Genomic DNA, 57,671 nt, shown 5'->3' on the forward strand with positions numbered 1-57,671 from the left:
GCCTTACACACTCTCCACAGGCGTAACTTCCCGTAGTCCCTACGGTAGTTGTGTACTTGTCGGCCTTTTGACTTAGCACTGACCGCCTAATCATGTTACCACTTTCGCGCGGTAGATGGTACACGCACCTAGTTATACCTGCTGGCAGCTTACTGCTTGGTTTTCGCGTTTCAGCTGCGTAACGCAATTTCGCAGGTCTTCTCCTTTCTTAGAAGATTTTCGATATTCGTTACCAAGATTATACCGCATAACTATCTACGGAGCAATTGTCTGGCTCAATTACTTACGTAAATTCGCCAGCCCCGCCTTCATCCCCCACCTAAGATGTGGAGGACTTCTGGCGGATTAGGTTAAAATTATCTTAAAACATGTTCCTTCATGCTATCCAATCAGCTTTACGGATACCGACACGCCTCAAACAGGCTGAACAGGCGGTAATTCTTCCCTATCTTCAGCGATATCATCTACCACCAGCTCAGCGGTCATGACCTCAGCCAACGCTTGCGTCATCACATCCTGTTCCCCGGAAGCAACAGGTTCTACCGGCGGCAATTCCACGATTTCCCGCGGATGACCTTCTGTTCCTTCGTTTTGAACTGTTACGGGCATGACCGGTGGCAGTTCAATGGTATCTGCCGGCAGCGGCTGTGGCTCTGACACCTGCTGTCTCTGTGGCGGCGTAGGTACCACTGGCTTTGGTGCAGTTTTTGGCGGTGCCGGTTTGATTTGCGGCATTTCCAAAGGACGCGGCGATATCATGGATGGAGCATCCGGTTTCCCGCTCCGCTTCCTGGCCTTTTTCTCACGATCGATATCAGCTGCTGTGATAATGATGGGGATTGCCTTCTTTTGACGTTCCTGTACCCGCTGTTTTTCTTCCAGTTCGGCTGAAGACTTTACCGCCGCCCAGCGAAACCGGGAATTGAGCTGCGGTAAATCATCCACAGCCTTATCGACCGCCTGTGCAGCCTGCTTTGCTTTATCCTCAGCTTTATCATCCTTCACTAACTGTGAACGAAATAATTCCTGACTATCCACAGTTGAAACCGCTTCCGCAGCCTCTCCCCAGTTTCCCAGCAGCATCATCCCCATAAAAAAAATGATTCCCCACACACGCTTGCTTTGCTTCATTGACTGTATCCCCCAATGTCCTGTGCTGTAAATTTCTCTACATAGATATAATAAAATTCGGCAGAACCAATAAAAAGTCCTGCCGAATCTCATTCACTAAACTCAGATTTCTTTGAAGCTGACTACGCCTTTTTGAAAGACATCCAGTGCCGTGCTGCGCAGATCCGGATTGTCAATCAGCTGCACAGAATAGCGGCCACCTTTATTGCCGCGGAAGAACGTCACTGCCATCTGCGTATCAGCCGTTGCCGTCGTGTCCGGCTTGCCATCCCCATCGGTATCGATTTCCACTTCCTTGGCGGTGATGGCATAGACAGCCTTATCCTGCGCCGTGCGATTGATCAACATGATGCCTTCATAGCCATTAGAGGCCATCAGATCGTTCAGATATTTTTTTGCCTCTTCCTCATTGATCGTATTCAGGTTCGGTATTTTATCCTCGGCAAAAGCATCTTTGATAACGATCCAGGCATTTTTTATATTATAGCCCTCATTAGCAAAAATCAAGACTTCGCCCTGCTTGCCCTCATAAAGCGCACTGGCAGGAATGACATGCGGTTTCTGTGGGCAATTGATGGTATAGCCGTACTGTTTGCTGGTATATACATAGCTGTTAACGGTCTGGGATGCAGACGCTGCCGATGCCTGCTGAACCTGAGACGCCGCCGGAGTCTCAGCCTTCTTCTTAGCATCAGCCTGAGACATTCCCATTCCCATAAAAAAGACTCCCATCAGGCCCAAGGCTGTGATAATCTTCGCTTTTTTCCTCATCGTACATTACCTCTTTTCATAAAAGCGTGTTGCGCAAACCTGAATTACGCAACATGCCTTGATTGCTATGCCAGGATTCCTGTTTCTCTAATGCTACATTATATCACCGTTTCCGGGCCGGTTCCACATTTACCTTCCAGCCCTTGACCGTATTGCGGTGCATCGTGCTCATGACACGCTCAGCCACATCTTCCGGCACTTCCACGAACGTGAACTTGTCATAGATATTGATAACCCCAATGGTTGCGCCCGGAATATCCGCTTCGTCAGCGATAGCCCGGACGATATCAGCCGGACGGATTTTCTGGCTGCGGCCGATATTGAAGAACAGGCGTACCATGCCAGGTGCCCCGCCCGTATCGCCAAAACCAGTATCCGTGTCACTCTTCTCGTCCTTAAAACCTTCCAGAGACAGTTTCAGGGCTGCAGCCGCGATATCCACCATATCGAAACCTTCTGCCGCCACATCCGAGATGATTTCATGGTAATCATCATAATGATTCTGCTGCAGGGTCTTCACGAGACGCTCCTGCACCAGATCCTTCTGCCGTTCCAGCAGATCCGAAGCCGTCGGCAGTTCCTTGCGCTGGATCTTCGTATGGGCCAGCTTCATGATGAGGCGCAGCTGACGATACTCCTTCGGCTCGATAAAGGTCATGGCTACGCCCTTGCGGCCAGCACGGCCCGTACGGCCAATGCGGTGCACATAGGATTCATGGTCCTGTGGGATATCGTAGTTGATGACATGCGTAATGTCATCGATGTCGATACCGCGAGCAGCTACATCGGTGGCAATCAGGATATCGATGCGTCCTTCGCGGAAACGCTTCATCACACGGTCACGCTGAATCTGGGACAAATCACCATGCAGGCCGCCAGCAGAATAACCGCGTGCCTCAAGCGAAGCCGTCAGATCATCAACCGCCCGCTTGGTGCGGCAGAAGATGATGAGCTTGCCCGTCTCTTCCACATCCAGCACCCGGCAAAGGCCCTCGAATTTCTCGCGGGTTTCATAATAAAGCTGGTCAATCAAAGAAACTGTGAGATTTTCCTTGGTGATCGTGATGCGCTGGGGATGCTCCATATAACGGCGGGAAAGCTTTTCAATCGGCCCCGGCATGGTGGCCGAAAAGAGCAGCGTCTGCCGACCTTCAGGAATCTGCTTGATGATGCTTTCAATATCATCAATGAACCCCATATCCAGCATCTCATCAGCTTCATCCAGGACCAGGGTCTGCACATTCTCCAGATCGAGAGTTCCCCGGTTCAGATGGTCCAAAAGACGCCCCGGCGTACCGACAACGGCATGCACACCGCGCTTCAGAGAGCGGATCTGCCGGTCAATGGACTGACCGCCATAAATCGGCAGCGTGCGCACCCGCTTGAACTTGCCGATCTTATTGAGCTCTTCTGCCGTCTGGATTGCCAGTTCCCGGGTCGGCGTGAGAATGAGTGCCTGCACCTTATGGAATTTCTCGGCAATCTTCTCCACCGTAGGAATGCCAAAGGCCGCCGTCTTCCCTGTTCCCGTCTGGGCCTGACCAATCACATCATGCCCTTCCAGCGTCAGGGGAATCGTCTGCGCCTGAATCGGCGAAGGCTCCTCAAACCCCATCTCCCGCAGTGCCTGCAGCACCTTGCGGCTCAGTTCAATCTCACCAAAGTTTTTAAGTTCCTGTTTCAAAAAGTTCCTCCAAAAAATATATATGAATCTTTATAGGGACAATGCGTGGCAATTTGTCCCTACTTGCCTCCAAAAAGACAAAGCTATATCACTGCCCATCAGGGTATTTGGGTACTTTTCTTTGCGCCAAAGAAAAGTACCACCACGCATTATTCTTTAACAGGCTCTCCCACTACATCATAGGTAAAGCCCTGCAATATGCGCACTTTAATAACATCTCCCGGCTTGCTCTCCGTATCGCCTTCGATATAGACCTGTCCGTCAACCTCCGGCGCCTCGCGGTAAGAGCGTCCCACCGCGATATTGGGCTGTTCCTCGTCCCGTCCTTCCACAAGGACTTCAATCACTTTGCCTTCAAAGCTCTGGTTGACCTCCTCGGAAATCTTGCTCTGCACGCTCATGAGGTCATGATAGCGCTCCTGCATGACTTCTTCGGAAATCTGGTTTTCCATATTATAAGCCGGCGTATCTTCCTCACGGGAATACGTGAACACGCCTACCTTGTCCAGACGCTGTTCAATCAGGAAGTTGCGCAAAGTCTGATACTGCGCATCCGTCTCTCCAGGGAAGCCGACAATGAACGTCGAACGGATAGTAACACCCGGAATCCGCTCCCGCAGTTTCTTGATCAGGGTAATCATCTGCTCCTGCGTATCGGGACGATGCATGGATTTGAGCACAGAATTATGGGCATGCTGCAAAGGCAGATCCACATACTTGCAGACCTTGGGTTCCGTAGCATATACATCAATGAGTTCATCCGTGAAGAACTTCGGATAGCAGTAAAGGGTGCGCACCCATTTGAGCTTGGGCACCTTGACCACTTCGCGCAGCAGCTCCGCCAATGCCGGACGGTTGTAGATGTCCCGACCATAGTTGGTGCTGTCCTGCGCGATGAATACCACTTCCCGCACGCCCTGTTCCGTAAGGTTCTCTACTTCCTTGCAGATATCCTCGATTTTCCGGCTGCGGAAACGGCCGCGAATCTGCGGGATAGCACAGAAGGCACAACGGTTGTCACAACCTTCGGCAATCTTCACATAAGCCGTATAATCCGGCGTCGTGCGGATGCGCGGCGTCTTCTCATCATAAAGGGTATCATCCTCATCGGCGATCACCACACGGCGGCCCTTCAGCGTTTCCTCCACGGCCTCCATGATACGCCCCCAGGCCCCCGTGCCCAGAATGGCATCGGCTTCCGGCAGTTCATCCAGCAGTTCCTGCTTATAGCGCTGGCCTAAGCAACCCGCCACGATCAGGCTGCGGCAACGGCCGGATTCCTTATAATCCGCCATATTCAGCACCGTGGTAATGGACTCTTCCTTGGCCGACTGGATAAAGGCACAAGTATTGACAATCAAGATATCGGCTTCAGCGGGATTATTGGTCAGTTCGATGCCATGATCCCGGAGCTCGCCCAGCATAATTTCTGTATCCACCAGATTCTTGGAACAGCCAAGACTGATAAAACCTGCTTTCACAAAAAAACCTCCTAATGAATATACGCTCTAATTACGAAAGAGGATACAGCCTGTATGGACAGACAGCACCCTCTGCATAACACACAACACACGAAATATGAAACTTATTTGAAGCGGACTTCCTTGACCCATCGATCCAGAAAATCATGCCGCTGTTGGGCCGTGAAATTCACGGGCTGATCAAAGAGAATCATATTCTTCCCGGCAAAGGATTTGTAAGCCAAAGTGCCAGGATTAGTGGGAACAAAGTAAAAATCCTGTTTCTGCAAGACCTGTTGTGCCTCATCAGACAAAAGCCAATCAGCAAATTCTTTGGCCGCCATAATATCAGCAGGCTTGCCCTTATAGACAATCCCCGTACCGGTAATCATGGCTGCTGTACCATCAGCAGGATAGACAATCTTCAACGGATAGCCCCCCTGCATATAACGGATGGCCTCGCTTTCCACGGCAATAGCCACATCCACTTCCCCCATGCCCGCCTGGCGGACCGGGTTGGAAAGATAGCGGGCATACTGTACCACCTTCGGATGGATCTGCCGCCAGATATCATAGGTAGCCACATCCCCGAATTGCGCCAGCATGCTCAGGAACAGATTCGCCGACGCATCCGCGGCCAAAAAATCTGTGACGCCCACGCGCATTTTCGGCTGAGCAGCCAATTCCGTCCATGTGTCAGGCACCCGTGACAGGGTCAGAAGATAATCCTTATTCATACAGAACACGATAGGATCATACCAGACTCCCACCCAATATCCATCCGCCTGGCGAAAATTCTCTGGTACCTGATCGCCCGCTTCTGAAAGATACGGTGTCAGATAGCCTGCCACCGCGGCCTGGGTCAACGTATCTTTATCGGCCAGCACCATGGCCACCGTCCCATCGCCCTCAGCTGTCACCTGCGTTTGCAGACGCTTTATGATATCCCCGGAGGAAAGCGGCACGAAGTTCACCCGTACCTGATGCGATCTCTCATAAGCATTCGTCAAAATAGCCGCATGCTCAGCAGGCAACGTCGTATAGACAGTCACTTCCCGCAAAGGACGATCTTTTGCCTCATGCCCTGCCCTGGCAAAATAAAAGGAACCTGCCATCACCAGGATAAACAACAAAAAAGCCGTCAGCAACAGGGATGTATACCTTCTCATTATAACAATACCTCGCTCACAACTCCAATCAAACCTATTCTATCATAAGAAAAGACGTGCCGCAATAGATTTTGCATACACTTCCCTCATCCTGCACTCCCTTCCCGGACAGCACAGGAAGCCCGGACAGATAAAGGATAAAATATATACGAAACCCCGGGAGCCGGCAATCCTCTACTATCACATCTGACGGCTTGCGTCAAGATCTCAGGAAAGAATTGCCAACCCCCGGGGCATTTTTATATGAAGTTGGAATTTACCAGATGAACAGGCCGGCGATACCTGCGGACAGCAGGGAAACCAGGATACCGGACAACAGCATGTAGCCTACATTACGGGAGATGAGCTCATTCTTGTCATCATCCACCAGGCCTTTGAAACAGCCGATAATCATACCAAGCGTAGAGAAGTTAGCAAAGGAAGTAACGAATACCGTCAGTACACCCTGCATATGCTGGCTGAACTGTCCCATGATATCCTGTACGCTGAGCATGACTACAAATTCATTCGTAACCAGCTTCGTGCCCATGTACTGCGCCAACTGGAAAGCCTCACCACTGTCCAGACCCATAAGCCAGGCGAAGGGGAACATGATGCAGCCAAGGATATTTTCCAGCGTGATAGCCGGATGGATCAGCACCAGCAGCATATCGATCAATTTTGCCAGCGCCACGAAAGCAATAACGTTAGCACAGATAATGAGTACCAGACGGCCTGCACCCAGGATGGAATTACCCAGGAAGGAGAAGAACGGTTCACGTTCTGCACCACCATCGTTTACACGGGCAACAGTATCTTCTTCTTCCGAAATCTTGACCGGATGAAGGATATTGGTAACAATCAGTGCATTGATAACGTTCAAAGGAATAGCCGTGATAATGAATTCACCAGGCATCATCTTCGTGTAAATACCGACCATAGCAGCCGTGATGCAGCTCATGGACATCATTGCCAACGTCAGGCAACGATCAGCCTTCATGCGTTTAAGCTGCAAGCTGGATACAGCCAGCGCCTCCGTATTGCCCAGGAACATCATTTCAATCGCAAAGAAGGATTCAAACTTGGGAGCATGGGTAAGAATGGCCAGACCCTTACCGACCCATTTGATAATAAAAGGCAGGACACCGATATAAGTCAGGATATCAAACATCGGTACAACCAGCAAGATCGGCAGAAGTGCCGAAGTGAAGAAGTTCATCTGCGGAACATGGACCCAATCCGGGAAGGCAAAGGCAATACCTTCATAGGCCACACTGATCAGCCAGTTGAAGCCTGCCGCTGCAGCCACTATGATCTCGCGGCCCACAGAGAAGGACGTCAGGAACCAGGCCAGGAACACGTTCAAAGCCAGCAAAGAACCTACGCAACGCCACTGAATAGCACTGCGCTTTTTGGATAAGAGAATGCCGATGCCCAAGAACACCGCCACACCAATGAGGTTTACGATTAAAAACATATAAATTCCCCTTTGTATGATTACTGTGTGCCAATAGGACACATGTCCTATTGTCGCACAAAACATAAGTCTTTGTCAATATCGGTCAAAACTCCGTGAAGGCGTAAGGCATAAGTTCTTCCAGGGTAACTACCTTGACATCGCCCTTCATATTGGCCATGATGATCTTCGGAATCTTGAATTCCACCATTGCCTGACGGCAGGCACCGCAGGGTGAACAAGGACCAGGTGTATCGGCAATCAGAGCAATTGCCTCAAACTCCTGTTCTCCCTCAGAAACAGCCTTGAAGATTGCCGTTCGTTCAGCGCAATTGGTTATCGGAAAGCTGGAATTCTCCACATTACAGCCACCGTACACATTGCCCTTCTTCGTGAGCACAGCCGCACCAACCTTAAACTTCGAATAAGGGCTGTAGGAAAACTCACGGTATTTTTTCGCAGCCGCGATTAATTCTTTATCCTCCACCGCAAAAACACTCCTTCAATACATAATTATGCGATAATTTAGCGGAATGATTTGACTGGTCATCCGACCAGCCAAATCGTTCCTTTATGATAAGCTTAGTACTTCTCTACTTTATCTTTTTCCACACGAGCATATACCAGGGGTTTCTTGACCGGAGCTTTCGCTTCAACCACAACAGCCTTGCGGTACATGTCTTCAGCACTCTTCAAAGATGCTTCCTTGGAAGTGTAAAGGGTGACCATCACGTCGCCTGCTTTCACTTCGTCGCCGTATTTCTTATGCAGCACGAGGCCAGCGGAGAAGTCAATATCGCTTTCCTTAGTTTCACGACCTGCCCCCAGGATTACGGACATCTCACCAATGGACTCTGCATTCATGCTGGTGATGAAGCCATCCGTTTCAGCCTTGATCTCAGCTTTGTATGGAGCCTGTGCGAATTTTGTATAATCGCGGAGCACGCTGTCATCGCCGCCCTGCTCCTTGACCATATTGCAGAACGTTTCAAAAGCAGAACCATCTGCAATGGATTTTTCAGCCATCTTACGGCATTCTTCCGGCGTTCCTTTGCCTACGAGATAGAGCATGTTGGAAGCCAGCTGGAGGGAAACCTCCGTAAGATCAGCCGGACCATGGCCTTTGAGCACATCCATGGATTCCGCTACTTCAAGGCTATTGCCAATACCAAGGCCCAGCGGCGTATCCATATCCGTGATCAGAGCAACCGTGCGGCGGCCTGCGCCCTCACCAATAGCCACCATGGTCTGTGCCAGTTTGATGGAGTCATCCAGCGTCTTCATGAAGGCACCACTGCCGGTCTTTACATCCAGCAGGATGCAGTCAGAACCTGCAGCCAGCTTTTTGCTCATAATAGACGAAGCAATCAGAGGAATGCTGTCAACAGTTGCCGTCACATCACGCAGCGCATAGAGTTTCTTGTCTGCCGGAGCCAGATTGCCAGACTGGCCAATCAGGCTGATGCCACATTTGTTAACCGTATCGAAGAATTCCGTGCGATCCAGTACCGTGCGGAAGCCCGGAATGGATTCCAGCTTGTCCACAGTACCGCCGGTGTGACCCAGGCCACGGCCGCTCATCTTGGCCACTTTGCCGCCGCAGGCTGCCACAATCGGGCCCACGATCAGGGTAGTCTTGTCACCTACACCGCCAGTGGAATGTTTGTCAACCTTCTTGCCAGCGATTGCCGACAGGTCGATCATATCGCCGGATTTTGCCATGCACATGGTGAGCTGGGTGATTTCATGGTCATTCATACCATTGAACCAGATGGCCATCAGCATGGAAGACATCTGATAATCAGGGATCTCCCCCTTGACATAGCCGTCAATCATGAACTGGATTTCAGCGTCCGTCAATGCTTCGCCATGTTTCTTCTTCGTAATCAGGTCGTACATTCTCATAGGAAAAAAGCCTCTTTTCTAAGATTAATCTTTGATAATGCGCGGGAGCAGGCTCTCGCCCTTGGTCTTCAGGTCACAGTCAAACATATCGGAAATCGTAGCACCGATCATCGCAAACGTAGCATGGGTGCCCAGATTTACATTCGCCTTGATATGCTTGCCGTAAATCAGCAGGGGGATGTATTCACGGGTATGGTCGGTGCCTGGTGCGCCAGGGTCGCAGCCATGGTCGGCAGTGATCATCAGCACATCATCATCGCGCATCTTGGCCATGAACTCGCCCAGCTGCTTGTCAAATACCGTTGCGGCATTAGCATAGCCGTCAATATCGCGGCGATGGCCGTAAGCCATATCGAAATCCACGAGATTGACAAAGCACAGGCCTTCGAAATCTTCATCCATGACCTTCAGGGTCTTTTCCATGCCATCCACATTGTCCTTGTTGATGCCAAGGGTGCGGCTGATATTACGGCCGGCAAAGATATCGGAAATCTTGCCGACACCGATGGTATCAAGGCCCTTGCGACGCAGGGCATCCATCATAGTGTCGCCCGTCGGGTCAAGGGAGAAATCATGACGGCGCGGCGTACGGGTGTAGTTCGGATACTCGCCTACATACGGACGGGCAATCACGCGGCCCACACCGTGTTCACCCTGCAGGATCTCACGGGCAATCTTGCAGTATTCATAGAGTTTTTCTACCGGTACATCATCTTCATGTGCCGCAATCTGGAACACGCTGTCAGCAGAAGTGTAGACGATGAGCGCTCCCGTTTCCTTCTGTTCACGGCCATAGTCCATGAGTACCTGCGTCCCGGAATACGGCTTGTTGCAGATGATCTTCTTGCCAAAGGCCTTTTCCAGCTTCTCGATGAGATCAGCCGGGAAACCATCCGGATAGGTCGGCATAGGACGCTCGGACACGATGCCGGCGATTTCCCAATGGCCCGTGGTGGTGTCCTTGCCCTGGGAGAGTTCCCGCAGACGGGCAAAGGAGCCGATCGGTTCAGCGACAGGCTCGCCGCAGCCAACACCATCGATATTGAACAGGCCCAGTTTCTTCATATTCGGGGTATCATACTTGGCAGAACCTACAATGGACTTCAGGGTATTGCATTCCCCATCACCAAATTCAGCGGCATCCGGCTCATAACCGATACCGTAGCTATCCAAAACAATAATGAATGCTCTTTTGAATTTGCCCATTATTTATCCACCTCGTCCTTCAAAAGTTTTACCGCTGCGCTGCAGCCCAGGCGAGTGCAGCCAGCCTCGAGATAAGCTTCCATCTCTTCACGCGTGTGGATGCCGCCAGCCGGTTTCATCTGTACGCCTTCACCGATGTTTGCCTTGAAGAGTTTGATATCTTCCAACGTAGCGCCCTTGGGGCCAAAGCCCGTGGATGTCTTGATGAAGTCCGCACCAGCTTCGGTCACGCACTTGCAGGCAGCGATCTTCTCTTCTTCCGTCAGGAAGCAGGTTTCCACAATAACCTTCAGCACACGATTGCCGCAGAGGTTCTTGAGCGCCTTGATCTCGCTGGTCACAAATTCCGTATTGCCTTCCTTCAAAGCACTGACATTGATGACCATGTCGATTTCCTGGGCGCCATCAGCCAGCGCCTGAGCCGTTTCCGCAATCTTAGCGGCCGTATTGCAATTACCATTGGGGAAGCCAACAACGCAAGCTACCTTCAGTTTATCACCATATTTCTCCACAATCCGCGGTACATAGCAGGACGGCACCATCACCGTAGCCGTTTTATAAGCAATTGCCTCCTCGCAAAGAGCTTCAAATTCTGACCAAACAGCATTCTGTTTCAATAAGGTATGATCAACCTTTGCCAAAATTTCCTGTGCGTTCATTATACATCCTCCTAATCAAACTACAAACGATAAGTGGAAAAAGTCACAATCTTTCCTTTTTCTCTCATTGCTCTTATTGTATCGCTTTTTATCGTACAATAAAAGGACACATGTCTGAATGTGTCCCGAATAATAATAATTTGATAATATTTTTTTATTCACCACGACGCCCATGATAAAGACACCAGGGTTCTTCGGCCATATAGTCACCACCATGATAATAAGCGGCTCTGGCCCGGCAGCCGCCACAGACTCCCTTGTAGTTGCAGGAACCGCAGCCACCGCTGTATTCCAGCGTGCGCAGTTTCTTCAGGACTTCACTGCTGTTCCAGATTTCGTCAAAAGGAGTATCGTGGACATCCCCCAGCTCCATATTGAGGTAAGCACAGGGCTGTACTTTCCCCCGCGGGCTGATGATGCAATAGGAAAGACCGGCCAGACAGCCGCGATGGAAACGCGTCTTTACCCCCAGCTGGTCAGCGATGCGCAAGAACTGCGGTGCACAGGTTGGCTTGAGCTCAATATCGACGGTCTGCTGCTTCTTCATAATGCGAGTCAGTACCTCTTCATACGCTTCCGCCCGCAGGGATTCTTCCTCAATGGTCGCAGCTCTGCCCGTGGGCACCAGGAAAAAGAAATGATGCGCCTTGGCACCGATTTCCACAGCAAAATCGGTCATGGCTTCCAGTTCATGCTGATTCCAATCCATAACCGTGGTATGGATCTGGAATGGCAGCCCCACTTCCCGGCAGTTCTTCATGCCCTGCACAGCTCCATCCCAGCCGCCGGGGAAGGAACGGAATCTATCGTGTTTCGCCTTATCGAGCGAATCCAGCGAAATCCCCATCCCCCTGGCACCAGCCTCTTTGAGCGCTTTTGCCATTTCCAAAGTGATCAGCGTACCATTTGTGCCGAACACCGGGAACAGTCCCAAATCGGCAGCATATCGGACCAGTTCCACGATATCGGGACGGGTCAGGGGTTCGCCGCCAGAGAAAATCATGATCTTAAAGCCCGCTTTGGCAATCTCCCGCAGAAGCTTCTTCGCTTCTTCCGTAGATAATTCATCCTCAGCCTTGCAGCCGGCATCACGATAGCAATGGGCGCAATACATATTGCAGTTATTGGTGGTATTCCAGGATACGATTTTCACAGTACGCCCTCCTTATTTAATGCCAATCTCTTCATCGGTCAGATAACAGGAGGGGTCCGACTCCCAGAAGTCTCCAGTCACAGCTTCGGCCCGCGTACGGAAATTGCCATTGCAGTTATCGAGGAACTTACATTTTGCACAGCGTCCCTTGAGCAGATGCTTTCTATCCTTCAATCCGGCCAGAATGGGGCTGGCACTGGTATCCGACCAGATATCGCCAAATTTGCGCTCCCGCACATTACCAAAGGTATGATGCTGGGTAAACTGATCCGGATGCACATAGCCCAATGGATCGACCTCTCCGAAGGCAATACCGGAGCGATTGCCGCCATTCATCGATATATATTTCTTGATCTGTGCAGCCACTTCATCACGGCCCTCAGACAAAGCCTTGAGATACATATAGACACCATCACAGTGGTTATCCACCGTCAGGATCTCCTTCTCCAGCCCTCGTTCCTCGAAATCACGCGTACGGCGGATAATGATATCCATAGCCCTGCGGGATTCCTCCGGCGTCACATCCTGATTTACCATTTTTTCGCCGCGGCCAGAGTATACAAGATGATAGAAGCAAACGCGATTGATGCCCTTTTCTTCAATGAAGTCAAAGATATCATCAAGCTCCATGATATTGTGGTGGTTGATCGTAAAGCGCAGGCCAACCCGCTGACCAACGGCCACACAATTCTCAATGCCCTGCATCGCCTTCTCGTAAGCGCCTTCCACACCGCGGAACTTGTCATTGACATCCTTGAGTCCATCCAAAGAAATCCCCACATAGCCCACGCCGATATCCTTGATGCGCTGAGCCACTTCCCGTGTGATCAGCGTGCCATTGGTTGAAAGCGTCGGACGCACGCCCTTCTTCTGGGCATATTCCGCCAGTTCGAAGAAATCCGGACGGATCAGGGGTTCACCACCAGAAAACAACAATACCGGCACATGGAAATCCGCCAAATCATCAATGAATTTCTTGGCTTCTTCCGTGGTCAGCTCATTCTTGTACTTCTGGGCATCCGACTGCATATAGCAATGCATGCACTTCAGATTGCAGGTCTTGGTGGAATTCCACACCACCACCGGTCCCATCCCTTCTGCTGCCCCATTTCTCATGCTATGGGCACTCTTGGTATAGCGTAGATTATCACCATAATAGTCCCGCGCAAATAATAATTTCGTTACACTAATCATCTGATCCCTCTCCTAAAACAATACACATATTTTCAGCAGCCACATTATTCCGTTATCTCATCCGGCTGCTTTCTGATCCCATCCAAAAGCAACCGCATCTTCATCGCTACATTTTCCTGGAAAGAAATATCCAAGGTACTGAAAGCCGTGGCCTGATAAATCGAATGGAACATCTCCGTTATGAGTTCTGCCGGCACATCATCACGCACCTCACCAGCTTCCTGCCCCTCTTTCAAAATCCGCTCAAAAAGAGGCTTGAATCCCGGTGTAGGCACAGATCTTCGTTCTTCTGCATCCTCTGGCAGTCCCGAATGGTCAGCGGCCGCCAAAAACAGTGGCAATACATAGCGATTCTCGTCCAGGAACCGTGCCGTCAGCATACAAGCCACCGATAAGAGCTCGCAGGCTGGCCTTTTATCCTCCCGCAGTTCCTTGATGCTGGTACTGACCTCTGTCACCAGACGCCCCAAAAGATGCACCAGCAGTTCTTCCTTGGACTGGAAGTAATTATAAAAAGTTCCTGTACCTAAGTCCGCACCATTCATGATGTCAGCAATCGAAGCCTCACGAAACCCCTTCTTGCTGAACACCACCACCGCCGCGTCCAATATCGCCTGCCGGGACAACATCTTCTTCCGCTCCCGGCGGCCTATTTTCTCTTCCATAATCGCATCTCCCCGTTTCCTCTGTATTTCATTCTGTTTATTATTATATCGGAAAAATCAGTATAAGAAAAGAAAAAAATGAATTTGATTCATATTTATCAGGAAAGCACACGAAAAAAGCCACCCTCGACTATGCAGCGACACCATAAGTCAGACCAGGAAATCTAACTTACCGGGGTCACTGCACAGAAGGGTGACTTCGGAAATTTCTTCAGGACATCAATACCTCAGCTCATGTCAGTTCTTCAACACGAGATCCGCATCGGTCAGGGTACCTTCTTTGGCTTTCTGCGTCAATTCCGCCGTTGCCGTAAACAGCACATCACTGGAGCTGTTCAGTGCCGTTTCACAGGAATCCTGCAATACGCCAATGATGAAACCGACACCGACCACCTGCATGGCAATATCATTGCTGATGCCAAACGACGAGCAGGCTACGGGAATCAGCAGCAGGGAACCGCCGGCCACTCCCGAGGCACCGCAAGCGCCTACCGTAGCAATAATGCAGAGGAGCAAGGCCGTAGGCAGGTCCACATCAATCCCCAGGGTATGCGCACAAGCCAGAGATAATACCGCAATGGTGATAGCCGCACCACTCATGTTGATGGTAGCCCCCAGCGGAATGGAAACGGAATAGGTATCCTTATGCAAGCCCAAACGTTCACAGAGTTCCATATTCACAGGGATATTAGCCGCCGAACTTCTCGTGAAGAAAGCATAGAGCCCGCTTTCCCGCAAAGTCGTCAACACCAGCGGATACGGATTACGGTGAATGTGCATATAGACAATCAGCGGGTTCATGATCAGGGCTACGGAGAAGAATGCCCCCAGGAGCACAGCCAGCAGATGGAAGTAACCCATGATGGCTTCCGCGCCGTTGGTGCCGATGGCATCTGCCACCAGGCCCATGATGCCAAAGGGTGCCAAACGGATAACCCACTGTACCAGCTTCGTGACGGCCTTGGCAAAATCATTCAAGGTTTCTTTCGTACTGTCCGAAGCGCTGTGCAGAGCCAGACCGGTCAGCACACCCCAGGCAAGGATGCCGATATAATTGGCGCTGGCAATGGCATGGATGGGATTATCCACCACATTCAGCACGAGATTGTGCAGGACTTCCAGGATGCCGCTTGGCGGCGTAAGCTTCGCATCAGCCAACTGCAGCTGCAAGGTGGTAGGGAATGCGAATGAATAAGCCACTGCCACCAGCGATGCAAAGAACGTAGCCAACACATAGAGCCGGACAATCGGCTTCATCGAAGCACTGGCATCCGCATTTTTCTGAGCCATAGCATTCATGACGAGCACGAACACCAATACCGGTGCCACGCCCTTCAATGCCCGTACGAACAAATCACCGAATATAGCCACCAACGGCACCATTCCCGGTGCAGTCAGGGCGATGATGATACCAATTACTAAACCAACTGCGATTAGCTTGATCAGGGCAGTTTCCATATATTTCCTGCCAACTTTTCTAAACATGCTAATCATCCTCCTTCAAAAAATTTCTTGTATTACGATAAGTGCGTTCACCTATATTATACATATGTTAGTATATACTATACTTTACACTTTTGCAAGAGATAAAGACAAAAATGTTTATTCACAGTGAACTATTGCTATTAAAGCAAAAAGAATGCGTACACATTTCGAGAATGTGTACGCATTCAGAGGACATAACACGAAGAAACTATCACAAAAGCGATTCACTTTGCAATTCAATCAGATAGCGGCCCACAGCATCCTGCCAGCGGGGCAAGAGCGTAAAGCCATTATCCACCAGCTTTTCCGTACTCATACGGGAATTCTTCGGTCGTACAGCTTTGACCGGATAAGCCGATGAATCAACAGGTGTAACCATAACATCCCTGCCCGCCTGACGAAAGACTTCCGCTGCCAGCTCCGCCCAGGAACAGAAGCCTTCATTGGTGGCATGGTAAACGCCATATTTTTCCGTATGCACCATATCAGCCAGCAGCACCGCCAAATCACGGGTATAAGTCGGTGAGCCGATCTGATCGTTCACAACGTTGAGTTCCTTATGGCTCTTAGCCAGATTCAGCATGGTACGGATAAAGTTCTTGCCATGAATGCCAAATACCCATGAAATACGCACAATGAAATATTTTTTCAGCAGCTCCTGCACCGCTTCTTCCCCGGCCAGCTTAGAGTGGCCATAGACATTCTGCGGCCCCTTGGGCGCATCCACCTCATAAGGCTTATCGCCATCCCCGGGAAACACATAATCCGTGCTGATATAGACCATCTTGGCACCGATTTCAGCGCAGGCCCGCGCAATATGACGGGTACCTTCCTCGTTGATGGCATGGCAGAGTTCCGGCTCATCCTCAGCCTTATCCACAGCCGTATAGGCAGCACAGTGAACCACCACATCCGGCTGATAATTTCTGATATAGTTTTCCGTAGCTGCACCATCGGTCAGGGAGAAATCCTTGCTGGATACGCCCTGTACTTCCACGCCCCGGCTTAAAAATTCATTGACACAATCATGGCCCAACTGGCCTGTCACCCCTGTGACCAAAACTTTCATCAAAGATCCATCCTCTCCATACATTCCGCTTGATTCAGCATTTCTCCATGTTGTTTATAAATTCTATACAAATAAAAAAATTCCTGCCTCACATAAAAAAAGCCTTCCCAGATGAGAAGGCTCTCTCTATATCAGAGGAATCCTCAAATGAATCGTAGTTCCCTTACCCAATTCGCTGCTCATGGATATCTCAATACCATGCTGTTCGGCAATCCAGCTGGCAATGGACAAGCCCAGCCCCGTGCCACTGACGCCCTTGGCCTTGGTACGGGAGGTATCTACACGATAAAAACGTTCAAATACCTTTTTCTGATCTTCCGGAGCAATGCCAATGCCGTCATCAGACAGATCTACCTGCATGAATTTTCCCTGTGGCTCGGCCACATAACGGGAAGTTACCGTAATCCGCCCTCCTGCCGGTGTATATTTCTGGCTGTTGTCCAAAAAGATGCGGAACATCTGCCGCACCGTCACCAGATCACCATACATCAGACCATCGTCATTTTGCAGCAGCTCCACCGTATGTTCCTTGGTCACCAGCTGCATCTTCTTTATGATATCAGCCAAAACTTCACTGATTTCGATATTTTCCTTGTGAAGCACCTGACGCTTCTGGTCAGCCCGGGCCAGGAACAGGAGTTTTTCAATCAGCTGCTGCATGTTTTCCGCTTCAGAGCGGATGGCCGCAATGCCCTCATCCAAAACCTCTGCATCCTCCCGTCCCCAACGGGACAACAGATCCGAATACCCCAGGATAACCGTCACCGGCGTGCGCAACTCATGCGAAGCATCCGACACGAAACGCTGCTGCTGCTTGAAGCCACCTTCCAGACGATCCAGCATATGATTGAATGTCTCCGCCAGTTCCATCAGTTCATCCCGGGCAGGCGGCACCATCAGGCGCCGGTCCATCTTCTCCACCTCGATCTTCCGGGCCGTAACGATCATATCCCGAATGGGCTGCAAGATCTTGCGGCTGACAAAGAAACCTGCCAACAGCGCCAACAGGAAGCCCAAAATAGTCATCAGGAACAGAATCTTCTGCAGCGTTTCCAAGAAATGCTTTTCCGCCGTGATGGTCTTGAAAAAATGCATCTGATAGATCTTGCCCCGATAATCCACATCCATGCGGGCATGATAGAATGTTGCATTGCGAAATTGCACCACGCGCATATTCTTATTGGCCCAAAAGGGTGGATTTTTGACCGTATTTTCCTCAATCCGGCGCAACGGGGGAAAATGACTGTCGTTTTCAAACACGATCTGACCGGTCGTATCTGTGATACGCAGGACAACACCTGGCAGGACTATATCATCCCGGCCAAAATCCATATCAATCGATCGGCCCTGTTCCATCACATCCAGCACATGGTTCATGCTCATTTCAAGCTCTACTTCCGCTTGATGATAGAAGGAAAAGAACACGCCCAAGCCAGTCAGGACACTGGTAAGGATCAAAACGAGGAGCAGCACCGCCGCATAGAAACAGGTGATCTTCGTGGATATCTGCGCATAGCGCAGACGAGCAAACATCAGCCGGGGATGCCGAAGCCAGGCTTTAATCCCGAACTGCATAACCTATGCCCCGTACCGTATGAATGTATTTATCCTGGAAACGTTCATCAATCTTGGAGCGCAGATAACGAATGTAAACATCCACTACATTCGTGTCCCCATTATAGTCATATCCCCAAACTGCCTGCAGGATCTGTTCCCGGCTCAATACATTGCGCTTGTTGCGCAGAAGGTATTCCAGCAGGGTATATTCTTTTTTCGTCAGCTGTACGAATTCGCCTTTCACCCGTACTTCAAAGCGGCTGGGGATCATGATAAGATCCTTTACCGTCAGGCGCTCATTCTCATCCGCATCCTCCTGACGATCTTTATAATGGCTGCGCAGGGCACGCCGGATGCGCGCCAGGAGTTCCTGCATATCAAAGGGTTTCGTGATATAGTCATCAGCACCCAAATCCAAGCCGGAAACCATGTCCGATACATCATCCCGGGCCGTGAGCATGATGATTGGTACCTCCGAAACCTCCCGCACCTTGCGGCAGATCTCCATACCATCCATCTCCGGCAGCATCACATCTAAGAGTACCAGATCGAAGCTACCCTGCACGATGCGGTCAAGTGCCCGCCGGCCATTATCCTCCACGGCTGTATCATAACCTTCATGCTCTAATTCAATCTGTAAAAAACGGGCAATCCGCCGTTCATCTTCCACGATAAAAATCTTCGGGTTAGCCATTCTTTATTCCTCCTGCATCACAACATACATACATAATATAACGAAAGGCAAGGTTTGAAAAGCCTTGCCGGTTAATTATAATCAAAAATTAATGTTTGGCCTGTGCCTTGGTCAGGAACTTTTCCTTGAGCACTGCAAAGCGCTCATGAGTTCCCACACCGATTTCCTCTGCATCATCAAAAGCCCGCACCGTAAAGATGATCTTGCGGCCCTCCACAGCCGTGACCTCAGCTTCCGCCCGCACCTGCATGCCCACTGGCGTAGCAGCCTTATGCGCCACATGGAGGCTGATACCTACGGTAGTCCAACCTTCTGGCACCAGCGGTTCCAGCGCCTCAGTGGCCGCCTTTTCCATCAGGCAGGTCATGGCCGGTGTGGCATAGACCGGCAGGCTGCCGCTGCCCATAGCCTGAGCTGTCTTTTCCTGCGTAACTTCTTCCGTAACCACATTCTTCAAACCAACTTTTACATCCGTAAGTTCCATTATGATGCGCCCCTTTGCATTATTTTTTCCCAGAACCTAAAAACATTTCCCGGAAGAGCTCAATCAAATGCTCCGCGGAGGAGGATAATGTACGGTTTTTGAGCCAGGCAATAACCGTATGCGTGCTCATTTCCGGTTCTACCAGCTTTTTATAAACCAGATTGCCATCGGTCAGGAGAGTCTTGGAGGACACCGGCAGCAAGGCCATGCCCATGCCCATCTTCGCCAGGAGCAGATCCTGCACGATGCTGTCGCTGACACAGACAATCTTCGGCTCAAAGCCCAGCTTGCGGCAATTGGCGATAAACACCGACTGCCAGCGCAGCGGTACAATGATTGGCTGGTCTTTGAGCTCAGACAGTTCTACTTTCGTGCTGTCGGCACCGATTTCCTGTTCCTTGTTCATGATAAGCACCAATGGTTCATTGGGTAGCACAATGGATTCATAAACCTTGGAATCCACCTGCGTGCGGGTGATGCCAATCTCAATCACCCGGTTATCCAGCAGTTCCAAGATTCTGGCGCCCTCCGCTTCCCAAATCTGATAAGTCACATTTGGGTAGCGGGAATGGAATTCCGAAATCAATTCCGGCAATAATAAGGCTCCGGAAGTCGTGATCGTCCCCAGACGAATGGAACCGGCAATGCCGGAACCAATCTCCGTGATCTCCCGCACAGTGCCATCCACCATCCCCAGAATATGCTCGACACGGGTGTACATGACCCGCCCCGCATCGGTCAGGCGGATGCGGCGGCTGCCCCGTTCAAAGAGCTGCACCCCCAGGGAGCTTTCCAGCCGCTTCATCTGCCGCGATAAGGCAGGCTGGGCAATATCCAGCCTCTGCGCCGCATGACTGATATTTCCTTCCTCCACAATGGCATAAAACGCCCGCATATCCTTAATATCCATTTCCGGCCTCTTTCTCAAAACTATATCCCAAACTTCATAGTTAGTATAACCATTTAGGTTTATTATAACTTTTTTGACAAAATAGAGCAACGTTTTTTAAAAATAGTTATAAATATCCCAACGAGACCGTTCTTCGATACGGGAAGAAAATCTTCCTGATTAGCAGGTTTTTGCTGGTCAGTATGGAATATACAAAATGAACTACTCAAATAACCGGAAGGAGGATACACCCCGATGCACTCCATTCGCACAAAATTCACATTGCTGACCGTAGTATCAATCATCATCGCTATGAGCATCGCTACATTGATTGGTGTTTTCTCCATCAAAGAGCTGGGCAGAAGTGATGCCGACCAGATGCTCCATCTGAAATGTACCACAGGCGCCATGAATCTGGAATCCTATTTTGACAGTGCAGAGCATTCTACGGAAACAGTCGCCACACTCATACAGGACAATTTTGAAAACATGCCCTATGACCAACTGGACAGCCAGGTTGAACACACCCGCCAGCTGTTCAATAAGATTGCTGCCAGACTCCCGGGGGTGCTCACTTACTATTTCCGCATTGACCCGCAATTTTCCCCTACAGTAAAAGGCTTTTGGTATGTAAAGACCGCCGAAAACGACTTCCATGAATACCCTACGACAGACCTCATTCCATACAATGACAATATCTCAGCTGCCCCCAAATGGTTTTCCGTTCCTAAAATGATTGGAAAAAGCATCTGGCTGCCCCCTTATTATACCGAAAACCTGGGTATGCGGGTTATTTCCTACAATGTCCCCGTCTATTGGAGGGGACAATTTGTCGGTGTGGTTGGGATTGAACTCGACTATGAAACACTGGCACGCGAAGTGGAAAAAATCAGGCTCTTTGACAATGGCTATGCTTTTCTCCTCGACGCAGATTCCAATATCGTCTATCACCCGCAAATGGATACACTCCTGCAATATGGCGAAAAAGTAGCCATGGACACCCCTGACCGGATCGTGGGAAGCAATCATGTGCAATACCATTTCAACGGGATCAGCAAGGAAGCTGTCTGGCTCCCCTTGCGCAATAGCATGCAATTATATGTAACCGTTCCGTTGTCGGAAATCAACAGCGGCTGGCAAACGATGGTCCGCCGCATACTCTTCGCTTCGCTCGTCATCCTGCTGATTGTCAGCCTCATCATGATGCGCTTTGGCGAGCGCATCACGAAGCCGCTTTGCGATCTCACAGAATCAGCCAAACAAGTAGCGGATGGCAAATATGAGTTCGTACTGAATTACAATGGAAATGATGAGATTGGTCTTCTCACGCGCACATTCAAACAGCTGGTCACACATACAAAGGAACATATCAGCAAACTCAACCGGCAGGTTTATATCGATGCGATGACTTCTGTCCACAACAAAGCCAGCTATGAAGCTTATATACAAAAATTACAGGAACAGATAGAAGATCCTGCAAAGAAACTGGAGTTTGCCGTGGGTGTCTTTGATTGTGACAATCTCAAACACATCAACGATGTCTATGGACATGACAAGGGTGATGTGTATATCAAAACCGCCAGTCAATTGATATGCCATACGTTCAAACACAGCCCTGTGTTCCGCATCGGCGGGGATGAATTTGCAGTCATCATACGAAATGAGGATTTCCAAAACCGCGATGAACTGTTCCGCCTCTTCCGCCAAAAACGGGAGGAACTCTGTGCCGCAGCCACATCTGCCTGGGAACAGGCACATGTGACCATGGGACTGGCCGTATACGATGCACAGATTGATGCGCATGTGATTGATGTTGCCCGCCGGGCAGACCAATGTATGTATGAAAACAAACGACTCCGCAAGGAAAAACAACGCCTGACTAAGGAACTCAGGAAAACAGAAGCGGACGGCTGACCAACGTCAGCCGTCCGCTTCTTTTATTGATTCAGTTTTGCTGCAAAATGGAATAATTCTCGGGATGCATGCCCGGTGCTGCCGTAACCTTGATATCCATGGCAAACTCTGCCGCCAGATTCATCAGCAGCTGGTTGTGCCGCAGTTCCTCAGCCACGGTTTCATGCACTTCGATTTCATAACCGTCTTCCGCATGGGATTTATGCTCCATGCGGCGGATATCCGCCGCAATGCGGATGCTGACCGTTTCGGGGGATTCCACCCGTCCGCGCCCATGACAGACCGGACATTCACTGTAGATGATGCTGTCGAGGTTCTGCCGGGATTTCTTGCGGGTGATCTCTACCAGCCCCAGGCTCGTGATATCCACGATATTGGTCTTGGTGGGATCGAGCCTGGCCAGATTCCGCAGATGCGCGAGCAGATTCTCCTTCTGCGCCTCTTTCTCCATATCGATGAAATCCACGATGATGATGCCACCGATATCCCGCAGCCTGAGCTGTCGCATGATTTCCTCAGCTGCTTCCTGATTGGTGGCATATACAGTCTCACCTAAATTCGTGGAACCCGTATACTTACCGGTATTCACATCAATCACCGTCAAAGCCTCGGTCTTGTCAATGACGAGAAACCCTCCGGATTCCAGCTCTACTGTACGGCTGCCCAGGCTGGCCAGTTCCTCATCAAGCCCATACGCCTTGAACAGCGGTTCTTTGGCATCATAGTAACGAATCTTTTCCACCAGCTCCGGTGACAACAGCTTCACGAAGTCATGGACACGCTGATAGACAGCCTGATCGTCAATCAGCATCTCCGTCACCTCAGCGGTCAGATTGTCCCGCACGATGCGGATGATCAAGTCCGCATCCCGGTAAAGAAGATTGGCCCCCTTGCTTTTCATCTTGAAGCGGGAAAGCAGGGAATGCCAGAGCTTGGCCAAATACTCCACATCCTCCCGCAGTGCCTCTTCGCTGGCACCTGCCGCCACAGTGCGGATAATCAGTCCCATGCCCTGGGGACAGATTTTCGCCGCAATATCATGGAGCCGCGTGCGCTCTGCCTCATCTTCAATGCGCCGGGACATGCCGATATAGGCTGCCGTAGGCAGAAGCACCACATGCCGCCCGGGCAGGGTGATATGTGTCGTAGCCCGCGGCCCCTTGGAGCCAATGGCATCCTTGATGATCTGCACGGGAATCTGCTGCCCGATGTGGATTTTCTGTGTCTTGGGAAGTGCCTGCTTCATATCCGCCGGCATCCCATCCCCGATATACATGAAGGCATTCTTTCCCGTACCGATATCCACAAACGCCGCCTGCATCCCCGGCAGCACATTCTGTACCTGTCCCTTATAGATATTGCCCACCAGATGCGAATGCGTAGCCCGCTCCACCTCGATAGAGGATAATTTATCATCCTCAAGGATGGCAACCTTCATTTCCTCCGGTACTACGGTAACAAGAATAGATTTCATCCATTCACCTCCCTCACAATCACCACGAAACAAATAACGCTATATCGTTGCCCAGCGCCCAGGGAAGGGCGCAGGCGGGCGTAAATCCCCGGATGGGATTTCAGCCCGCGTTTTCTTTTTGGTACTTTTTCTTTGCGCCAAAGAAAAAGTACAGCGAACTACGCATTAAACAAGTTCCACAAGCCTTTTCCCATTCGAGAGCATAGCCGTGCGGGTAATCTTAGCCTCTGCCGCCTTAACAGGCAAATCGAACTGTTCGACCAAGACACTGATTACTTCGCTGGGCTTCACGCTCCCGCTATCTGTAATCGCAATATCAATAGCAAGTTTCAACTTATCATCAATGACTTCCAACTGCACAGGTTTCTTCATGAACTTCTTAAGTTCAATCTCTCTTTTCTTCTTCGGCGTAACACGCTGATAATTCACTTCATCAGTTTCATTGTACTTCTTCACCGCTGCTTCGGCAAGGGCAAAATCCCCCTGCAGCGGCATATAGGCGGCGTATCTTGCTTCATCGGCCTGAGCCATCATGGCCTTCTGCTTGGTCTTTACCTCACGCAATTCCTTGAGCTCCACGCCCGGCGGCAGCTGGGCCTTCAATTTATCAAAGACCTCCGGCTGGCAGACGGGCTTCAGGAGTTCAAACTCCATATATTCGGCTTCACTGGTCACCCCCAGCGACAGAGCCGAAGCGAAGGAAACCTTCATATGATGGTTGAAGCCCTCGGAATAAGCCATGGGCAGGCCTGAACGCTTGAAGGCGCGGATGAATATATTGGCATAATCCAGATGCGAAACATAGCGCAGATCCTCCCCCTTGGTGATTTCTGCCCGGAACTTATAAAGAGTGCGGGGACGTCCGGAGTCCTTGGGATCGCGGTGAACCTTCTTGGGCAGTTCCGGTGACTGATAGTTGCGTGCAGCCTCTTCCTTGGCATAATCCATCACATGCACGCCCAGATTCGGACAGATGCCGCAGGCCGAGCATTTGCCGCGGCGGCAGTCCTCGGTCAGCGATCCTTTCATCGCCTTCTGCCATTCGCGCAGCAGGAATTCCGTGTTGACGCCCGGAGAAGTGATCGCCCAGGGCAGTGCCTCATTGAAGTCACGGGTACGCTGGCTGTAGTATTTGCCATCAATGCCGCATTTTTCCATGGCCTCAATCCAAACTTCATGCTTATAAAGATCCGTCCAGCCATCGAACTTGGCACCATCCAGCCAGGCCTGATAGAGCACCTGGGAAAGGCGGCGGTCACCGCGGGCGAACACGCCTTCAATCACGGACAGGCGCGCATCATGATAATTGAAGGTAATGGCCCGGTCTGTGATATGCTCCTTCAAAAGTTCCTGACGGCGCTGGAATTCTTCAATGGGCAGCTGACCGAACCACTGGAACGGCGTATAAGGTTTCGGCACAAAGCAGGAAACGGATACCGTAACCTTGCAGCCCCGCTTGCCCTTGATTTCCGTATAGAGATCAACGACCTTCTTAGCCAATTTCGCAATACCGATAACATCTTCATCGGTTTCCGTGGGCAGACCCATCATGAAATAGAGCTTGACCTGTTTCCAGCCCTGCTTGAAGGCCGAGGCACAGGCGTTCATCAGATTTTCCTCGGTTACGCCCTTGTTGATCACATCGCGCAGACGCTGCGTCCCTGCTTCGGGCGCAAAGGTCAGGCCGGATTTCCGCACCTGCTGCATCTTATGGGCAAGGTCGATGGAGAAGGAATCAATGCGCAGGGATGGCAGGGAGAAGCTTACTTCTTCATCCTGGAAATCCAGCATCAGATCATCCACCAGGCGGCCCAGACAGGAATAATCGGCTGAGGACAGTGACGTCAGGCTCATCTCATTGTAGCCTGTGCTGTCCACGAGATTGCGGGCCATCTGCTTGAGATTTTCCTCGGTGCGCTCGCGGGCAGGACGATAGCAGATCCCCGCCTGACAGAAACGGCAGCCACGGGAGCAGCCACGGAAGAGTTCCAGCATGGCACGGTTATGGACGATATCCATGGAAGGCACCAGTGGATGCTCCACACTCATGGTCTCATCCATATTCTTGCAGACGCGCTTATAGATAATGGACTTGGCATTTTCATGCAGCGGTTCCAGCTTTTCATAATGGCCATCCGCCGTATATTTCGGCTCATAGAAGGACGGCACATAGATGCCATCCATGGTCAGCAGGCGTTCCAGGAAACCACGCCGGCCACCGGGACGGCCTGCCTTTTTCCACTGGATAAAGGCCTGAGAAACTTCCACAACGGCGTCTTCCGCTTCACCGACAATGAAGAAATCAAAGAAATCTGCGATAGGCTCTACGTTGTAGACGCAGGGGCCGCCGCCCACCACGAAGGGCATATCCTCGCCGCGCTCCCTTGCCCAGAGGGGAATCCCGGCTAAGTCCAGCATATTGAGCACGTTCGAGTAGATCATCTCATACTGCAGGGAGAAACCGAAGAAATCGAACTGAGAGAGCTCATGCTTCGTTTCCAGCGAGAACAGCGGGATATTGCGCTGCCGCATCTCCTCTTCCATATCCGTCCAGGGAGCATAGACACGCTCTGCGGCAATCCCCTCTTCCCGGTTCAGGATCTCATAGAGAATCGCCAGCCCCAGGTTGCTCATGCCCACTTCATAGACATCAGGCAGAGCCAGGGCAAAAGTGCAATCCACCTTATCCCAATCCTTGACCACTGCATTCCACTCGCCACCGGTATACCGGGACGGTTTCAATACCGACTGGAGCACCTCATGATTGAGTTGTACCATTTATTTTTTCCTCCATACATCTTTCATTCAGCTCTGTAAAATAATAAGCCTCCCCTTCAGGGGAAGGCTAAAACACACAATCCGTCAGAGGTTTTTCTTTTATCGTAACCTCTTCAACTAAAATTCTAATTTCTTTTTCCTTAACTGGATATTCAGCAATATCGCTATCGCCATGATATTTGTCGTCAACGAGCTGACGCCATAACTCATGAGCGGCAGCGGGATACCTGTTACCGGCATGATGCCCAGGGTCATGCCAACATTGACCAGTACATGGAAGGCCAACATGGATGTGATGCCCACAGCCAACAGCCTGCCGAAGATATCACTGGCATTCTTGGCAATCTGAGCTCCCCGCCAAAGCACCACAAGGTATAGCAGGAGCAGACAGACCACACCGATAAAGCCCAATTCCTCTCCGACCACAGCGAAGATAAAGTCCGTATGGTTCTCCGGCAGGAAGTTCAGCTGGCTCTGTGTGCCTTCAAAGAGCCCCTTGCCAAAGAGCATGCCGGAACCAATGGCAATCTTGGATTGGATGATATGATATCCCGACCCTAAAGGGTCCACATTCGGGTCCATGAAGACCATGATACGCATTTTCTGATAATCTTTCAAGAAATGCCACAGCAACGGCATCATGGCAATCCCGGCGGCAAAGAGGCCGCCCAGGAGCCGCAGATTGATGCCGCAAACAAAAACCATGCCCAGAAAAATAGCCATAAACACCAAGGATGTTCCCAAATCCGGCTGTTTCAGAACCAGCAGGAAAGGAACGCCCACATAGGCTGCCACCGGCAGGAGATCATGGATGGTATTGAGCTTGCCCACCCGTTCCTCCAGCATGGTAGCCAGAGACACAATCATGATGATCTTGGAAAACTCCGATGGCTGGATACTGATCGGACCAATGGAGATCCAGCGCTGAGCGCCAAGGGCTGACTGCCCTACCAGCATAACAGCCACCAACATGATCAGATTGAAAATGTAGAGCTTATTGCCATACCCCTGCAGCATCTTGTAGTCAAAATTCATCAAAAAAGCTGCAAAAGCGATATTCACTGCCGCAAAGAGGCCCTGACGGGCCACATACCAATAGCGCTCCTCACCAGGAGTATTGACATGGGTGGCACTGCCGATAATGATAAGGCTCATGATGATGATTCCGGCAGTTGCCGCCAGCAAGGTGAGGTCTGTGCGGCGTAAAATGGATTTAGTCATTTTTGTCGTTCAACTCTTCTTCCGTTAACCCTTGTCATGTTTCATGCTGCTGACAGGGATGTTGGCCACCAACGCCACAGAATCATCATCATTGGCCAGGGATATTTCCATATCATGCTGATTGATTTCCATATAGTTGGAAATCACTTTGATAATGTCATTTTTCAGATTATCCATAACTTCGGGGGAAATATTTGCACGGTCATGGATAAGCACCACTTTCAAGCGGTCATGGGCAATTTTGCCTGACTGCTCCTTCTTGCCAAATATTTTCATCAATGCCTCCAACATATAACCCCTCCTTATCTTCTGAACATATGCTTGAGACGAGTCCACCAGCCCTCTTTATGGAAATCCATAAAAGGCACATCTTCGCCGAGCATACGGCTCACGATATTACGATAAGCCTGACCTGCCTGGCTGTCATCCGAAGCCACACAGGGCTCACCCTTGTTGGCCGCTGTAACGACCTTGATGTCATCAGGCACCTGACCAATGCAGTCCAGAGAAAGGATGTCGTTGATATCATCCATATCCAGCATTTCGCCGCTTTCCACCATGGAAGGACGGATACGGTTGACAATGAGTTTGATATTCTCCTTGTCAGCACGGCCTAGCTCGCCGATGATCTTATCGGCATCACGGACAGCCGCGATTTCCGGCATGGTTACCACCAGCGCCGTATCAGCAGCAGCGATGGCAGTCTTGAAGCCCTGCTCGATACCAGCGGGGCAGTCGATCAGGATGTAATCAAATTCCCGGCGCAGTTCATCACAAAGTTTCACGAGCTGTTCGGGGTTCACAGACATTTTATCCTTCACCTGCGAAGTCGGGAGTAAAAAGAGATTCTCATATTTCTTATGACGGACCAGTGCCTTCTTGAAAGCTACCCGGCCTTCCGTCACGTCAATCAGGTCATACATGATGCGGTTCTCAAGCCCCAGCATCAGGTCGAGGTTTCTAAGCCCCGTATCGGTATCCACCAATACAACCTTCTTCCCCCGCATAGCCAGTCCCATACCCAGATTAGCCGTGGTCGTAGTCTTGCCAACACCGCCTTTGCCAGAGGTAATTACATAGATTTCGCTCATATTGTCTTATCCTGCCTTTCTATTGGTTCGATTACGATTTGACCATCCTTGATAGATGCACGCTCCGCGCGCTCTGTCTTTTTCATTTCATCCGGTGAACGGGCGATCAGGTTCGATATTCTGATCTGAGTAGGCATCAAGTGATCAGCGACGATAAAGGCTGTGCTATCACCGTAGGCACCGGCATGTACCATGCCCCGGCAAGTGCCCCGGATATCGATGCTGCCTCCGGCAATGATCTGTGCCCCCGGATTCACATTGCCACAAACCAATACCGAAGATTTCGTGCGGATTTCCTGTCCTCCCCGCAGGGTCTTATTGATCACAACCATCTCCTGCGGTTTCAGTTCCTCCGGCTGATTTACCGGCTGAGACGCAGGCTGCGGTGGTGGTGCCTGTACCTGAGGCACTGGCTTTTCTACAGGTTCCGGTTTCTGGGTACGGCAGATCAGGCCATATTCATGGAACAGATGCTGCAATTCATCTCTTTCGCTGCCCATAAACACATCCCGGGGGATCAGCACTAAAGTGCCCCGCAAGAAGAACGTGGTACCGGATTCTAATTTCTTTCTCAGATTCTCCCGCACCTCTTCAAAGGATGCCTCTGGGGCAAAGCTCAGCTGTAACCCAAGGGAAGTTCCCTTGATTTTTACAATATCTTCACTCATGATTGCCCTCGTTTCTATATAAATATAGTCTTGATAACATTACTGTTTTTTCTGCTCATTGGCAGGCTGCTTGGCCGGATCCGGCTTATTGAGACCAAACCAGGCTTCCAGGATCTTCCGTCCGATCGGTACGGCAGACTGGGCACCGTAACCACCCTGCTCCACAATAACCGCGACAACGATATTTGGGGCACCAAAAGGCCCATAAGCGACAAACCAGCCATGATCGCGGCCATGCGGATTCTCCGCGGTACCGGTTTTACCGGCAATCTCTATGGGGAACCCCCGGAAAATAGATGCTGCTGTACCGTACTTGGTAACATCATGCAGACCATCCTGCACCAGCTTGATATCCTCCATCGGTACATCCAGCGTACTCAGAAGTTCCGGTGTAAACTCCTTGACCGTCTTACCATCCGGCCCGACAATACGGTTTACCAGATGAGGTTTATAGCGTTTGCCATCCGCGGCAATCTCCCCCATGACCATAGCGGCCTGCAAAGGCGTTACCAGATTGAACCCCTGACCGATAGCAGCATCGAAGGTTTCCGACAGATACCATTCGCCATCTTCAAAGTTCTTTTCCTTATAGCGGCGATTAGCAACCAGACCATCTGATTCATAAGGCAGATCGATGCCAGTGATCTTGCCCAGCCCAAACATCCGGGCATATTTTTCAATCCGGTCAATGCCCAGGCGATTTCCCATTTCATAGAAATATACGTTATCGGAATGGGCCATGGCCTGCTGGAAGTTAATGAGCCCCAGTGCTTCACCATCCGCATTTCCTTTCGGGATGATCCAATGATGACCACTATCCATGATCAGTTCAGAAGGACTCACGACTCCCTCCGTCAGCGCCGCAGTGCCCGTAACGATCTTAAAGGTCGACCCCGGCGGATACTCACCCGTGATGGCCTTGTTATCCATAGGGTGATAAGGATTATTATTGAGCTTGTTCCAATCCTTGGCTGAGATTCCATGCGCAAAGAGATTCGGATCGAACGCCGGCCGGCTGACCATCGCATAGATTTCCCCGGTCATGGGATTCATGGCCACCGCAGCTGCTGCATTGGCATGGATCAGCTTGAGCTGTTCATCCACAGCCTTTTCCGCAGCAGTCTGTAAATTCTTGTCAATGGTCAGATAGAGGTCATCACCAGGTGTCGGCGGTTTGTTGCCGATGATCTGCACAGGCTTGCCCGTTACATCCACTTCCACCTGCTGGCCGCCATTGGCGCCCCGCAGCTCTTTATCGTAAATCTTTTCCAGACCGAATTTGCCGATGATGTCACCGCTTTTATAGCCTTCGTCTTTCTTTTTCTCCAACTCCATGTCGTTGATTTCACTGACGTAGCCATAAGTATGCGCAGCCTCTTCCTTATTCATATAATCGCGGATAGGCTGAACCTCTATGATGACACCCGGGTACATATTCTTTTGTTCTTCGATGATGGTGACAATATCAGGTGTCACATCCGCCTTGATGCGGATTGGATCGAACCCTGTATGGGCATCGATCTTCTTGTTGATCTCCTCCACTGGCACCTTCAAAAGTTCCGCCAAGCGGTCAATCACCACAGGGTCAATCTTGGTCATCACCGGCATCAAGGACACAGCAAAGCCCGGACGATTCTGCACCAAAAGTTCCCCGTTGCGATCAAAGAATGTCCCCCGGGGTGCCATGGTAGGAATGATGCGGATGCGGTTGCCTTCAGCCAGCCGGGCATAATGTTCTCCGTCATAAATCTGCAGATACCCGGCCCGGGCGATCAATACAGCGATAACCAGCACTGACAGCCAGCCCAGGACCTGTAATCTGCCGCCAAATTCGTCATTTTCGACCAAAAAATATCTCTCCCATAAAAGAAGGCACCCATACAGGTGCCTTAATCAGTTCGTTTCTTTTGTGCTGAGTTTCTTATCCAATTGGTAGGTCAGATAATGCACCGGATAGGCAAACGCCAGCTGATAGATAAGCATCGGCAAGAGCGTTACCTGCACATTGCTTATTGGATTAAAGCGATACCCTAATAATACCATAAGTAATGCTAAAATAAAATAGTTAAACGTAGTTGCTCCCAAAGAAGCAAATACCGGCAAAAAAAACTGTTCCTTATAAACCCGATTGGCAAAACGGCCGCAAATATTTCCGACCAAAAGATACGTGAATGCATGAATGCCAAAGAAGGTTCCCGTAGCCAGGTCCGTCAACAGCCCCGAGACGAAGCCCATAAGTGTTCCCTTTTCCATGCCGCGCAGGAATGCATAAGACACGGTGAGAAGCAGCATGAAATTCGGACTGATGCCATGATAGGCAATCAGAGGGAAAAATGAAGATTGCAGTACATAAAGTGCCGCAGTAAAGGCGGCCAGCTTGCCGAAATTACTCACTGCCCATTCCCCTCTGCTTTCTGTTGCGCTGCTGGATCCGTTTCTGTTCCCGGTGTCTGTGGCGGCGGTTTGATCGGTTCTGGCGGAGCCTCACGAGAAGCCGTGATGACTAACACATCCTCCAGCTTCTGAAAGTCCACAGCCGATTCCAGGACGCCAATCTTCAAAAGCCCGCCATCATCATTCTTGAGGCTGCTTACCAGTCCCACGATGATGCCCTTGGGAAAGATGCCGCCAAAGCCAGAAGTCACGATGACATCTCCTTCGACCACATCCGCGTTCTTCGGAATGTTCACCATCTGCGGCATGGTTGGATTATCCATGTCTCCCTGCACAATGCCCGTAACCCGGGATTCAGCCCGCTGCACAATAGTACCGACCGAAGAGCGCGGGTCCAGGATAAGCTGTACCTTGGAGGAATTGGGGCCGGCCTCTATGACCCGGCCAACCAATCCCTGCGGGGTCACCACTGGCATATCTTCCTGCACGCCGCTGGCAGTTCCCCGGTCAATCACAATCATCCGCGACCAGGTATCCGACTCGCGGCCGATGACCCGGGCCGCAACCATATCAAACTGACGGACAGAATGCTCATAACCTATCATAGCCCGCAGGCGTTCATTTTCCGCCAGTGCCTCATTAGCCTGCAGATTGATTCCCCGCAGCTGTTCCACTTCATTCCGGAGCATCTTGTTTTGCTCATAAAGGGTGGCCACTTCCCAAACAGCACTGGTCGCATAATGGATCTCATTAGCCACCCAGGCTACTGCCTGCTGGAAAGGAGACAGCGCCAATGACACAGCCTGGCTGCTTACAGGGGCCTGGAATCTGCCCCGGGCAGCGAAAAAGATGAGGCAAAAGAGGCTGATGACGACAAACGCCATAGCCCAGCCCTTGCGTCCATCTTCTTTATCTCTTCTTACACGATTACTCATTTTTTATATCAGCTTCTCAATTTTTTGCTGGTCATGACTACGCGTTTCAATAATTCTATGTTCTCCAGAGAACGGCCTGTACCTTCACCTACACAGGAGAGTGCATCCTCAGAAACCAATACAGGCATGCCCGTCTCATGGGACAGCAGCTTGTCGAGATTCGTCAGGAGCGCACCGCCGCCCGTCATCATGATGCCATGGTCCATGACATCGGCTGCCAGCTCAGGCGGAGTCTTTTCCAGGGTGCCTTTGACTGCATCAATGATCTTGTAGATGGGATCATTCAGTGCTTCACGGATTTCCTTTGCCTGAATGGTCAGCGTCTTGGGCAGGCCGGAAACAAGGTCACGGCCACGGATATCCATAGTCTTATCAGCTTCCGGCGTCACGATAGCCGTACCGATGGTCATCTTGATCTCTTCAGCCGTGCGCTCACCGATCATGAGGTTGTACATGCGCTTGATGTACTGCACGATGGCGCTGTCCATCTCATCACCGCCGATGCGGATGGAGCAGCTCACTACGATACCGCCCAGGGAAATCACGGCGATTTCCGTCGTGCCGCCACCGATGTCAACTACCATGCTGCCAGTAGCCTCTTCCACAGGCAAGCCGGCGCCAATAGCAGCAGCCATAGGCTCCTCAATGAGATATGCCTCACGGGCACCAGCCTGCTGCGCAGCATCTATTACAGCACGCTTTTCCACTTCCGTGACACCAGAAGGAACGCCAACCACTACGCGGGGACGAACGAAAGACTTCGTGTTCATAGCCTTGCGGATAAAATACTTCAGCATGGCCTGCGTTACGTCGAAGTCAGCAATCACACCATCCTTCATCGGACGAATAGCGATGATATTACCCGGCGTGCGGCCGATCATCTGCTTTGCTTCCTCACCCACAGCCAGGACATCACCCGTATCGCTTTTGATTGCTACTACGGAAGGCTCACGCAGCACAATACCTCTGCCCTTTACATGCACCAGTGTGTTAGCCGTGCCCAGGTCAATACCCATATCGTGCGAAAAACCGCCAAACAGACTCCACATTTTGTCAAAAAACTCCCTTCAGATAACCATATAAGCAAGAGCTCATAAGCTCAGCATATTCAAAACAAAAATAACTACCTTATTGTAACACAAGATAGTTATTTTGATAACAGGAAAACTATTTTTTTTTCAATAAAATTTAAATCAGTGCAAAAGCCCTTTTTCCTTGAAGCTGGTAAAGCGCCCATTCCCCAGCACCACATGATCCAGAACGGGAATATCCATGATCTTTCCCGCTTTCACCATACGCTCGGTGACAGCAACATCCTCCCGGCTGGGAGTAGGATCCCCGCTAGGATGATTGTGCAGCAGGATCATCGCCGCTGCCGCATAATCGATAGCGGCCCGGAAGACTTCACGCGGATGAACCACAGAAGCAGACAGACTCCCGACGGAAACCTCCGGCATCCCCAGGATATGATTCTTGGTATTCAGCAGCAGCACCGCAAAATGTTCCTTTTGTTCAAAGCGGAAGCGCGGCATAGCATAATGTGCCACATCCTCAGGTCCATGAATGATTTCGATCTTGGACGCCTGCTGCACGGAAAGCCGCCGCCCCAGCTCCGCAGCAGCTTGCAACGTAGCAGCTTTCACCTTCCCCACGCCATCGATCTTGCCCAGTTCCGCCACGGAAATATGCATCATTCCCGAAATCCCCTGCTCCTTGATATGGGCCAGGATTTCCTCAGCAATACGCAACACAGATTTTTTCTTCGTGCCACTACGCAAAAGAATCGCCAAAAGTTCCGCATTGCTCAATGCTGCCGCGCCATAAAGCAATAATTTCTCTCGGGGCCTTTCCTCAGGGGGCAGATCCCTCACCATAATCGCCATATAAATTCACGCCTGCCTTTCGCGCCAGCCGCACAGTCGCGTTAAGTGGCAGACCAACCACATTGGTAAAGGAACCTTTGATTCCGACGATAAACTCAGCTGCCGCCCCCTGAATGGCATAGGCACCAGCCTTATCCATAGGCTCACCGCTCTTCACATATCGCTCGATCTCCGTATCGGCCAGTTGCGCGAATTCCACTTCCGTGATCACCACATCCGTGAATAAATGGCCATTATACGCCCAGGCAATACCGGTGAGCACCTGATGCGTCCTGCCGGAAAATTCCTTCAGCATCCGCACTGCATCCTCACGACTGCTCGGTTTCCCATAAGTATGCCCGTCCAATGCTACTACAGTATCCGCCCCTAAAACCGCATGGTTGGGATGCAGTTTTGCCACCGCGCTGGCTTTGGCAGCCGCATTTTTCTCCACCAATTCTGCCGGCGCCAGATCATCGCCAGTAAGTTCCTCTGCGGTACTGATACGAATCTCAAAACGGGTATTTATCTGCTGAAGGAGTTCTTTTCTCCGCGGTGAACCAGATGCCAATATAAACATAAATTTCCGCTCCTTTCTTCAATAACGACGAAACAGCACCAAAGCGACGACAATGCCCAGGATACTCATAAGGTTCGGTGCAAAAGCCACCCCGATAGTCAGCTGGATCACATAAAGATTGATCGTAAAAACAGACGTGTCAAATACCGGAAACGTATTGACCAGATAGGGCATCACACTACCCAAAGCCTCCACACTCAGAAGCAGCTGCCCTAAAATACCGCCTAAGATCGCACCGATCACCACAAAGAGAACAGCCATGCCATAGCCGTGCCCACCAAATTTTGCCAAGAAAAATTCCTCCTTCAATGCACAAACTTTCGCTTTGTCCGGAAAAAGTCCTGCTAAAAAAGACATTTTTACAAAAAATTATGGCTCACAAATTCCACCGGAATTCATGAGCCATATACCGGTCAAATCAGGTACCGGATATAAACATACACCGTTGACAGTACAATCGTCAAGAGCATAATGGGAAAACCAATCTTAAAGTAATTGATAAACGTGATCTTGACACCGCGTTCTGCAGCCAGACCCGCTACAATCAAGTTAGCCGAAGCACCGACCAGTGTGCCGTTGCCGCCCAGGCAGGCACCCAATGCCAGGCTCCACCAGATAGGTTCCAGATTGCTGACCCCCATAGCGCCCATGTTCTGAATCAATGGAATCATTGTCGCTACAAAGGGAATGTTATCCAATACAGACGATACAATAGCGCTGAGCCACAATACCAGCAGCGATGTCGCGGTCACATCACCGCCCGTGAGTTCCACTGCATGGCTGGCCATGCTGCCGATGATCCCCGTTTCAATCAAGCCGCCCACGGCAATGAACAGGCCGATAAAGAAGAAAATCGTCGCCCATTCCACGGATTTCATGGAACTTTCCACCAAATGATGGCTGCCCCCTGCCAGCAGCAGCAGCAGGAAACCACCAGTCAGGGCAATCATGGAAGATTCGATATGCGTGAACGAATGCGTGAAGAAGCCCAGAATAACCAGTCCCAATACAAACAGTGACTTCTTCAGCAGACGGCGGTCCTTCAGAGCCTTGTGTTCATCCATAGCCATGAGTTCAGCCTGCAGCTCCGGCTTGGTATGCAGCCCCTTCTTGTAGACCAGCTCCACGATGAAGATCACGATGATCAGGTTCAGGATGGCAATCGGGGCCAGATTCTCAATAAAGGCCACGAAGGTAAGCTCCTTGACCGCACTGCCGATCATGATGTTCGGCGGGTCACCGATAAGAGTAGCCGTGCCGCCGATATTGGAGGCAATGATCTGCGTGAGCAGGAATGGATTGGCCTTCAGATGCAGCTTCTGGGTGATGCTGAAGGTCACGGGCACCATCAGCAGTACCGTAGTCACATTATCCAGGAATGCTGAAAACACCGCTGTGATCAATGCCAGGTAAATCAAGATCCGTTTAGGTTCAGCCTTGGCTACCTTGGCAGCTTTGATGGCCACATAGTCAAAAAGTCCCGTATGGCTGGTAACGCCGACCAGCACCATCATGCCCACCAACAGTCCTAACGTGTTGAAATCAATATGGTGCAGTGCCGTTTCCTGGGATAAGATTCCCAATAGTATCATGGAAGTAGCGCCCAACATAGCCGCCACGGTGCGGTGGATTTTCTCCGACACGATCACCATATACATGAAAACGAAAATTATTCCTGCCAAAACTTCCATTATTTTCCTCCCTTCAATCTGCACTATTCCTTAGTGCACAACAACATTATTTTTTCCCCGGATGAGCTTGGCCTCATAGAGAGCACCATCTGCCCGCTTGAAAAGGGTATCCGGTGTATCATCAGAAGCAGCCGTCACCACACCGATACTGGTGGTAACTATCGCTCCATCCGGCAGCAATGCATGCTCATTGATCTGCCGGCCTATGCGCTCGGCAATCATCCTGGCGCGTTCGTTGCCAGATCCCGACAGGACCACGAAAAATTCATCGCCGCCCCAGCGCCCGGGAATATCCACTCCTCGTCTGGTGTTTTTCTGCAGGATTTTGGCAATAGTCTTCAACGTATCATCACCGATGGCATGACCATAGCTGTCATTGATGACTTTGAAATCATCCACATCCATCATGAGCACAGACAAGGGCTCATTAAAGGCATGTGCCCGCTGCAGCAGCTCCCGCAGATTTGCCTCTGTCTCGCCACGATTGAAAAGTCCGGTCAACCGGTCAATCTGTGCCAAATGTGCCAGCTTGCGGTTAGACTCCTCCAATTCCTGCGTGGTGGTCTCGATGAAATGCACCAGACGAGCCATCAGGGAACGATGCTTGTTCAGCTTAGGCCGGGGCGGCACAGTATTGGACTGACGCCCCTGGCTGATCCCCTCCCGCATGCCGATGGTCACCAATGTCATATTGGACACCATGATCTCACCGCTCTCATTGCGCATGAATTCACCGTAAGCATAGAAACCGGCCGAAGGAGCCAGATGTTTACTGATAGCCAATTCCTTTTCTGTATCGCTGCCCAGGAGCATCCAACGGGCCACACAGCTGACCACGAAAATGGCTTCCGGTTTGAAGCTGGCCATTTTTTCCTGCAGGGCCATCGCGTTATCAATGATATCCCCTGGATCACCATAGGCCAGACGCACCCTTTCCCCCACCCGGAAATCAGCGCCAAACATCATGCTGCCATCATCCCGGCACCGGCGCGGGTGACGCGCCAGCGTAGTACCATGCCGTTCAAAGTAGAACGGAAACGTGAGTGCCTCAAACAAGAAACTATCGTTGTTTTTTATGCCCAGATAGCGGTCAAAAACCTCCAAGGGCGGACGGCCATCGAGTTCCTGCAGGCAGAAATCCCCATCCATCTTCGTTACCGTCATCGTACGGCCCAAAGGCTTCCAGCCGAAACTGGAACTGGACTGCACATGAAGATTGGCTCCACTGAAGATAACCGCCACTACTCCATGCCGCAACTGCGCCGTATGGGTGAACACCAGGCCATTCTTCCCCAAGCTGCCATCATCTGCCAGCCCGCCAAAAAACACAATCTTCCGGCGGCAGGCAGACAGTTGCTTAAAAAAGGGATTGATATCCAGATGGAAACCTGCGGATATCACTTCCACTGCTGCCGCTTCCTTGTCAGCCTGCAAGATAGCCAGAAGCTCACGGCCAGCCGCATTGCTTTTTTTCTCATGGAAATCATAGGCTACCACCCGCACCGAAGCCTCTTCAAAGAGCGTGAAGTTCACTACCAGCCCCTGCTCCAAAAGGTTGCCATTCACCAATTCGCCACTGGATACGGAACCGATGATCTGTGCTTCTGGGAACACTGCCCGGATATGAAGCTGGATGTCTTCCAGCATATTCACTCTGGTCGGGTCCATAAAAACGGAAACCAGGACACCGGACAGTTTCTGATTGCGGCTCTCCGCCCGGACTTCCTCCACACAGGTCTGCAAATCCTTGATCGTTTTTATCGCATAGGGTATCTGTTTCATCTATCCATATACCTTCTTACACATCTTTCTAATCCTGTTCGGCTTTATTGTCCCGCAAAAATAATTTCAAGAGTTCTTCCCTGGGATCCCTATGCTCATGAATGATTGCATATACCGTAGCACAGATGGGCAGTTCCAGATGATAATCCCGGGCAATGTCCATCAAAGCTTCCACCGTATACACCCCTTCAGCCAGTTTGGCAAAGTGCTCTCCCTTGATAAATGCCTCGCCAAAACAGCGGTTATGGCTGAAGGGTGAAAACAACGTCGCCTCATAATCTCCCAGATGGGACAGGCCATAAACGGTCATCTTGTCTCCCCCCATCTTTTCAATGAGGCGCGAAAGTTCCCGGGTTCCTCTGGCCATCAGCGCCCCTTTCAGGCTGCTGTATCCCATGCCATCCAACATGCCGGCTGCCAGGCCCATGACATTTTTCGCCGCTGCACCGATTTCTGTGCCCAACAGGTCTTCGCCAAAATAGAAACGGATCAGCGGGCTGCCAAAAGCCTTCACCAGCTCCTTGGTCAGTTGCATTTCCTTGGAGGCAATCACCATGCAGTTGGGGATTTCCCGTACAAAATCCTGCACATGCCCCGGACCTACCCACACAGCCACCTGCTTGTCTGTGCCCAATTCCTCCCCAAAAATGGTGCTCAGACGCTTGCCGGTGTCAATCTCCAGCCCCTTCATGCAAAGAACAAATTTCTTTTGTTCCAATTGGGGCAAATTCTTTAATTGACCGCAGAACTCCCGCAGTCTTTGCGAACTGATAGAAATCACAACGATTTCAGCAAAGGCTACAGCCGCAGCCAGGTCATCCGTAAGCTCAACATCCGCAGGCAATACCAGATATTCATTCCGCCCCTTTTGTCTAAGCTCTGTCAGATGCTGGGAGCCCGGACGCCCCCAAAGCATCACCTGATGACCAATCCGCCGGGCATACCAGGCGTGGAAAGAGCCCCAGCGCCCGCAGCCCAATACTGCTACTTTCATTTGACTGCCTCCCCGAAGTTACCTGTCAGATCTTTCACGACTTCACTGGCAATAATGAGTCCGGCCACCGAAGGCACAAAAGATATACTGCCGGGAGCAATCCTGCCGGCAGTGCCCTTCTGCTCCACCTGGCCGTCCGTCGGCAGGATGACCTGACGCGGTTCCTCCGTCGAATATACGACCTTCAGCTTCCTGATGCCCAAAGTCCTGAGCTTGCGGCGCATCACCCGGGCCAAGGGGTCCACACTGGTCTTATAGATGTCTGCAACCGCAAAGCGGGTAGGATCCAGCTTATTGCCGGCTCCCATGCTGGCAATAAGCGGCAGATGACGCTTATTGCATTCCACGGCCAGGCTCACCTTGCCAGCTACCGTATCAATGGCATCCACCACATAATCATAATCACCAATAAAAAATCTGTCGGCGTTATCCGGCAGATAGAAATCATTGATTACGGTTACCCGGGCCGCCGGATTGATATCCAGAATGCGTTGCCGCATCAACTCGGTTTTCGCCATTCCTACTGTGGACGTCAGGGAATGGAGCTGCCGATTGATATTCGTCAGACTGACCACATCATTATCTATGAGCACAAAATTTCCCACACCAGCCCGGGCCAGACCTTCTACCACGTAGGAACCGACACCGCCTATGCCAAACACAGCCACAGCGGCATCAGCCAGTTTCGCCAGCCCCGCCTGCCCTAAGAGCAGTTCAGAGCGGGAAAATCTATGTATATCACTCAAAATCCCACATTTCCTTTCTTATTGCTTATCCAGCCCATCTGTCAGCTTAAACGCAGGGATAGCAAAAGGCTGGGAAGTCTCTGCCTTCTGTTTGTTCATGAAGGAAGGCACATCCATCTGAAAACTATCTTTCTTCAACGTTTCCTGCTTGATGGCACTTTCGGGAACTTTCACCGTGGGTGCCTTCATCACCACGCTGTCCACAAAGTCCGTAGCAATGATGGTGGCCTGCACTGCACCATTCATGCTCTCATCTTCCACGGTCCCCAGAATGATGTTCACTTCAGGATCCGTATGTTTCACAATATAACGGGAAGCTTCATCCACGTCATAAAGACTGAGCGTGCTGTCACCTGTCAGATTGAGGATCAGGCCGCGCGCACCAGACAAGTCCTTGTCAATCAGCGGACTTTCAGCGGCAATCTTCACAGCATCCACTGCACTGCGGGTGCTGACACCAATCCCCAGCAAAGCATCACTGCTCTCACTCTGACGGAAAATAGTCGTGACATCCGCAAAATCCACATTGATGACGCCTGTGGTCAAAATCAGTTCTGCCACACAGTTGATCGCCTGCTTCAGGATATTATCCGCGCATTCAAAAGCCTGTACCAAGGACATACGGCGGTTTTCCGGCAGTTTGGACAGATTGTCATTTTCCACGGCAATCAGGGCATCCATCTGCGACTGCATCTTGGTGATCCCTTCCTGCGCGGCTTTCTTCTTACGATTGCCCTCGAAGGCAAAAGGCACCGTTACCACCCCGACCGAAAGGATTCCCATCTCCTTGGCCAGACGGGCAACGATAGGTGCTGCGCCGGTACCTGTTCCGCCTCCCATGCCAGCCGTGATAAACACCATATCTGCGCCATTCATGGCAGCCTGCAGTTTCGCAGTATCATTCTTTGCTGCCTGCTCGCCAATCTGAATATTGCCACCAGTGCCCCGTCCCCGGGTCAAAGCTTCACCGATCTGGATGCAGCTGACACCAACCTTTTCCACCTGCTGCAACTGCTTGGCATCAGTATTCACAGCATAGAGCTCGATATCCAGCTCATTATGCTGTCCCATGCGCATGAGTACGCTATTGCCACCGCCGCCAACACCGAATACCTTTATCTTGACTTTTGGTTTTACCAATGTATCATCTGTGGTCATGGAGACTTCCCCTCCCTAAGGCTTATATCTTACTTGTTATTCGTTATACCCAGGACAGTTTCCTGCCCCCCACTAGTGAAAATTTTACCATATCACTGCACTATCTGCAAATATAAAAGAGCAGAGGCCAACATCCCCTGCTCCCTCTCTTCAGATTCCATCCCCGGATCAGCTGAAGAGAAATACTGCTAAACATGCTAAGATCAATTTCAAGCTGTCAAGCTTCACGTTACACACTCCTTATCGCGCCTCCAGCAAAAATTTCACATCCAGCGTACATGTGTAAACCGTTACCATGATTATACACTTGCCACCACAAAATAGCAATAAATATTTGACTTTTTTCCTGTTTTCTGCTACGCTTATATTGCTTTGTTGGAGAGGTACTCAAGTGGTTGAAGAGTCCGGTCTTGAAAACCGGTAGGCCTTTCGGGGTGCGTGGGTTCGAATCCCACCCTCTCCGCCATAATTGCATAAGACATGGAGTGGTACTCAAGAGGCTGAAGAGGACGGTTTGCTAAATCGTTAGGCTGGGTAACCGGTGCGGAGGTTCGAATCCTCTCCACTCCGCCACTATGAAATGACAAAAGGTCATCCCCTTTCGGGGATGACCTTTTTACTATTGTCAGCGCGGGGAATTGCCGCGCAATAATTTCATCCTGACAATACGCTTCACCGATTCATTGAGCCGTTCCTGGCTGATCGTACCCTTTTCCGCCGCTTCCAACAGCCCCAGATACACATCGGTTTCATGGGGATATTCATGGCACACAAGCACGATATCCGCACCTGCCAGTACCGCCTGCACGCCCAGCTGTCGGAAATCGCCATACTTGGACACAGCTCCCATCTCCAGATCATCCGTGATGATCACGCCGTTGAAGCCCATTTCCTGACGTAAAAGCTTGGTCTGTATCTCAGGGGACAAGCTGGCCGGATTGCTGGCATCAATCTCCGGATATATGAGGTGCGACATCAGCACCATGAAATCTTCCGTATCATGCTGGCTAATGATTTCCTTAAAGGGCAATAGATCTTCCTCTGCCAACTGCTGTTTGGTAGCGATGATATTGGACCTATCGATATGTGAATCCACCTGCCCTTTCCCGATTCCCGGGAAATGCTTCAATGTATATATCATATGCGCAGACTCATATCCCTGAGCAGCCGCAGCTACAAACTTTTTCACCACCTGCGGGTCCCGGCTGAAATCTCTCGAACTGTCACCGACATCAGCCACCGGAGCAAAATTCACATTGAACCCCAGCTTTGCCAGCTGTTCACCAGTCCTGCGCGCCCAGGCCTCAGCCTGGGTATTATCCCCGGCCGTGCCCAAACTCTGGGCAGAGGGCGGCGGAGTGATAAAGCTCTTGCCACGCACCACGGTACCCCCTTCTTCATCAAGACCAATGAGAAGCGGGACTTTTTGTGCCTCCCCTTGCAACTCTGCCGTAAGCCTGGTTGTCTGTTCAGCAGACTGCAGGTTGCGGTCAAAGAGAAGCACGCCACCGATATGATACTGGTTCAGCATATAACGGCTGTCATCATTGAGTTCCGTACCATGAATCCCAATCATCACCAGCTGGCCAACCTTCTCCGGCAAAGTCATGGATTCCACCACAGCATCCACCTGCTCATCAAATGTCTGCTGGCGTGTCTCCTGCATCGTATCTACCTTGCTACAGCCAGCCAAGGTAAATATCATAACGAATGCCAATACCATACACTTACCATAATTTTTCATGTTTATCATCTGCCTATTCGTCTGCTAACATTGCCTGATACACATCCCGCCGTGAGAGCCCCAACGCCTTGGCAGCTTCCCGCATGGCGGCTTTCTTTTCCATCCCCTGAGCCATAAAATGCTCACAGCAGGCTTTCGGGTCCTGAGGCAATTCCGTCTCCGCCTCTGCCGCTTCTCCTGTAAAGCCTTCGACAATGATCACATATTCGCCCCGCGGATCGTTTTCTTCATAATGGGCTATGATGTCCATAAGGCTGCCCCGCTGGAATTCCTCAAATTTCTTGGTCAATTCCCGTCCCAAAGCCACATTCCGGTTTCCCAGCACCTGCAGCATTGCCTTCAAGGTTGCCTTCAGATGATGAGGTGCCTCATAGAAGATCAATGTATCAGGATATTTTGCTACCTGGCTGAGCACCTCCTGCTGTTTTTTACCCGTTTTGGGCAAAAAGCCAACAAAAGTGAAACGGGTAGTATCCAGGCCGGAGCAAATCAACGCGGACAGCCCGGCATTGGCCCCCGGCAGAGGTGTTATCCGAAAGCCAGCTTCAATAGCCAGCTGAACCAGCTGGCTGCCCGGATCACAGATACCAGGCAAGCCTGCGTCACTGACACAGACCAGGTCATGCCCTTCCCGCATATAAGCGATCAGTTCCGGCCCTTTCGTTGATTTGTTATGTTCATGATAGCTGGTCAGCTTTGTATGGATATCAAAGTGAGTCAGAAGCTGCCGCGTATGCCGGGTATCCTCGGCAGCAATCAAGTCAGCCTCACCTAATATGCGCACCGCACGATAGGTCATGTCCTCCAAATTGCCAATAGGTGTGGCACAAAGATAGAGAGTAGGAATCGTTTCTTTTGTCATCATTGCTTATAATACCCCTTTCGGTGCTGCGTACCACTTCCCCCTGAAGGGACAGCTCCTACATTCCATATATTTGTAAGATCTCATCCGTATAAGTACCATCGTCATTATGCACGATCAGCGGCGGCAGGACTTTGAGTCCCCCGGGGCTGGCCCCTACCACCGCTTCCAACAGCATCATATTCGGGGCCTTGCCCCATTTTGGCTGCACCATCTGCAAGCGTTTTATTTCCATCTGATGTTCATGAAGGGTAACGATGATCTCGCCCAGGCGCTCCGGCAGATGAACCATGCCAAAATGACCACCGAAACGCAAGGCATAACGAGCAGCCCTGCCCACATCCTTGAGAGTAGCGGTAAACTCATGCCTGGCCCGGGCCACACCGGAGAGTTTGTTGGCCTGACCCTCCCCCACGGGCCGATAAGGAGGATTGGCCAGTACCACATCAAAGGATTCTGCCTTATACAGATCCCGGATGGAACGGTAATCGCCCTCCTGCACAAAAATCTTTTCTTCCAGCTCATTAAGCCATACATTGCGCGCAGCAAGCCGGGCCATGACCGGATTCAGTTCCACCGCATCTACTCTGGCCACCTCATCAGCGATGATCAAGGGGATAACCCCCGTCCCCGTTCCTAATTCCAACACCTTATGACGAGATTTTAACGACAAAAAATGAGCCAGCAGCACGGCATCCAGTGAGAAGCAGAATTCCTGCGTATTCTGGATGATATGCCGCCCGCTCTTCATTAAGTCGTCCAGCCGTTCATAAGGGCCTAAAACGACTTCTCTCATCAATGTTTCTCCCGCTTGTCACGATTGCGCCGATCGCGCTTGCCATTGTTCTTCTGGCGATTCTCCCGGAAATTCCTCTGGCGGTTTTCCTTATTCTCCCGGTTTTCCCGATTGCCGCGATGCGAACGGTGGTTATTGTCACGACCTTCACGGGAAGACCGGCGTTCACGCCGCTCGTGACGTTTTTCCTGTCCGGAATTATCATGGCCAAAGTCTTCAGCGATGATCCCTTCAGCCACTTTTTCCTGTTCTTCGTATGCAGCCATCAAAGTTGCAGCCAGACTGGTCTCTTCCTCGTCCTTTTCAATGACATCCTCCCAAGAGGCTACAATGGTACGACCATTATCCAGCAATATCGTAGCGGAACGGCGCTGCTGGTTCAGGGAAATGACCTTCCCCTCTCCCTCTACGGAAACGACACGGCTTCCCTGCGCCGGCGGTTGTATTTTCTTCTGCTGATGGGGACAATCCCCACCACAATAACAGTCATTCTCATATTTCAGGCAGCACATCAAGCGGCCGCAAATGCCGGAAATCTTCGTAGGATTGAGGGAGAGGTTCTGATCCTTGGCCATGCGGATGGATACAGGTTCAAAGTCCCCCAGGAAAGAAGCACAGCACAAAGGCCGGCCGCAACAACCAATCCCCCCCATAAACTTTGCTTCATCCCGAACGCCGATCTGGCGCAGCTCAATACGCGTACGGAAAACTGCGGCCAAGTCCTTCACCAGCTCACGGAAGTCAATACGCCCATCAGCAGTAAAGTAAAAAATGATCTTGTTCATGTCGAAGGTGTATTCCACCTCCACCAGCTTCATCGGCAGGCCATGAGCAGCAATCTTTTCCTCACAGATTCCATAAGCCTCTTTCTCTTTCGCCTTGTTTTCCGCGATACGGTGAATATCCGAATCATTGGCAATGCGGTGTACTACCTTCAGCGGCAGCGTGATGTTTTCATCTTTCTCTTCACGGGGGCCAATCACCGTCTCACCGCATTCCATCCCCCGGGCCGTTTCCACAATGACCCGATCGCCGATCTTGATATCCAGATGTCCCGGCGCAAAATAATAAATCTTGCCCGCCTTCTTGAAGCGGACACCGATAATTGTCTGCATAAAAGTCTCCTAATATCTATATTAATCTGCCCTAGTGCCAAACACTAGCAACAGTCCTTCAACCGAATAAAAAAGCCTTCCAGCTGCAGGCGCAGATTAACATTGGCCTGCAGGCGGCGTGTGATTTCCCTGGTTTCGGCCAGCATGGCAAAAAGCTGTTCCGGCGAAAACTGCGCCAGCCTTCCAGCCAGCTGTGCCCGTAAATCATCATTATACAGGAGGGGACTCGCACCATCTGCATAAAGGAGCAGCATATCCCTGAGCAGCATATTGAAATACTGCACCCATTCACTCAATTTTTCCTGCTCCATTTCGCCCATGGCAGCCGCCTCTTTCCACACCTGAGTCATGGTAAGTTCCGGCAACTGGTCCAGGAAGCGCAAGGCATCATCCCGCAGTTCCAACCCGCCACGGGCACTTAGTTGCAAAGCCTGCCCCAAACTTCCATCAGCCAGAGTCGCGAGTTTCTCCACCAGGTTTCCGGGCACCTGCCGTCGGGACAGTTCTGCCTTCATCTCCTCCACAGTCAATGTGCCAAAGGACATCGGCATGCAGCGGGATACAATGGTATCCAGAAGGCTGCTGCGGTCATGAGCAAGCAAAATGAATGTCACCTGCCCTTCCGGCTCCTCCAAAGTCTTCAAGAGGCTATTCGCGGCCGGTTCATTCATGGTGTCTGCATCATCTATGAGCACCACACGCCGCCCAGCCTGCACAGCGGAACGGGAGACCACCGTCTGCATCTCCCGGATGGCTTCAATCCGGATGATGCGGTTGGATCTGCCCCGCACCTCCGGCAAAAGCTCGTAATAATCAGGATGGGTGCCCGCCGCCATCGCCCGGCAATTATCACAAACACCACAGGGGGCATTTTCATGACCACAGAGGATTGCCGCCGCCAAAATCTGGCCAACCAGTTTTTTGCCGATTCCTGCTTTCCCCGTAAACAGCAAGGCATGAGGAAGCCGCCCTTCCGCAAGGAGCGTCTTCAGTTCCCGTATTTCATTGCCATGCCCTGTAATGGCTGCCCAATCAACTTCCACTGCTCACAACTCTCTAACTACATATACAAATCCACCAGCATCCCGCGGATGGCATCATGGCTGGCAATGATATTCAGCTGATCCGCCTGTCCCAGACGAATCCGCTCTGCCATTTCCTCCAGTTTCTTATCCACCTTACGCACGGTGGTATAAACCTTCTGGCGCCCCATACGATCCCATCCCGCCTGACTGTGCAGGGCATACATGCGATTTACAGCTTCTCCCACAAAGTTTTTGATCAGCGTACGATAGGATTTCAACTCATCATAAGTAGGTGTCTTAGACAGCCGTGCTCCTTGCTCGTCAATCTGCTTCAACAGCTTATCCAATTGCTCACCAGAGAGGCTGTCTTCCTGCTCTAAAAGCTCCATGCTGAATTCCGTGTCGCCGCCTTCCACCCGGTCATCACGCCCCACAGAACGTGTAAAGGTTGTTTCCTGAGTAGTACGGACATCAACTTTCAATGGCATATTCATCACCCGCTTCGCTTTTCTCACACTTAGCTATAATAAATTATAACGTCTAAAGGATGAATATGCAACAAAAAGCCGCCTCCAAAAAAGGAGACGGTCTGCTTATCTCACCAATCAGTTATGGCGATACTTATGCTTCTCGTAATCAGCTTTTACATTGCGCACAACACGGTCATGGCGCTTCTGTTCTTTTTTGATTGCCTTTTCATATTCCTTTTCGGAAATCTCACCCTTGCGCTTCTTATACTTCAAGGCACGAACATTCTGCTCATGAATGCGGTCTTCCTCTTTCAGTTCATGGCTGTACTTATTGTGCGTGCCATCCGAAAAAGCCGGCTTGGCAGCAGCTTCCGTTACAGAGGACATAGCCACACCAGCAAAGCCAAAGCTCATCACACCAGCCAAAGCCAAAGCTACAACTTTCTTACGCTTTTCCATAAACATTTTATCTACCCCTTCATCCTAAATTCACATTTATGGGGTTAATATACCGCAAAAATCTATGATTGTCATTAGAATTTGATTAGAATTTGATTAAAAAGGATAGCTGTTCCCTACCATTTGTCCCGGATGAATATTTTGTATACATAGATTTTGCCCATTGACAAGACAGCCTTTGCCCTATATAATGGCCTCATAAGCAAACAGGACAACGTAGTCCCAGAGTATCAGGTACCGGATACTTTGGGACTTTTATGTTTTCAGGACAATGGCGTCCATAGTGCAGAACTCTCCCTGCGCTATGGACGCTTTCTGTTTGCAGGACTTATCCAGATGCAAAATGTTTCAAAATGCAATCGCAACTAGGGAAAGGATGTTTTATTATGATTGATACTGGCGATACGGCCTGGGTACTCATTAGTGCCGCCCTGGTCTTCATCATGACTCCCGGTCTGGCCTTCTTCTATGGAGGCATGGTGCGCAGCAAGAACGTGCTCACCACCATTATGCAGAGTTTCTTTGTGCTGGCGATGGTTTCTGTGGAATTCATCGTTCTGGGCTATACCATGGCCTTTGGCCCTGACGTCAACGGCTTCATCGGCAGCCTCGACAAACTCGGTCTTGCCGGCGTCGGACTGCAGGTGCTGGAAGGCAGCACCATTCCGGAACTGGCTTTCGTAGCCTTCCAGTGCATGTTCGCCGCGCTGACGCCAGCCCTTATCACTGGTGCCTTTGCCGAACGCATGAAATTTGCCGCCTTTGCGGTCTTCATCCTGCTCTGGGCCATCTTCATCTATAATCCCATGGCACATTGGGTATGGGGCGGCGGTTTCCTGGCCGAGCTCGGTGCCCTGGATTTTGCCGGCGGCCTCGTCATCCACATCCTCTCCGGTGTATCGGGCCTTACCATCTGCCTGCTTCTTGGCAAACGCCATGGCTATCAGCATACGGCCATGCTGCCCCATAATCTTCCCATGACGGTTCTCGGTGCTACTCTCCTCTGGTTCGGCTGGTTCGGCTTCAATGCCGGCAGCGCTCTTGGCGCCAACGCTTTGGCTGCCAATGCTTTCGTTACCACGCAGGCCGCTGCCGCTGCCGCTGCTGTTTCCTGGGTACTGACTGAATGGAAACTCAACGGCAAGCCCACCATCCTCGGTGCTGTTTCCGGCTGTGTGGCTGGTCTTGTGGCCATCACCCCGGCTGCCGGTTTCGTCACGCCGATGCCTGCCGTGCTGATTGGTCTGATTGGCGGCGTTGTCTGCTACTTCGCCGTTGCTGTCCTCAAAGAAAAACTCGGTTATGATGATTCCCTTGACGCCTTCGGCGTTCATGGCATCGGTGGCACCTGGGGTGCCATCGCCACGGGCCTCTGGGCCACCACGGAAGTCAATCCGGACGGTGCCAACGGCCTCTTCTATGGTGACACTCATCTCTTCATCGCTCAGCTCATCTCCATCGTTGTGGCTTACGCTCTGGCCATTGCCGGTTCCTTCGTCCTCTATCAGCTCGTGCACTACTTTATGGAAACCCGTGCTGATGAAGCCGAAGAACTCACAGGCCTCGATATCGTCGAACACGGCGAACGCGGCTATACCCGTGGTGTACTGACCTCCAGCCCGCTCCTCGGTTCCTTTGAGACCTCCAGCGAAATGCTGGCCAACACCGTAATGCAGATGAATATGGCAGAGAAAGGATGAGCGCCATGCTGACAAAAATCGAAATCATCACCCGTTCCACGAAATTAGACGACCTGCTGCGGGCTTTGAACAAAATAGGCGTCTTGGGCATCACCGTCAGCCAGGTATTCGGCTGCGGTCTGTCCAAGGGACATCAGGAAGTCTACCGCGGCAAGACATACGATGTCAAGCTTGTCCCCAAGATAAAGGTGGAAACCGTCGTTTCCGAAATTCCTGTAGATAAGGTGCTCGACACCTGCGAGCGCGTCCTGCGCACCGGCCACTTCGGTGACGGCAAGATCTTCGTCACCGAGCTGTCCGATGCGGTCCGCATCCGCACCGGCCAGCACGGTGATGATGCCATCCGGGATATTCCCGGCGAAGCCAAAGAACAGGCTAGTGCCTGATCATAAAGGAGCGGTCTTCCAAGACCGCTCCTTTTCTTATGCCCATATGATATTCTTTGCCCCTGTCGGCACTTTCACCTGCGCATTGTAGGCAATACTCTTGGCCGTAGCATCGGCCACCTCTTCCGGAGTCGCTTCGGGATTGCGGCGGATTTCGTAGACACCATGTGAAGCCTGCTTGATGGCATAGGACTGCGGGGTATGGAACTGCAGTTCCGTCTTTACCCCGGCAGGACTCAGCAGCTGCACATTGATGCCCTGATAGAACTTGCCGCCCCAGGCATTGCGGAATTTCAGCACTTCGTAACCGCTGGCCGTCAACTTTTCCATGGCTTCCGGCACGCGCCGACTGTAGTCCTGTTCTTTTATCACCAAAGTATAGCGCAGTACATCGCTGATACCATCAGCGGCCTGCCCCAAATCCACATTATCCTTCACTGCATCGGTCAGGATTTTCTGCATCAGGCTGTCCTCGGCCTTGATGCGGTTCGTGAGACCGGTCAGATAAACGCCCTTTTGTTCCAGCGCACGCATATCCCGGGTGACATCCGGCTCTGCTGCCTGCGCTTCGGCGATCAGGCTCTGAGCCAGCACGGTCATGGTCACTGCCACCACAGCCGTGATTTTGGTCAGGGATGCCCGCATCTGCTGCAAGCGTATATTTTTCATGATATTGCTACTTATATTCTTACTGATTTTCTTCATCTGATTCATAATCTTGTTTCCTCCAGTCTTGCTTTACGCTAACCTTTGAACAAGATGAAGTATAACAAATGTAAATGAAAATATGATGATTGACTATGAAAACAACCTGAAGACAAACGCGATATCGTGTCACAGGATGTCAATATACTCGTGGTTCAATGCCTTGTTCATGCTGCGGACGGCACAGAACTTGCCACACATGCTGCAGGTCTCGCTATGGCCATCCTCCGGCATGCGGCTCGTGCGGATGGCTTGCGCAGTTTCCTTGTCCAGGGCACAGGCAAACTGTTTTTCCCAGTTGAGTTCCCGGCGGGCCGCAGCCATCTTATCATCCTGTTCCCGGGCACCGGGCAGGCCCTTGGCAATATCAGCGGCATGGGCGGCAATCTTGCTGGCAATGATTCCCTGCCGCACGTCTTCCAGATTCGGCAAAGCCAGATGCTCTGCCGGCGTCACATAACAAAGGAAGGCCGCGCCATGCATGGCAGCCACCGCCCCGCCGATAGCTGCCGTGATATGGTCATAGCCCGGAGCGATATCCGTGACCAATGGCCCCAGCACATAGAACGGAGCACCGTGGCAAAGCGTCTTCTGGATTTCCATATTGGCCGCAATCTGATTGAGGGGTACATGACCCGGTCCTTCCACCATCACCTGCACATTGCGTTTCCAGGCGCGCTCCACCAGTTCACCAAGGCGGGAAAGCTCATCAATCTGACAGTTATCGGTGGCATCCGCCAGACACCCGGGACGGCAGGCATCCCCCAGCGAAATCGTCACATCATATTCCGCACAGATATCCAGGATTTCATCAAAATATTCATAGAAGGGATTTTCCTCCCCGGTCATGCTCATCCAGGCGAACACCAGACTGCCGCCCCGGCTCACGATATTCATCTTCCGGGACTGGCCGCGAATCTGCCGCACGGTATCCCGGGTAATGCCACAATGCAACGTCACGAAATCCACGCCATCCTCAGCGTGCAGACGAATCACATCGAGGAAATCCTGTGCCGTAAGCTCCGCCAAATCACGCTGATAGTGGATCACGCTGTCATAGATGGGCACCGTGCCAATCATCGCGGGACATTCGGCCACGAGCTTCTGCCGGAACGGCTGGGTGTTGCCATGACTGGACAGATCCATGATGGATTCTGCCCCCAAGTCCACAGCACTCATGACCTTCTGCATCTCCAGATCATAATCCTTGCAATCCCGTGAAACACCCAGATTCACATTGATTTTCGTCCGCAGCATGCTGCCCACGCCCTCAGGATCCAAAGCCTTATGCTTCTTGTTGGCACAGATGGCCACCTTGCCTTCGGCCACCAGCTGACGCAGTTTTTCCGGATCCATCCTTTCCTTCTGCGCCACGATTTCCATCTCCCGTGTCGTGATTCCCTTGCGGGCTGCATCCATCTGGGTTGTGTAATTAATGTTCATCTGATAACCTCCTGCATAATAAAAATGTGGATGAACTTTGAATAAAGTCCATCCACTATCTATCATCTTTCCCTACGTTGGCATTATCCAAATCAGGTTCGGTCGAAACGCACAGTTTCCTCTCAGCCCGTCTGCGAGCTCCCATTCTATTCATTTTTGGTTATCCCACGGGGGAAATCTGCATTTATTCTAGCAGGTTTGCGAGGGAAATACAATAGTTCAGCAACAGAAGTTTGCCACCGCGCCCAAAAGATTGGCATCATTGCCATGTTGGCAAGGCAACAGTTTCGGCACCACCCGGGCTACACCGACCTTTGCCAGGATTTTCTGCAGCCGCTGATCGATGGCAGGGATGAAATCCGGACGGGAACTGATAGCACCGCCGAAGAGAATGGCCTCCGGGTCATAGGTATACTGGATATTGTAAACGGCCCTGGCCAGATACTCATACATATTGTCAATGAGCCGCTGTGCATCTTCCTCTCCCTGCGCTGCCATTTCATAGACCATGCGGCCATCATAGGTATCCTCCGGCACATTGCGGAGCATGGCCAGCTGGCGGCAAAGCCCGCCGGTGGAACCCACTTCACTCAGAATATCGTAATCATCATTCATCACCATATAGCCAAATTCCCCGCCATGCTGATGCGGGCCACGAACGACTTTCTTGTCATGCACCACAGCACCGCCCACACCAGTGCCTATGACGAAATAAGCCAGAGAGTCATAATCGCGTCCAGCACCAGTCCAGGCTTCACCCAGCGCCGCGCAATTGGCATCGTTTTCCATGCTTACCGGCAGTCCCAGCTTTGCTGCCAATGCCTGCTTGATGGGGAAATCATGGATATAATCCAGCGCACTGCTGCCGCCAATCACACCGCTTTCGTCATCCACCGCCCCTGGCATGCTGAATCCGGCCCCGGTAAGGTCCCGGCCTTTGCCCAATTGCTGACAGGCCTCGACCACTTCAGCATAGAACTCCTCCAGCGTCCCCGGTGTCACAAAACCGCCCTTGCCTGACAGTTTGCCCTGCTCATCCACCAACGCATATTTCACACTGCTACCGCCCACATCATAAGCCAGATAATTCATTTCCGTCACGCTCCTTCTTGATTCTTATTGTATCAATTAAAACGCGACAGGACAGCATGCCGAAACAATTCCGATACATTGTTACAGATTTTTCCGCCTGCTTCCCAAAAAATTGAAACCACGCCACAATAAAGAAGCTATTGCATGAATGAGAAATCTTATGCACAGCCCCATACACACTTTGCTGATGCCATTAAATTTTCCAATCGATGGCCTCGGGCATCTGGCAGCTATACTCCTCATCAGCAATGACCAGGGTTATTTTGTAATATTAGCATGCGCTTTTAGTGGTGTAATTGCTTTCAATATAACATTGAAATGTTTTTGCACATAAGCAGATTTTTCCCAAGGAGTCGATAGCATCATATCCTTAAAAAGCCCTGTGGAATGATCGGGATTTGTAATCGCAATCATAGAAGAATATTTTGCTTTAAGTACCAATCTAGTGCTCTTTAGATAATTTTTCCGAACATCGTCATTGTTTTCAAGAAGTGAAACGTACTTTTGCGCTTCTTCATAAATTATTTTACCACTTTCGTTTTTTTCTTTAACTGCATTCATTAAAAGTGTTTCTATTGCACCCTGTTCATAAAAAGGAAATATCACTGGCGTAATTTTTGTAGATGCTATTTCTCCATTGGGGCATTCTATATTACACATAGTTGAAGTATTATTTTGAAGTGACAAACCATCTATTATATTTTCAGCCATACCAGCCAATATTTCTTTCTCATCGTCATTATCTCTATCACGTACAATAACAACAGATTCCGGAGATGCTGATGGTATTTCCTTTACAAATTTATCGATTATTATATGTAAAGGTTCTGCAAAACTATCCTTTCCGCCTACACTCCATATAGCAACACCATCATTATCTTTTTTCATATAAATTACCTTGCGACCAGATTTGTTTTCCGGAATCTTATAACTTGTCCACAAGGATTTACCATTGTCCATCATCCATCCATCGATTTTATGCAGAAAATAGGAAATAAACCAAAGGTCATCCTGACCTTCACATAATATAACGGATTTCATATTCGCAGCTCCAATTCATAATCTTCTCGGTCGTTATATGCTTCTTCCCCAGTTCGTATCTTGCTTCTCGTGATTTGCGAAGCATTATCTTTCCTCAAGGTAATGACACGTAATAAATCATCCTGTGAGAAATGGCTATGTGCAATAGATAAAATCGCATCTAAAGCTTCTGCACTATGCGTAGTAATAAATGCCTGTACATGATATTTCCTGCAAGCGTTCAAGAACCAATAGAATACATCTCTAAATGCCGAAACATGTATTGCATTATCAATTTCGTCTACCAGTATGATACCATTTTTACAATTTGCAATTTCCACAGCCAAGCAAAGAGCTTTTTGCATTCCCGCACCATACGAAAATAACGGAAGCACTCCTCTTATTGTACTATGTAAGTAAATATCCTCATCTATGATACTAATATCCATAATGGTATCATCAAATGGTTTAATAATTTCTATCAATTCTTCTTTACCATTATTTATAATATAATCTTTTATAGCATTCGCCGTGGTGCGATAGTAATTTATACCAGAAAACACATACGTTACATGATATAAATCATTTTCATCAGCTGTGAATAGCGTATCTGTATTATTTATGATTTTATCATATTTATATTTTGGTTTTTTACTGGAAGTATTTGATATCTTTACAGATAAATCCATCATTGTTTGCGGTTCACCTGATGTATTCGTTATTTTTCCAACAGTACCACCGGCTTCATAAAGATATCTTATATTTTTTATGTTAGCTCCGATTTTAATACGATATGATGCACTTGCTTCATCTGATTCTGTATCTTTTTGAAAAACACTTAAAACATATTGAACAATATTTTTCTTTCTAGCCTCTGGCGATACGCTAACTCTTATGGCCGAAAGGCTAATCAATTGTCCAATGTCGCTGGGGTTGGATAGGATACGAATTGCTTCTAGCGCACTTGTTTTCCCACAATTATTAGGGCCAGCAAGCACATTTACAAAGGATAAATCATTTATTTCTAATTCATTTATCCCTCTGAAATGATGGATGTTCATTCCGTTCAATATAAGTTGTTTCTCCATAAAAACAATTTGTCTCCCTTCATTTGAAATATTTTTGGATTGCCGCTTCCTTTTCCTGCTTTAGCTTGAGAATTCGAGCTTGAGCAGCATTTTTCGATTTGTCGGCCTGGGCTACAAAGTCGGCGAATTGGTTTTGAAGGTCTATTGGTGGCAATGTAATCGTAAATTTCTTTGCATCAGCAACATTTACGTGTGGAACAGTAGCCCCTGTGTTTTTACTATCGGCCTGATGTTTGACGTCATCTGATATAAGAGCATACAGTAGATACTCTGGACAACACATACAAGGATTGGCTCTAAACAACATCACCCTTTGTCCTAAACAGAAATTATATCCTCTTGGCAATATAGCAGCATTACCATACGTTCCCTCACGACCGTATACAATATCGCCTGGCATAGGCTTGAGACGTTTGATTCGTTCTATATATTCATCTTTCGAAACATATTTCATGGTTGACCAGTCTATCCCCCCTAATTTTATTTCATTAGTTCGTATAGCTGGATATACAAGTTCTCCTTGATATTTAGGAGTTGTATGTGGGCAATCTACAATATCCGAACAAACTTCTTCAATCTTAACAATAGGATATTCACTACTTCCAAGTATCTCGATAAACCGTGATTTAATATCATCGTCACATTTTTTTATATCCTGCTCCAGATTCGTCACCTGCGAATCGATGACTTCGATTTCCTCCACCACTTTGCTTTGCACAGCAACGCTGGGAATTTGTACAGTCAAGCTCTTTATTCTTGCCGTAGATGCCCGGTTGCTGCGAGAGAATCTTTCGTATTCGCCCTCTACCTGCAAAGCCAGGGCCAGGTATTTCGGCAATATCTTATCCGTATTTACCCGAATTACGCCGCAATGGTCGGTAGGATAGAACGGATAATTTTCCGGCAGATAATTGACCATCCAATCCCCATCAATGCCCCAGATAACCGAAGGCTGGCTGAAATCTGTCAAGTTTTGCCTATTGATACGACCAAATTCCTCAAAGACATTAGCACTATAAACAGGATATTCGCCATCTTCTTCAATCTCTGAGGCCACTACACGATTGCCAATGCTGACAGAAAACTCCTTACCGTCCAGCTTGTAAGCCGTCATGCCTTCCTTTATCACCTGATGACGCACTTTTGTGGTTTTGATGGCCTTGTTGAAATTCACGCCGCCAAAATCCAGCATATCCGTTGTAGCCATGTAATGATAGTATTCACCCAAGTCACCAGTCGGTTCCTCCTGCGTTCCAAAGGACGCACGAACCACGGCTGCCAATGTGTCTGCGGCTTGCCTGTCCTGCGGATTATACAGCAGTCCTCCCAGCTTTTTGATTTGTATGCCTTCCTGCCCTTTCCGATTGCTCCAGCCATAGCCTAGGAATTTTTCCTGTCCCTTGTTGTCGTCCGGGGCTGTAATAATTAATGTGGTCTGTCCATAAGCCAAGGAAAAATACAGGAGCTTTTCCGCTTCTTTGCCGATAGCAAATTCATAGAAAGCGACATTGCACCACTCCAGTTTTTCTTTCTCGCTCTTGGCCTGATAGCCCTTTTGCTTGACCTTGGCACTGTATTCTGCTGAGGACAGGAACGCTTTGGTATAGGCATCTATATAAGGTACATCTGCCCAACCATTGAAGTTACGTTGCCGGGTTACAAATTCGCCGTAAATGTTCCTCTCTACTTGAATTTTATCCAAATATGCTGCCAGAATATCCTTATCTTCCCAATCCTCCAAGCTCTGCGCAGTTAGTATAGCTTGTACGCTGTCCTCACAAAGATCAATCTTTTTCGGTGGCTCTACAAACTTTTCGAGGAACATAATAACCGTATTCGTCCCTGTTGCGCCAAAAGTCTTGCTCCCC

At 50.3% G+C, this 57,671-nt stretch carries 53 protein-coding genes and 2 tRNA genes (1 of these 55 running past the window's edge); 5 read left to right on the forward strand and 50 right to left on the reverse strand.

What is annotated here, in order from left to right; translation table 11 throughout:
- Window positions 1-414: 414 nt before the first annotated feature.
- The 19 genes from BUB68_RS04285 to BUB68_RS04375 all read right to left on the reverse strand — a co-directional run bounded on the left by BUB68_RS04285 (window position 415) and on the right by BUB68_RS04375 (window position 20,631).
- A complete protein-coding gene (locus BUB68_RS04285; RefSeq protein ID WP_073088552.1) occupies window positions 415-1,131 on the reverse strand; it encodes a hypothetical protein in 717 nt (238 codons plus the stop codon).
- Window positions 1,132-1,233: 102 nt separating this feature from the next.
- Complete coding sequence (locus BUB68_RS04290) at window positions 1,234-1,902, reverse strand: hypothetical protein (protein ID WP_073088553.1); 669 nt, start codon at window positions 1,900-1,902, stop codon at window positions 1,234-1,236.
- A gap of 103 nt (window positions 1,903-2,005) precedes the next feature.
- Complete coding sequence (locus tag BUB68_RS04295) at window positions 2,006-3,586, reverse strand: DEAD/DEAH box helicase (RefSeq protein ID WP_073088554.1); 1,581 nt, start codon at window positions 3,584-3,586, stop codon at window positions 2,006-2,008.
- Window positions 3,587-3,735: 149 nt separating this feature from the next.
- Complete coding sequence (rimO, locus tag BUB68_RS04300; protein ID WP_073088555.1) at window positions 3,736-5,067, reverse strand: 30S ribosomal protein S12 methylthiotransferase RimO; 1,332 nt, start codon at window positions 5,065-5,067, stop codon at window positions 3,736-3,738.
- 104 nt (window positions 5,068-5,171) lie between these two features.
- Window positions 5,172-6,215, reverse strand: coding sequence for an ABC transporter substrate-binding protein (locus BUB68_RS04305; RefSeq protein WP_073088556.1), 1,044 nt, complete (start codon window positions 6,213-6,215; stop codon window positions 5,172-5,174).
- Between the two features lie 256 nt (window positions 6,216-6,471).
- On the reverse strand, window positions 6,472-7,671 hold the full coding sequence (locus BUB68_RS04310; protein ID WP_073088557.1) for a NupC/NupG family nucleoside CNT transporter: 1,200 nt from the start codon (window positions 7,669-7,671) through the stop codon (window positions 6,472-6,474).
- A gap of 85 nt (window positions 7,672-7,756) precedes the next feature.
- On the reverse strand, window positions 7,757-8,137 hold the full coding sequence (locus tag BUB68_RS04315) for a cytidine deaminase (RefSeq protein WP_073088558.1): 381 nt from the start codon (window positions 8,135-8,137) through the stop codon (window positions 7,757-7,759).
- Window positions 8,138-8,232: 95 nt separating this feature from the next.
- Complete coding sequence (locus BUB68_RS04320; protein ID WP_073088559.1) at window positions 8,233-9,555, reverse strand: pyrimidine-nucleoside phosphorylase; 1,323 nt, start codon at window positions 9,553-9,555, stop codon at window positions 8,233-8,235.
- Between the two features lie 24 nt (window positions 9,556-9,579).
- Complete coding sequence (locus BUB68_RS04325) at window positions 9,580-10,761, reverse strand: phosphopentomutase (protein WP_073088560.1); 1,182 nt, start codon at window positions 10,759-10,761, stop codon at window positions 9,580-9,582.
- Window positions 10,761-11,420 carry a deoxyribose-phosphate aldolase gene (gene deoC / locus BUB68_RS04330; protein ID WP_073088561.1) on the reverse strand — a complete coding sequence of 220 codons (660 nt, stop codon included), beginning with the start codon at window positions 11,418-11,420 and terminating at the stop codon, window positions 10,761-10,763. Before deoC ends, BUB68_RS04325 begins: the two co-directional genes overlap by 1 nt.
- Before the next feature lie 154 nt (window positions 11,421-11,574).
- Entirely contained in the window at window positions 11,575-12,573 is a 999-nt protein-coding gene (gene nirJ2, locus BUB68_RS04335) for a putative heme d1 biosynthesis radical SAM protein NirJ2 (RefSeq protein ID WP_073088562.1), read from the reverse strand.
- 12 nt (window positions 12,574-12,585) lie between these two features.
- Window positions 12,586-13,767 carry a putative heme d1 biosynthesis radical SAM protein NirJ1 gene (nirJ1, locus tag BUB68_RS04340; RefSeq protein ID WP_073088563.1) on the reverse strand — a complete coding sequence of 394 codons (1,182 nt, stop codon included), beginning with the start codon at window positions 13,765-13,767 and terminating at the stop codon, window positions 12,586-12,588.
- A 44-nt stretch (window positions 13,768-13,811) separates the two neighbouring features.
- Entirely contained in the window at window positions 13,812-14,432 is a 621-nt protein-coding gene (locus tag BUB68_RS04345; protein WP_073088564.1) for a TetR/AcrR family transcriptional regulator, read from the reverse strand.
- Between the two features lie 237 nt (window positions 14,433-14,669).
- Window positions 14,670-15,917: a serine/threonine transporter SstT gene (sstT, locus tag BUB68_RS04350; protein WP_073088565.1), complete on the reverse strand. Its 1,248-nt coding sequence runs from the start codon at window positions 15,915-15,917 to the stop codon at window positions 14,670-14,672.
- A 211-nt stretch (window positions 15,918-16,128) separates the two neighbouring features.
- Window positions 16,129-16,986: a dTDP-4-dehydrorhamnose reductase gene (rfbD, locus tag BUB68_RS04355; RefSeq protein ID WP_073088566.1), complete on the reverse strand. Its 858-nt coding sequence runs from the start codon at window positions 16,984-16,986 to the stop codon at window positions 16,129-16,131.
- Between the two features lie 126 nt (window positions 16,987-17,112).
- Window positions 17,113-18,561: a sensor histidine kinase gene (locus BUB68_RS04360; protein WP_073088567.1), complete on the reverse strand. Its 1,449-nt coding sequence runs from the start codon at window positions 18,559-18,561 to the stop codon at window positions 17,113-17,115.
- A complete protein-coding gene (locus BUB68_RS04365) occupies window positions 18,545-19,237 on the reverse strand; it encodes a response regulator transcription factor (protein ID WP_073088568.1) in 693 nt (230 codons plus the stop codon). The genes BUB68_RS04360 and BUB68_RS04365 overlap by 17 nt, the downstream gene beginning before the upstream one ends.
- A gap of 88 nt (window positions 19,238-19,325) precedes the next feature.
- Window positions 19,326-19,721: a thioesterase family protein gene (locus tag BUB68_RS04370; RefSeq protein WP_073088569.1), complete on the reverse strand. Its 396-nt coding sequence runs from the start codon at window positions 19,719-19,721 to the stop codon at window positions 19,326-19,328.
- Window positions 19,722-19,740: 19 nt separating this feature from the next.
- The gene (locus tag BUB68_RS04375) at window positions 19,741-20,631 is read right to left on the reverse strand and encodes a LysR family transcriptional regulator (protein WP_073088570.1); all 891 of its coding nucleotides are present in this window, start codon (window positions 20,629-20,631) and stop codon (window positions 19,741-19,743) included.
- A gap of 234 nt (window positions 20,632-20,865) precedes the next feature.
- On the opposite strand from BUB68_RS04375, the gene BUB68_RS04380 reads away from it, so the two are divergent.
- Window positions 20,866-22,524, forward strand: a complete 1,659-nt coding sequence (locus BUB68_RS04380; protein WP_073088571.1) for a sensor domain-containing diguanylate cyclase — start codon at window positions 20,866-20,868, stop codon at window positions 22,522-22,524.
- Between the two features lie 31 nt (window positions 22,525-22,555).
- On the opposite strand, the gene BUB68_RS04385 is transcribed toward BUB68_RS04380, so the two are convergent.
- From BUB68_RS04385 to ftsZ, 18 genes are all read right to left on the reverse strand, one after another.
- Window positions 22,556-23,998, reverse strand: coding sequence for an Rne/Rng family ribonuclease (locus BUB68_RS04385; protein ID WP_073088572.1), 1,443 nt, complete (start codon window positions 23,996-23,998; stop codon window positions 22,556-22,558).
- Between the two features lie 165 nt (window positions 23,999-24,163).
- Complete coding sequence (locus BUB68_RS04390) at window positions 24,164-26,776, reverse strand: TIGR03960 family B12-binding radical SAM protein (RefSeq protein WP_073088573.1); 2,613 nt, start codon at window positions 26,774-26,776, stop codon at window positions 24,164-24,166.
- Window positions 26,777-26,893: 117 nt separating this feature from the next.
- A complete protein-coding gene (rodA, locus tag BUB68_RS04395; protein ID WP_073088574.1) occupies window positions 26,894-27,997 on the reverse strand; it encodes a rod shape-determining protein RodA in 1,104 nt (367 codons plus the stop codon).
- A 24-nt stretch (window positions 27,998-28,021) separates the two neighbouring features.
- Window positions 28,022-28,288, reverse strand: a complete 267-nt coding sequence (gene minE / locus BUB68_RS04400; RefSeq protein WP_073088575.1) for a cell division topological specificity factor MinE — start codon at window positions 28,286-28,288, stop codon at window positions 28,022-28,024.
- An 11-nt stretch (window positions 28,289-28,299) separates the two neighbouring features.
- Window positions 28,300-29,088: a septum site-determining protein MinD gene (gene minD / locus BUB68_RS04405; protein ID WP_073088576.1), complete on the reverse strand. Its 789-nt coding sequence runs from the start codon at window positions 29,086-29,088 to the stop codon at window positions 28,300-28,302.
- Complete coding sequence (gene minC / locus BUB68_RS04410; protein ID WP_073088577.1) at window positions 29,085-29,756, reverse strand: septum site-determining protein MinC; 672 nt, start codon at window positions 29,754-29,756, stop codon at window positions 29,085-29,087. The genes minD and minC overlap by 4 nt, the downstream gene beginning before the upstream one ends.
- 39 nt (window positions 29,757-29,795) lie before the next feature.
- Window positions 29,796-31,604 (reverse strand): penicillin-binding protein 2, encoded by a 1,809-nt coding sequence (gene mrdA, locus BUB68_RS04415; protein WP_073088578.1) that lies wholly within the window; start codon window positions 31,602-31,604, stop codon window positions 29,796-29,798.
- Between the two features lie 45 nt (window positions 31,605-31,649).
- Window positions 31,650-32,150, reverse strand: coding sequence for a rod shape-determining protein MreD (gene mreD / locus BUB68_RS04420; protein WP_073088579.1), 501 nt, complete (start codon window positions 32,148-32,150; stop codon window positions 31,650-31,652).
- Entirely contained in the window at window positions 32,147-33,085 is a 939-nt protein-coding gene (mreC, locus tag BUB68_RS04425; protein ID WP_073088580.1) for a rod shape-determining protein MreC, read from the reverse strand. The genes mreD and mreC overlap by 4 nt, the downstream gene beginning before the upstream one ends.
- A gap of 8 nt (window positions 33,086-33,093) precedes the next feature.
- Window positions 33,094-34,134 (reverse strand): rod shape-determining protein, encoded by a 1,041-nt coding sequence (locus BUB68_RS04430; RefSeq protein ID WP_073088581.1) that lies wholly within the window; start codon window positions 34,132-34,134, stop codon window positions 33,094-33,096.
- Between the two features lie 144 nt (window positions 34,135-34,278).
- On the reverse strand, window positions 34,279-34,968 hold the full coding sequence (gene radC, locus BUB68_RS04435; RefSeq protein ID WP_073088582.1) for a RadC family protein: 690 nt from the start codon (window positions 34,966-34,968) through the stop codon (window positions 34,279-34,281).
- A complete protein-coding gene (locus BUB68_RS04440) occupies window positions 34,937-35,527 on the reverse strand; it encodes a Maf family protein (RefSeq protein WP_073088583.1) in 591 nt (196 codons plus the stop codon). The genes radC and BUB68_RS04440 overlap by 32 nt, the downstream gene beginning before the upstream one ends.
- An 18-nt stretch (window positions 35,528-35,545) precedes the next feature.
- A complete protein-coding gene (locus tag BUB68_RS04445) occupies window positions 35,546-35,818 on the reverse strand; it encodes a DUF4321 domain-containing protein (RefSeq protein WP_256625778.1) in 273 nt (90 codons plus the stop codon).
- Window positions 35,819-35,940: 122 nt separating this feature from the next.
- On the reverse strand, window positions 35,941-37,218 hold the full coding sequence (locus tag BUB68_RS04450; protein ID WP_073088584.1) for an ArsB/NhaD family transporter: 1,278 nt from the start codon (window positions 37,216-37,218) through the stop codon (window positions 35,941-35,943).
- Window positions 37,219-37,248: 30 nt separating this feature from the next.
- Entirely contained in the window at window positions 37,249-39,000 is a 1,752-nt protein-coding gene (locus tag BUB68_RS04455; RefSeq protein WP_073088585.1) for a sensor domain-containing diguanylate cyclase, read from the reverse strand.
- A gap of 28 nt (window positions 39,001-39,028) precedes the next feature.
- Complete coding sequence (locus BUB68_RS04460) at window positions 39,029-39,994, reverse strand: NAD(P)H-dependent glycerol-3-phosphate dehydrogenase (protein WP_073088586.1); 966 nt, start codon at window positions 39,992-39,994, stop codon at window positions 39,029-39,031.
- Complete coding sequence (locus BUB68_RS04465) at window positions 39,991-40,740, reverse strand: tRNA threonylcarbamoyladenosine dehydratase (protein ID WP_081371851.1); 750 nt, start codon at window positions 40,738-40,740, stop codon at window positions 39,991-39,993. The genes BUB68_RS04460 and BUB68_RS04465 overlap by 4 nt, the downstream gene beginning before the upstream one ends.
- A gap of 18 nt (window positions 40,741-40,758) precedes the next feature.
- Complete coding sequence (gene ftsZ, locus BUB68_RS04470) at window positions 40,759-41,898, reverse strand: cell division protein FtsZ (protein ID WP_073088587.1); 1,140 nt, start codon at window positions 41,896-41,898, stop codon at window positions 40,759-40,761.
- 377 nt (window positions 41,899-42,275) lie between these two features.
- Here ftsZ and BUB68_RS04475 point away from each other — a divergent pair.
- Window positions 42,276-42,364 (forward strand) — tRNA-Ser (locus BUB68_RS04475).
- Window positions 42,365-42,380: 16 nt separating this feature from the next.
- A tRNA-Ser gene (locus tag BUB68_RS04480) sits at window positions 42,381-42,471 on the forward strand.
- 52 nt (window positions 42,472-42,523) lie between these two features.
- Here BUB68_RS04480 and nagZ read toward each other — a convergent pair.
- From nagZ to BUB68_RS04515, 7 genes are all read right to left on the reverse strand, one after another.
- The gene (gene nagZ, locus BUB68_RS04485) at window positions 42,524-43,642 is read right to left on the reverse strand and encodes a beta-N-acetylhexosaminidase (protein WP_178139462.1); all 1,119 of its coding nucleotides are present in this window, start codon (window positions 43,640-43,642) and stop codon (window positions 42,524-42,526) included.
- A gap of 13 nt (window positions 43,643-43,655) precedes the next feature.
- Window positions 43,656-44,504 (reverse strand): 16S rRNA (cytidine(1402)-2'-O)-methyltransferase, encoded by an 849-nt coding sequence (gene rsmI / locus BUB68_RS04490; RefSeq protein WP_073088649.1) that lies wholly within the window; start codon window positions 44,502-44,504, stop codon window positions 43,656-43,658.
- A 58-nt stretch (window positions 44,505-44,562) separates the two neighbouring features.
- Window positions 44,563-45,300 (reverse strand): tRNA1(Val) (adenine(37)-N6)-methyltransferase, encoded by a 738-nt coding sequence (locus BUB68_RS04495; RefSeq protein ID WP_073088589.1) that lies wholly within the window; start codon window positions 45,298-45,300, stop codon window positions 44,563-44,565.
- Window positions 45,300-46,415, reverse strand: coding sequence for a PSP1 domain-containing protein (locus BUB68_RS04500; protein ID WP_073088590.1), 1,116 nt, complete (start codon window positions 46,413-46,415; stop codon window positions 45,300-45,302). The genes BUB68_RS04495 and BUB68_RS04500 overlap by 1 nt, the downstream gene beginning before the upstream one ends.
- Window positions 46,416-46,459: 44 nt before the next feature.
- Window positions 46,460-47,458, reverse strand: coding sequence for a DNA polymerase III subunit delta' (holB, locus tag BUB68_RS04505; protein WP_073088591.1), 999 nt, complete (start codon window positions 47,456-47,458; stop codon window positions 46,460-46,462).
- Window positions 47,459-47,475: 17 nt separating this feature from the next.
- On the reverse strand, window positions 47,476-47,934 hold the full coding sequence (locus BUB68_RS04510; protein WP_371914845.1) for a YaaR family protein: 459 nt from the start codon (window positions 47,932-47,934) through the stop codon (window positions 47,476-47,478).
- A gap of 111 nt (window positions 47,935-48,045) precedes the next feature.
- Entirely contained in the window at window positions 48,046-48,375 is a 330-nt protein-coding gene (locus BUB68_RS04515; RefSeq protein ID WP_081371852.1) for a hypothetical protein, read from the reverse strand.
- Window positions 48,376-48,755: 380 nt separating this feature from the next.
- Between BUB68_RS04515 and BUB68_RS04520 the strand changes: the two genes are divergently transcribed.
- Together BUB68_RS04520 and BUB68_RS04525 are read left to right on the forward strand one after the other, a co-directional pair.
- A complete protein-coding gene (locus BUB68_RS04520) occupies window positions 48,756-50,069 on the forward strand; it encodes an ammonium transporter (protein WP_143188083.1) in 1,314 nt (437 codons plus the stop codon).
- Window positions 50,066-50,455 carry a P-II family nitrogen regulator gene (locus BUB68_RS04525; RefSeq protein ID WP_073088594.1) on the forward strand — a complete coding sequence of 130 codons (390 nt, stop codon included), beginning with the start codon at window positions 50,066-50,068 and terminating at the stop codon, window positions 50,453-50,455. Before BUB68_RS04520 ends, BUB68_RS04525 begins: the two co-directional genes overlap by 4 nt.
- A 36-nt stretch (window positions 50,456-50,491) precedes the next feature.
- Here the strand turns inward: BUB68_RS04525 and BUB68_RS04530 are convergent, their stop codons facing one another.
- The 6 genes from BUB68_RS04530 to BUB68_RS04555 form a co-directional block, all read right to left on the reverse strand.
- Window positions 50,492-51,169 (reverse strand): hypothetical protein, encoded by a 678-nt coding sequence (locus BUB68_RS04530; RefSeq protein WP_073088595.1) that lies wholly within the window; start codon window positions 51,167-51,169, stop codon window positions 50,492-50,494.
- A gap of 120 nt (window positions 51,170-51,289) precedes the next feature.
- The gene (gene thiC, locus BUB68_RS04535; protein ID WP_073088596.1) at window positions 51,290-52,603 is read right to left on the reverse strand and encodes a phosphomethylpyrimidine synthase ThiC; all 1,314 of its coding nucleotides are present in this window, start codon (window positions 52,601-52,603) and stop codon (window positions 51,290-51,292) included.
- A gap of 219 nt (window positions 52,604-52,822) precedes the next feature.
- Window positions 52,823-53,695, reverse strand: coding sequence for an ROK family protein (locus BUB68_RS04540; RefSeq protein ID WP_073088597.1), 873 nt, complete (start codon window positions 53,693-53,695; stop codon window positions 52,823-52,825).
- A gap of 258 nt (window positions 53,696-53,953) precedes the next feature.
- Window positions 53,954-54,736, reverse strand: a complete 783-nt coding sequence (locus BUB68_RS04545) for a DUF3226 domain-containing protein (protein WP_073088598.1) — start codon at window positions 54,734-54,736, stop codon at window positions 53,954-53,956.
- The gene (locus BUB68_RS04550; RefSeq protein WP_073088599.1) at window positions 54,733-55,803 is read right to left on the reverse strand and encodes an AAA family ATPase; all 1,071 of its coding nucleotides are present in this window, start codon (window positions 55,801-55,803) and stop codon (window positions 54,733-54,735) included. The genes BUB68_RS04545 and BUB68_RS04550 overlap by 4 nt, the downstream gene beginning before the upstream one ends.
- A gap of 19 nt (window positions 55,804-55,822) precedes the next feature.
- Window positions 55,823-57,671: the 3' portion of an N-6 DNA methylase gene (locus tag BUB68_RS04555; RefSeq protein ID WP_073088600.1), read on the reverse strand. The gene runs 1,877 nt beyond the window's last position; only the last 1,849 of its 3,726 coding nucleotides appear in the window; its start codon lies off the right edge, out of view; its stop codon occupies window positions 55,823-55,825.

This window comes from Pseudoselenomonas ruminantium (assembly GCF_900142515.1).
GTDB classification, from domain to species: domain Bacteria; phylum Bacillota; class Negativicutes; order Selenomonadales; family Selenomonadaceae; genus Selenomonas_A; species Selenomonas_A ruminantium_D.

Excerpts from the sequence above, each read along its gene's own strand:
- BUB68_RS04285 (WP_073088552.1), bottom strand. The coding sequence starts at position 1,131 with ATGAAGCAAAGCAAGCGTGTGTGGGGAATCATTTTTTTTATGGGGATG.
- BUB68_RS04290 (WP_073088553.1), bottom strand. The coding sequence starts at position 1,902 with ATGAGGAAAAAAGCGAAGATTATCACAGCCTTGGGCCTGATGGGAGTC.
- BUB68_RS04305 (WP_073088556.1), bottom strand. The coding sequence starts at position 6,215 with ATGAGAAGGTATACATCCCTGTTGCTGACGGCTTTTTTGTTGTTTATC.
- BUB68_RS04310 (WP_073088557.1), bottom strand. The coding sequence starts at position 7,671 with ATGTTTTTAATCGTAAACCTCATTGGTGTGGCGGTGTTCTTGGGCATC.
- BUB68_RS04320 (WP_073088559.1), bottom strand. The coding sequence starts at position 9,555 with ATGAGAATGTACGACCTGATTACGAAGAAGAAACATGGCGAAGCATTG.
- BUB68_RS04325 (WP_073088560.1), bottom strand. The coding sequence starts at position 10,761 with ATGGGCAAATTCAAAAGAGCATTCATTATTGTTTTGGATAGCTACGGT.
- deoC (WP_073088561.1), bottom strand. The coding sequence starts at position 11,420 with ATGAACGCACAGGAAATTTTGGCAAAGGTTGATCATACCTTATTGAAA.
- nirJ1 (WP_073088563.1), bottom strand. The coding sequence starts at position 13,767 with ATGATTAGTGTAACGAAATTATTATTTGCGCGGGACTATTATGGTGAT.
- BUB68_RS04345 (WP_073088564.1), bottom strand. The coding sequence starts at position 14,432 with ATGGAAGAGAAAATAGGCCGCCGGGAGCGGAAGAAGATGTTGTCCCGG.
- sstT (WP_073088565.1), bottom strand. The coding sequence starts at position 15,917 with ATGTTTAGAAAAGTTGGCAGGAAATATATGGAAACTGCCCTGATCAAG.
- rfbD (WP_073088566.1), bottom strand. The coding sequence starts at position 16,986 with ATGAAAGTTTTGGTCACAGGGGTGACAGGCCAGTTGGGCCATGATTGT.
- BUB68_RS04360 (WP_073088567.1), bottom strand. The coding sequence starts at position 18,561 with ATGCAGTTCGGGATTAAAGCCTGGCTTCGGCATCCCCGGCTGATGTTT.
- BUB68_RS04365 (WP_073088568.1), bottom strand. The coding sequence starts at position 19,237 with ATGGCTAACCCGAAGATTTTTATCGTGGAAGATGAACGGCGGATTGCC.
- BUB68_RS04370 (WP_073088569.1), bottom strand. The coding sequence starts at position 19,721 with ATGGAACTTACGGATGTAAAAGTTGGTTTGAAGAATGTGGTTACGGAA.
- BUB68_RS04375 (WP_073088570.1), bottom strand. The coding sequence starts at position 20,631 with ATGGATATTAAGGATATGCGGGCGTTTTATGCCATTGTGGAGGAAGGA.
- BUB68_RS04380 (WP_073088571.1), top strand. The coding sequence starts at position 20,866 with ATGCACTCCATTCGCACAAAATTCACATTGCTGACCGTAGTATCAATC.
- BUB68_RS04385 (WP_073088572.1), bottom strand. The coding sequence starts at position 23,998 with ATGAAATCTATTCTTGTTACCGTAGTACCGGAGGAAATGAAGGTTGCC.
- BUB68_RS04390 (WP_073088573.1), bottom strand. The coding sequence starts at position 26,776 with ATGGTACAACTCAATCATGAGGTGCTCCAGTCGGTATTGAAACCGTCC.
- rodA (WP_073088574.1), bottom strand. The coding sequence starts at position 27,997 with ATGACTAAATCCATTTTACGCCGCACAGACCTCACCTTGCTGGCGGCA.
- minE (WP_073088575.1), bottom strand. The coding sequence starts at position 28,288 with ATGTTGGAGGCATTGATGAAAATATTTGGCAAGAAGGAGCAGTCAGGC.
- minD (WP_073088576.1), bottom strand. The coding sequence starts at position 29,088 with ATGAGCGAAATCTATGTAATTACCTCTGGCAAAGGCGGTGTTGGCAAG.
- minC (WP_073088577.1), bottom strand. The coding sequence starts at position 29,756 with ATGAGTGAAGATATTGTAAAAATCAAGGGAACTTCCCTTGGGTTACAG.
- mreC (WP_073088580.1), bottom strand. The coding sequence starts at position 33,085 with ATGAGTAATCGTGTAAGAAGAGATAAAGAAGATGGACGCAAGGGCTGG.
- BUB68_RS04430 (WP_073088581.1), bottom strand. The coding sequence starts at position 34,134 with ATGTGGAGTCTGTTTGGCGGTTTTTCGCACGATATGGGTATTGACCTG.
- radC (WP_073088582.1), bottom strand. The coding sequence starts at position 34,968 with ATGGCGATTATGGTGAGGGATCTGCCCCCTGAGGAAAGGCCCCGAGAG.
- BUB68_RS04440 (WP_073088583.1), bottom strand. The coding sequence starts at position 35,527 with ATGTTTATATTGGCATCTGGTTCACCGCGGAGAAAAGAACTCCTTCAG.
- BUB68_RS04450 (WP_073088584.1), bottom strand. The coding sequence starts at position 37,218 with ATGGAAGTTTTGGCAGGAATAATTTTCGTTTTCATGTATATGGTGATC.
- BUB68_RS04455 (WP_073088585.1), bottom strand. The coding sequence starts at position 39,000 with ATGAAACAGATACCCTATGCGATAAAAACGATCAAGGATTTGCAGACC.
- BUB68_RS04460 (WP_073088586.1), bottom strand. The coding sequence starts at position 39,994 with ATGAAAGTAGCAGTATTGGGCTGCGGGCGCTGGGGCTCTTTCCACGCC.
- ftsZ (WP_073088587.1), bottom strand. The coding sequence starts at position 41,898 with ATGACCACAGATGATACATTGGTAAAACCAAAAGTCAAGATAAAGGTA.
- nagZ (WP_178139462.1), bottom strand. The coding sequence starts at position 43,642 with ATGAAAAATTATGGTAAGTGTATGGTATTGGCATTCGTTATGATATTT.
- rsmI (WP_073088649.1), bottom strand. The coding sequence starts at position 44,504 with ATGACAAAAGAAACGATTCCTACTCTCTATCTTTGTGCCACACCTATT.
- BUB68_RS04495 (WP_073088589.1), bottom strand. The coding sequence starts at position 45,300 with ATGAGAGAAGTCGTTTTAGGCCCTTATGAACGGCTGGACGACTTAATG.
- BUB68_RS04500 (WP_073088590.1), bottom strand. The coding sequence starts at position 46,415 with ATGCAGACAATTATCGGTGTCCGCTTCAAGAAGGCGGGCAAGATTTAT.
- BUB68_RS04510 (WP_371914845.1), bottom strand. The coding sequence starts at position 47,934 with ATGAATATGCCATTGAAAGTTGATGTCCGTACTACTCAGGAAACAACC.
- BUB68_RS04515 (WP_081371852.1), bottom strand. The coding sequence starts at position 48,375 with ATGTTTATGGAAAAGCGTAAGAAAGTTGTAGCTTTGGCTTTGGCTGGT.
- BUB68_RS04520 (WP_143188083.1), top strand. The coding sequence starts at position 48,756 with ATGATTGATACTGGCGATACGGCCTGGGTACTCATTAGTGCCGCCCTG.
- BUB68_RS04525 (WP_073088594.1), top strand. The coding sequence starts at position 50,066 with ATGAGCGCCATGCTGACAAAAATCGAAATCATCACCCGTTCCACGAAA.
- BUB68_RS04530 (WP_073088595.1), bottom strand. The coding sequence starts at position 51,169 with ATGAATCAGATGAAGAAAATCAGTAAGAATATAAGTAGCAATATCATG.
- thiC (WP_073088596.1), bottom strand. The coding sequence starts at position 52,603 with ATGAACATTAATTACACAACCCAGATGGATGCAGCCCGCAAGGGAATC.
- BUB68_RS04540 (WP_073088597.1), bottom strand. The coding sequence starts at position 53,695 with ATGAATTATCTGGCTTATGATGTGGGCGGTAGCAGTGTGAAATATGCG.
- BUB68_RS04545 (WP_073088598.1), bottom strand. The coding sequence starts at position 54,736 with ATGAAATCCGTTATATTATGTGAAGGTCAGGATGACCTTTGGTTTATT.
- BUB68_RS04550 (WP_073088599.1), bottom strand. The coding sequence starts at position 55,803 with ATGGAGAAACAACTTATATTGAACGGAATGAACATCCATCATTTCAGA.